Raw genomic sequence first — 56,676 nt, forward strand, 5'->3', positions numbered from 1 at the left:
CCGCCCTCGTCGGGGCGGACACCGCGGACCCGGAGTACGCCGCCCTGCTCCGCGCCGAAACGGAACGGCTGGGGCTCGGTGCCCGCGTCCGGATCCCGGGCGAGCTCCGGTGGGACGCCCTGGACGCCGAATGGGCCCGGACCGATCTCACGCTGCTGATCTCGCGCGCGGAAACCTTCGGCATGGCCGTCACCGAGTCCCTCGCCCGCGGCATCCCCGCGATCATCCGGCGCGGGACCGGGGCGCTGGAGGCCCTCACGGCCGGAACTCCGCAGGCCGGAACTCCGCCTGCAGGACCCGGCGCGGCCGGGGCTAGGGGCGAAGAACCCGAAGAGGACGACGCCGGGCTGCCGGGCGCCGCCGTCGCGCTCGCCGAGGATCCCGCACCCCTGGCGGAGCTGTTGCGCCGCTGGCTCACGGAGCCGGAGCTCCGGGCACGGTGGCACGCCACCGCGCTGGACGCCCGGCAGCACCTGCCCGGGTGGGACGCGACGGCCCGCACGGTGTTGGAGATCCTGGGCCGGTAACCGCCGTCCCACGCCGCCGCCGCAGTCGTCGCGGGGCAGCCCCGTATCGCCGTCCGCGGCATGGATGGACAATGGGCGCATGAGCACCGAGCCAGCCACGGTCAGCCTTCCGCCCCAGAGCCTCACCGCCGCAAACCTCCGCGCCTGGTCCTGGCACCGGCAGGGCCTGGACGGGTCGCTGGCCGGCTGCACCGCCGGGCAGGTGCTCGCACGGGCGGGCTGGGCTAGGTCCGTCGGCGGCGCCAACCCCTACCTCTCCCTGTTCGCCCGTGCCGGCCTCCGCCGCGGCGAGGTGGATGCCGACGTCGAGGCCCAGCGGATCCTGGAACTGCCGACGGCGCGCGGCTGCACCTACGTCCTGGGCAGCGACGACTTTGCCTGGGCGCTGCGCCTGGGCCGCCCCGCCGCGGAGGCCGCCGTCTCGGTGCTGACTCGGCTCGGCGTGGACCGCGGCGAAATCACCCTGCTCGAGGAACAGGTCCGGCACGTCCTGGCCGAGGCCGGTACCCCGCTGGACCCGCGGCAGCTCAAGGAGGAACTCGGCGACGCGGTCCAGAGCCTGGGGGAGGAGGGGAAGAAGAAGGGCGCCGCCACCACGCTGCCCGCGGCGCTGGGCATCCTGCAGGCGGAGGGCCGCATCCGCAGGGTGCCTGCCGACGGCCGCCTGGACCGGCAGCGCTACGCCTACGAGGCCTGGGACCTGCCCACCAGCGATCTCACCGACGAGGAGGTCCGCGCCCTGCTGATGCGCCGTTACCTCGGCTGGACCGGCGGCGCCACTGCTAAACAGTCCCAGTGGTTCACGGGCTTCACCGTGGCGCAGACCCGCGCGGCACTGGCGGCCGCCGGTGCCGTCGACGTCCCGCTCCCCGGGGACGCGGGCAAGGACAGTGCCGTGCTGTGGATGCTGCCCGACGACGTCGACCGCCTCGCCGCCTTCACCGCCCCCGCGGAGGAACAGATCCAGCTGCTCGCCGGGACAGATTCGCTGGTGCTGCTGCGGCGGAACGCGGCCGAGCTGCTGGACGAGGCGGACCACCGCAAGGCGGGGCTCAGCTCGCTGGCGCTGCAGGCAGACCTGCCGGACCACCCGATCCTGGACCGTGGCCGGATCATCGGACTCTGGCAGTACGACCCGGAGACCGGGAAGATCGCCGCCTGGGTGTTCGGCGACCTGACGCCCGCGGTCAGCCGGCGGATCGCGGAGGTGGAGGCCTGGATCCGGGAGGACCTGGGCGACTTCCGCGCCTTCAGCCTCGATTCCCCCGCCTCCCGCCGGAAGCGCATCGACGCGCTGCGAGCGTCGACGACGGCCACCGCCGAACGGTAAGCAGGATCAGGGGACGCCGGGACGAAGAACGGGGAATCAGGCGCCGCGGTGCTCGGCGAAGAAGTCCCGCAGCAAGTCCCCGCACTCCTGCTCCCGCACGCCGCCGTAGACCTCCACCCAGTGGTTTAGCCGGCGCTCGCGGAGAATGTCGAAGACGGACCCCGCGGCGCCCGCCTTCTCGTCCCAGGCGCCGAACACCACGCGGGGAATCCTGGCCAGCACCACCGCGCCGGCGCACATCGCACACGGCTCCAGCGTCACCACCAGGGTGCAGTCCGCCAGCCGCCAGCCGTCGTCGCGCGCCCCCTCGTCGGCACGGCGCTCGCGAAGCCGCGCGGCCGCTTCCCGGATGGCGACCATCTCGGCGTGCGCCGTCGGGTCCCCGAGGGCCTCCCGCTCGTTCCGGCCGGCGCCCAGCACCGTCCCGTCCGGGCCGATCACCACGGCCCCGATCGGCACGTCCGCGGTGGCGAGGGCCTGCCGGGCCTCGCTCAGGGCGAGGCCCATCCACTCGGCATGGCGGGGCTCGGGCGATGTCATGGCTCAATGGTAGTTTCGATCCTAAGCAAGCTGTGCACCGTGGGTGCACCGGACGTCGGGAGAACGCAGTGAGCACCAGGACTGAGAGCTGGTTGATGCGGCGCTGGGGCAAATGGGTGGTGCCCTACGCCGCGCTCTGGATCACCATGCTGCTGGGCGGCATCGCGGTGGTGGCGCTGGCCCTGACCAGCGCCGAGGTCTACGACAACGTGGTGGACGACGCCGGCCTGGCCAACCTGGACAAGCCCATGCTCGCCGCCATGGAACGGCTCCGCAGCCCCGGCCTGGATGCGTTCGTCACCGGGTTCACCAACATCGGCGGCGGCATCGGCATGCCGATCCTGGCCAGCATCCTCACCGCGCTGTTGATCTGGCGGACCCGGACCTGGCGCCCGCTCATCCTCATCGGCGGGGCGGCCGCCGTCTCCGTCACCGCTACCTCCCTGGGCAAGAAGCTCATCGGACGCACCCGCCCCGACCACGCCGATGCCGTCCCGCCCTACGAAAACTCGCCGTCGTTCCCCAGCGGCCACACCCTGAACACCACCGTGGTGATCTCACTCGTGGTGTACCTCACCTGCCTGCAGGTCCAGCGCACCATCGCCCGGGTGGGATTGATCACGGCCGGGGCGCTCTTCATCATCGCGATGGGCATGAGCCGGGTGTTCCTAGGCCATCACTGGATGACCGACGTGATCTTCGGCTGGGCGCTCGGCCTGGGCTGGGTGGGCATCGTGATCCTGGCGCATCGGCTGTTCCACGTGATCAGGCACCGGGAACGGACCGGCCCGGCGCCCACCTTCGACAACGGCCAGCGCCTGCGCGAGAAGGCGCCGGACGGGCACCACGACGCCGAAACGGCGCATCGTCGCGGGGCGGCGGACGAGGCCGGGACACCCGGCGGGCGGGGGCGGTCCGAAGCGTCCGGATGATAGTTTTGACCCATGCGCACTCTCGTTGTCGACCACCCGCTGGTGGCCCATAAGCTCACCGTTCTGCGGGACAAGAACACCCCGTCACCCGTCTTCCGCCAGCTCACCGAAGAGCTGGTCACGCTGCTGGCGTACGAGGCAACCCGCGACGTCCGCACCGAACCGGTCACCATCGAGACCCCGGTCAGCACCACCATCGGCACGGCCTTCACCAAGCCCACCCCGCTGGTGGTCCCGATCCTCCGCGCCGGCCTCGGCATGCTCGAGGGCATGACCAAGCTGGTCCCCACCGCGGAGGTCGGCTTCCTGGGCATGGCCCGCGACGAGGAAACCCTGGACATCATCACCTACGCCGAGCGGCTCCCCGAGGACCTGACCGACCGTCAGATCTTCGTCCTGGACCCCATGCTGGCCACCGGCGGCACCCTGCGCGAGGCGATCAAGTTCCTCTTCAAGCGCGGCGCCTCCGACGTCACCTGCATCTGCCTGCTGGCCGCCCCCGAGGGCCTGGCCAAGCTGGAGGAAGAGCTCTCCGACGCCAACGTCACGATCGTGTTGGCCTCCATCGACGAGAAGCTGAACGAGAAGTCCTACATCGTCCCCGGCCTGGGCGACGCTGGCGACCGGCTCTACGGCATCGCCGGGTAGCGCGTCCGCTTTCCCTCGGGCCGCTGAACGGGCCGCCCGGGGATACAGCAAAGGCACCGGATCTGACGAGATCCGGTGCCTTTGCTGTATCTGCGCGGGGTGGCGTCAGCCTTGGCGGCTTAGTACCAGTTGTTCGCGTAGTGGAAGTTCAGGGCGCCGCAGGGGGAGCCGTACCGTTCCTGCACGTACTGCAGGCCCCAGTTGATCTGGGTGCGGTAGTTGGTCATGTAGTCCGCGCCGGCGCTGGCCATCTTCTCGGCCGGGAGGGACTGGACCACGCCGTAGGCACCGCTGGACGGGTTGGTGGCCGTGGTCTTCCAGTCCGATTCGCGGGTCCAGAGCTTCATCAGGCACTGCATCTCGCTCGGGGCCCAGCCGTGGGCCGGCAGCTGCGAGGCGGCGTAGGCCTGTGCGCCGGCGGGATCGTCGACGGCCACTGGCTGCGGGGCCGGGGCGGGTGCCGCGGCGGGAGCCGGAGCAGCCGGTGCGGGGGCCGGCGTGGACGGAGCGGGGGTGGACGGAGCCGGGGTCTCGGGGGTGACCTTGGAGGCCTGGGCTTCGACGCTGGCCGGTGCCGTGGCCGGGGTGTAGCTGCCGAGCCGTTCCAGGTCGGAGAGCTGCAGGGCCGGGGCCTGGGTGGCGGTCGCGACCGGGGCGGTGGTGCCGGTGGCCTGGCCTGCGGCGCCGGCGCCCAGCAGCACGGCGGCCGCGGTCAGCGCGACGGCGGTGAGCTTGCCCTTGGAGCCAAAGCTGGCGCGGCCTCGGGTGGCCGAGCCCTGGGCCGGGTCGGCGCGGTGGCGCGCGACGTCGGCCGAGGAGGTGCGTTTAGCGCCTTTTAGGCGCACGGGTGCCTTGTGTTCAGTCATGTTCGCCTCTCAACGCCTACGGAGTTAGCTGTCGGGTTCGGAAGAGAAATCCGGCCGCTCGGATGATCAACGAGTCGGCTTAACCCCAAGGGGTGCATGGATGCAGGTGCCCGGGAACTCTGGGTTCCCCGTCTCTGCCTCAATCCATGGAATCCGGGAAGCGGCAGAGTTTGGCGTCAGACCCGGATATGCGGCCAGATCGATGGCCGCACCATAAAAACGGTACCGGACTTTCTCCCTCATGTCACATTTAGGTAACGCCGCGGTGTGGCTGGTTGCCGATTTGCAGTGGGCGGGTCCTGTGTTTCGGGCCGTTTCGACGGTTCCCTGCATGCCCGACGCTTGGAGACGTCTACGCGGCAGGGAACCGTCGAAACGGCGGACCGTCCGGGGCGGCTACTTCGCCAGCAGGTACACCGTGGTGCCGCCGACGCTCTGGGCGGGGTAGGTGGCCGTCACCCAGTCGGCGATCCTGGCGGCGTCGTCGGATCCGCTTTCGCCCTGCATGGTGCGGCCGGCGATGAAGTAGTGGATCCGGCCTTCGGCGACGTACTGCTGGAACTGCTCGAGAGTGGGTGCGGGGTCGGTGCCGTTGAACCCGCCCACGGCCATCACGGGCAGCTGCGTGGCGAGCTGGTAACCGGCGGCGTTGTTGGACCCGACGACGGCGGCCGCCCAGGTGTAACGGCCGGCGTCCGTTTCGAGGGCATCCACCAAGGCAGACGACGGGGTGGTCGCGCCGAGGAGCCCGCCCATTCCGCCGCCCATGCCCCCGCCCTGGCCGCGGACGGTGCCGTTTGCCCCGTTGCCGTTTGCCCCGTTGCTGTTGGCCCCGGTGCCGTTGGTCGGGCCGAAGGGATTGCCCTGCGCGTTGCCCATGGCTCCGCCCGTGCCGCCGAACATGGCCGGCAGGCCCGCCCGGCCACCCACCGCAGGCCCCGCGCTGACGATCGAGCCGGAGTGCGCGGTGGCGGCGGTGGACAGCGAGTACGCCAGGGGACCGGCGAGGGCCGCGACGACGGCGAGTCCCGCCGTCGTACGTCCCAAGAGCGCCGCTGTCGGGCCGCCAGGGGACAGCGGGCCAGTGGTCCCGGCGGCGGACGCGCCGGCGACCCGGGCCCGGACGGCCGGAACCATCACCCCGACGGCCGCTGCCAGCGCCACGGCCAGCACCAGCCAGCGCAGCCACGGAACGAACGCGGGCGTGCGGCCCAGCAGCTCGAAAGCCATGAAACCGGCCGCGGCCACCGCGGCGGCGAGCGTCCCGGCGGCACCGGGTTGATCCCGCCGCTGCCACAGCAGCACCGACCCCAGACCGGCCAACCCGGCGACCCCCGGGGCCAGCGCCACCATGTAATACGGGTGGATGATGCCGGCCATCAGGCTGAACGTCAGCCCGGTGACTAGCACCCAGCCGCCCCAGACCACCACGGAGGCGCGGACGGCGTCGGTCCGTGGCGCCCGCCGGCCCAGCCACAGCAGCCCAGCCGCCAGCAGCAGCACCGACGGCAGCAGCCAGGCGATCTGCCCGCCGAACTCGCTGTTGAAAAGCCGGAGCAGGCCGGGGGTGCCCCAGCCGTTGCCGCCGCCGACGCTCCCCGTCTCGTCCCCGCTGAGCCGGCCCAGGCCGTTGTAGCCCAGGGTCAGTTCCAGGATGGAGTTGCCCTGCGAGCCGCCGATGTAGGGCCGGTCAGCCGCCGGGGTGAGCTCGACGGCGGCCAGCCACCAGCCGGCCGCCACCACCATCGCCGCTCCCGTGGCGAGCAGGTGCAGCAGCCGCCGGCCCAGGCCGGCGCGTGCGGCGAGCAGGTAGGCCGCGGTGAAGCCCGGGACCACCAGCAGCACCTGCAGCTGCTTGGTCAGGAACCCGAAGCCCAGCAGCACCCCGGCCAGGAGCAGCCAGCGCAGCCGGGCGTCCTGGATGGCGCGCAGCACCGCGTAGGCTGCGGCCGTCATCAGCAGGACCAGCAGGGCATCCGGGTTGTTGAAGCGGAACATCAGCACGGCCACGGGGGTCAGGGCCATCACGGCCCCGGCGATCAGTCCGGCGCGGTGGGCCAGCCGGGCGTCCGCCGTCGCGGGTGCGGCGGCCCGGCGGACGGCCAGGTAGACCAGCCACACCGTCGCGACACCCATCAGAGCCTCGGGCGCCAGGACGCTCCAGGAGCTCAGCCCGAAAAGCCGCACGGACAGGCCCATCACCCAGAGCGACGCCGGCGGCTTGTCCACCGTGATGGCGTTTGCCGCGTCCGAGGAGCCAAAGAACCAGGCCGTCCAGTCCTGCGAGCCGGCCTGCGCCGCCGCGGAGTAGAAGGCGTTCGCCCAGCCGGAGGCGCCGAGGTTCCAGAGGTAGAGCACCGCGGTTCCGGCAAGCAGGGCGGCCAGTTCCGCCCGCTGTGCCATGACCTGGCGCCGGGATAGGGGCGGCAAGGGGTGCTGCCGAGTGGACGCCTGCGGCCGGAGGTTCCGGCGGCGGCGACCGCGCCACCGCGGGTGGCGCAGCCCGGAGCCGGCAGCCTCAGTCGCCGGGCTTGCTCCGGGCCCGGGCCCGGCGGGGGAAGTGACGGCGGAGCCGGTGCTTGTGAGGTCGGTGCAAGCGGTCATGGCCTAGCCCGCCAGCTTGTAGACGGTGGTGGAGCCGACGGTCTGTGCCTGGTAGTTGGCGGCAACCCAGGCCGCGACCTCGGAGTTTCCGCCCCGGCCGCCGCCCATACCGCCCATGCCGCCGCCGGCGATGAAGTAGCCGATCTCGCCGCGGTCCACCATGGCTTGGAACTGGGCCAGGGTGGGATAGGGGTCGCCGCCGTTCCAGCCGCCGAGGGCAATCACGTTGGTGCCGGTGGCGAGCTCCAGGTCCGCGGCGGAGGTGGCGCCGGAGACGATTCCCGACCATTTCGCCGTCGAGGTTTTCAACAGTGCGGCGAGCTCAGTTGAGGCGGTTGCGCCTCCCGGGCCCCCAGCGCCTCCCGCGGTGGGGCCAGCCGCGTTCGGTGCCGCCGTGTCCTGGCCGCCGGGGAAGCCGGTGCCGTCGGTGCTTCCCGTCCCGGTGCCGCGCGTCCGGCCGGCCGCCCCGAAACCGCCCATCGCGGAGCCCGTGGGCCCGGCGGTCGGGATCGAACCCGAGTGCGGCTGGGCCGCCGTCGCGAACGTCCACGCCGCCGTGCCCAGGCCGCCGGCCAGCAGGGTGAGGATGACGACGCCGGCGGTGGCCGCCTTGCGGAGCGCGGCGGGAATGGCCCGCAGCCGGTCAAGCTGCAACATCAGCGCCGCCGCGGCGAGGACACCGAGGATCACCACGGCCACCCGCAGCCAGGGCAGCCACGACGGATCCCGGCCCAGCAGCACCGCGGACCAGATCGAGGTCGCCAGCACCGTGACCGCCAGGACCAGCCGCGCCGGCCAGAAGGACCGGCCGCGCCACAGCTGCACGCCGCCCAGGCCCACGAGGGCCGCGACCGCGGGGGCCAGCGCCACCGCGTAATACGGGTGCACGATGCCGCTCATGAAGCTGAAGATGCCCGCGGTGACCACCAGCCAGCCGCCCCAGAGCAGCAGGGCCGCACGGGTCGCGGAGGTCCGGGCCTCGCGCCGGGTGAACCACAGGCCGGCCAGCAGGAGGATCAGCGCCGCGGGCAACAGCCAGGACACCTCGCCGCCGAAACTGGTGCCGAACATCCGGGCGATCCCGGCGGCCCCGCCGAAGCTGGCGTTCCCGCCAAAGCCACCCGCGCCGGCGCCGCCGGCTGCCCCGGCAGCGCCGGCCGCGCCGCCAAGGTCAGTTGCCCCGCCAAAGCCCGCAGAGCCGCCCGGCCTGCCCTCGCCGGACCCGGTGATCCGGCCCAGGCCGTTGTAGCCAAAGGTCAGTTCGAGGAAGCTGTTGGTCGTGGAGCCGGCCATGTACGGACGGGCCGACGCCGGGGTCAACTGGAACAGCGCCACGTAGCTGCCGGCCACCACCAGGATTCCGGCGGCCGCGCCCAGCAGGTGCAGCAGCCGGCGCCGGAGGCTGACCGGGGCGGCCCAAAGGTAGGCCAGGCCCAGGCCCGGCACGATCAGGAAGCCCTGCAGCATCTTGCTCAGGAACGCCAGGCCGATCACCGCACCGGCCGCGGCCAGCCAGCCCCAGCCGGCCTTCTCGATCGCCCGGGTGGTGAGGTACGCCGCGAGCACCAGGCAGAGGGTCAGCATGGCGTCGGGGTTGTTGAAGCGGAACATCAGGGCCGCCACGGGCGTGAGCGCCAAGGCCCCGCCGGCCACCAGGCCCGCGGCCGGACCGGAGACCCGCTTCAGGGTCAGGTACAGGAGCCCGACGGCGGCCACGCCCATGAGGGCCTGCGGCACCAGCATGCTGAGCGGGGAGAAGCCAAAGATCCGGCCGGCCAGGGCAGGGATCCAGAGGGCGGCCGGGGGCTTGTCCACGGTGATGGCGTTGCCGGCGTCAAGGGAGCCGAACAGCAGGGCGGTCCAGTCCTTGGTGCCGGCCTGGATGGCCGCGGCGTAGAAGGTGTTGCCGTAGCCGGTGGCCGCGAGGTTCCACAGGTAGAGCACAGCGGTCCCGATGAGCAGCAGGGCGGCCGAGGGCCGGACCCAGCGCGGCTGGTCACCGAACAGCAGGCGCCGGCGGCGCGAAGCGGAGGAATCGGGGGTATCGGACGAGGCGGCCGGCACCGGCGAGTCGGTGCGGGGGAGCGGGCCGGAGGGCCGGGTCCCGTCGGCGGGGCTGAGGGTGGCGGTCATTTATCGGGCCGTTTCTGTGGGGAGGGACGCTGTGGCGGCGGACTGCGCCGGGGTGCCATGCGCGGGGACCGGGGTGCCGGGCGCGGGCGGGGCTGCGGTTCCGGGGCGGGCCCGGAACACCACCAGCCGGAAGAGCAGGAATTTCACGGCGGTGGCCGCGAGGTTGGCCGCGGTGACCGTGGCCAGTTCCACCCAGCGGTCGGGGGTACCGCCGGAGGCCCCGTGCACCAGCAGCAGCGCCCCGGACGTCAGGCCGAGCCCCAGCCCGAAAACCAGCAGGCCCTCGAAGTGGTGGCGGGCCGCATAACTGCTGCCTTGGATGCCGAAGGTGAAGCGCCGGTTGGCCGCGGTGTTGGCCACGGCGGTGATCAGCAGCGCCAGGAAGTTCGCCAGCTGCGGGTCCATGACTCCGCGGCAGGCCAGGAAGATCAGCAGGTAGGCCAGGGTGGAGGCGACGCCGATGCTGCCGAACCGGACCAGTTGCCCGAAGAGGCTGCCGCCGGGGCTTTGTTCCGGTCCGCGGGAGGACGCCGGCAGCGGGCCGCGGGCCAGCGCGGCGCGCAGTTCCGGGACGGGGATCTTGCCGGACACCAGGTCGCGGCTGAGGCGGGCCATGCCGCGCAGGTCCGCGGCCGCCGTCTGGACGATGTCGACGCTGGAGTCCGGATCGTCGGTCCAGTCCACCGGGACCTCATGCACCCGGAGTCCGCAGCGTTCGGCGAGCACCAGCAGTTCGGTGTCGAAGAACCAGGCGTTGTCCAGAGTGTGCGGTAGCAGTTCCCGGGCGATGTCGGCCCGGATGGCCTTGAACCCGCACTGGGCGTCGCTGAAGTGCGCGCCGAGGAGCGAGTGCAGCAGGAAGTTGTAGCTGCGCGAGATGAATTCCCGCTTCGGGCCCCGGATGACGCGGGAATTGCGGGTCAGGCGCGTGCCGATCGCCAGGTCCGAGTGACCGGAGATCAGCGGGGCCAACAGCGGTCCCAGCGCGGCCAGGTCCGTTGAGAGGTCCACATCCATGTACGCCAGGACGGGCGACGGCGACGCGAGCCAGACCCGGCGCAGCGCATTGCCGCGGCCCTTTTCGGCCATGTGCACGACGGCGACCTCCGGCAATTCGCGGGCCACGCGCTCGGCGGTCTGCAGCGTCGAATCGGTGCTGGCGTTGTCCGCCACGGTGATCCGGAACGGGTGCGGGAAGGAGCCCAGCAGGTAGGCGTGGAGCCGGCGCAGGCAGGCTTCGAGGTCGCGTTCCTCGTTGAAGACGGGGATGGTGACGTCCAGTACCGGCACCGCTGACAGGGTCTCGATCGGCGATCGGCGGCGGCCGACGCCGGTCAGCGCCGCCGGGAGCGGCGCTGCCGGGGTCGAAGCTGCCGGGCCGACGCTGATGACGGATGCCGGCGCGTCAGACTGGGTGCCGGCGGGGGCCGGCCCGGAACGGGACAGGGTACCTGGTGCCTGGTCTGTGGAAGTCATGCCTCCACTGTCCCGGCCCCCGGTATGAGGGGATTGGGGGAATGCTGTGTGCCTGCTGTGGAAGTCCGCGCGGGTGCGTCAGAGGGGTGCGTCAGGCGGGCGGTGCCGCCGGCAGCCGGACCGCGAATTCCGTCCGGCCCGGACGCGAGCTGACCTCCACGGTCCCGCCGTGCGCCGCCACGATCGACTGCACGATCGACAGGCCCAGCCCGCTGGTGCCCTGCACCGCCGTCGCGGTCGCGATTGCCCCCGGCCCCGCACCTGCACCCGCCGCGCCCCGGGCCCCCGCACGTTCGGCGGGGTTGGCGCGGGAGGCATCGGCGCGGGCGAACCGGGCGAAGACCTTGCCCAGGAATTCGGGGGCGATCCCTGCGCCGTCGTCGGTCACGGACACCACGGCGCTGCCGTCGGCGGACCGCATCACCCGGGTGACCACGGTGGTGCCGGGATCAGTGTGTTTGCGGGCGTTGGAGAGCAGGTTCGCGAGGACCTGGTGCAGGGCCGTGGTGTCGCCGCGCACCACCACGGGCTCCTCGGGCAGGTCCAGCTTCCAGCTCCGGTCCGGGGCCATGACCTTCTCGTCGCTGACCGTTTCGACGGCCAGCTGGGTGAGGTCGACGTCGGCCATCTTCAGCGGCTGCCCCTCGTCCAGCCGGGCCAGCAGCAGCAGGTCCTCCACCAGGGCGGTCATCCGCTCCGACTGGCTCTGCACCCGGGCCAGCGACTTCTCGCCGTCGGGGGTGAAGTGCTCGGTCATCCGCATCAACTCCGTGTAGCCGCGGATGGCGGTCAGCGGGGTGCGCAGCTCGTGCGAGGCATCCGCGACGAACTGGCGCACCTTCATCTCGCTCTCCTGCCGGGCCTGCAGCGCGTTCGAGACGTTGTCCAGCATCTGATTCAGCGCGTGGCCCACGCTGCCCACCTCGGTACCGGGGTGCGCGGCCGACGCCGGGACGCGCACGCCCAACGCCACCTCGCCGGCGTCGAGCGGCAGGCGCGAAACCTTCGTGGCCACTTCGGAGAGCTTCTCCAGCGGCTCCATGGTGCGCCGGATCAGCGCGGTGCCGATCAGGCCGATCAGCACCAGTCCGCCGGCGGACACCGCGGCGAGGGTGCCGACGAGGGACCCGAGCGTGTTCTGCTTTTCCTCCAAGGGCAGGCCCGTGACGATGATGTCCCCGTACTGCGTCTGGGTGGCGATCAGCCGGTACGCTCCGGCGGAGAGCGTGCGGTTCACGGGCGCGGCGTTGGGGGTGAGGCCCAGCAGCACCGCGTTGTCGTCCGCGGAGAGGCTCTTGCGGGTGGCATCGCCGGCGAGGAACCCGGCGCTGGCAATCCTGCCGTTCTGCTCCCGGGCGTTCAGTGTGCCGATGCCCTGCCCCTTTGCCTCCAGCGGGTCCGGACGCCCGCCCGGGCTGCCGGAGTCCGGGCGGCCGAATTCGTTGGAACGGTGAGCGGCAGCGCCGAGTTGTTCGTCCAGCTGATGGGTCAGGAACGAGTCCATGGACACGTAGCTGAAGACGCCTACCGCGCCGCAGATGGTCACCAGCAAGGCCATGGCCACGAGCACCAGGCGGGTGCGAAGGTGCCAGGTGGAGGGGTTGCGCCAGTCATGCCCGGGGGCCGGCGTGACACCGGAGAGAGTGGGCACGGATCAGTCCGCCGGTTTCAGGACGTAGCCCGCGCCGCGGACGGTGTGGATCATCGGGGCGTGGTTGGCGTCGATCTTCTTGCGCAGGTAGGAGATGTAGAGCTCCACGATGTTGGCCTGGCCGCCGAAGTCGTAGTCCCAGACGCGGTCCAGGATCTGGGCCTTGCTGATGACCCGCTTGGGGTTCTCCATCAGGTACCGCAGCAGCTCGAACTGGGTGGCCGTCAGGTGCAGTTCCTCGCCGGCGCGGGTCACGTCCCGGGTGTCCACGTTCAGGACCAGGTCCCCGACGACGAGCTCGGCGGTGTCCATGGCGGCCACGCCGGAGCGCTGGACCAGGCGGTGCAGGCGCAGCAGGACTTCCTCCATGCTGAAGGGCTTGGTGACGTAGTCGTCCCCGCCGGCGGCGAGGCCGGTGATGCGGTCCTGCACGGCGTCTTTGGCGGTGAGGAACAGCGCCGGGACCTCGGGCGCGAAGGTGCGGATCCGGCTCAGGAGTTCGACGCCGTCGAATCCGGGGAGCATGACGTCCAGTACCAGCACGTCGGGCCGGAAGTCCTTGGCCAGCTTGACCGCCTCCGGGCCGTCCGCGGCCACCGCCACGGACCAGCCTGCCATTCGCAGGCCCATGCTCATCAGCTCGGAGAGGCTGGGTTCGTCATCCACCACCAGGGCGCGGATGGGGGAGCCGTCCGGGTGGGTCAGCTGCGGAAGGTTGTTGGTCATGGAGTGCGACGAGGCCATGGTTCGACTCTCCGTTCTGCCGATTAGGTGCGGCTTTGGGGATCCTGTGCGGCACCTGTGAATCCCAGCCTACCCAGCTGGGCGCTGCCGGGGCAGGCCGGGGCTTCGAGCGGATCACAGGCGGGGCTGGAAGACCTCACAGCCCCGGCACAGCCTGCCTGCCCACGCTGGTGGAAACAGCCCCACCTTCCGAGCCAGGAGAACAGCATGAACCACCAGCAGCCCGAAGAGATCCCGCAGCCTGCCGACGGCGGCCACAACCCGGACACCTCCCCGCTGCCGGGGACCACGCCGCGTCCGGTCTCGGCCCCGCAGCCGGTGACGGCGCCGCAGCAGGAATCTGCGCCCCGGCAGTCCGCGCCGCAGCCGGAATCCGTGCCGGGGTGGGGCGCGCCGTCGTACCCCGACACAGCCGCCCATTCCGGAGCAGCGCATCCTGCCCAACCGGACCAGCCTGCCCAGCCGGGCCCTGCGGGGTACCCGGCCCAGGCGGCTCCGGCCCAGGCGGCCCCCGGGTGGGGCGCGCCTGCCGGCCGGGCCGCGGGTACCCAGGCGGATAAGCCATGGACCGTCCGGCGCGGCCTCGCCGCCGGCGGGGTGGCCGCCGTGATCGCAGTCGGCGCCGGCGCCGGTGTCTACGCGTTGACCTCCAGCTCGGCCGCGGCCAGCGGGGACGGCGCAGCGGCGGGCGGCCCGCAGTTCAACGGCCAGGGGATGCCCGGTGGCCAGCAGGGCGGCCAAACCGGGGGCTCGGCGTCGGGCCGCGGCGGCTTCGGCCCGGACGGGTTGGGCGGAATGGCCGGGGGCCTCTCCGCGGCCGTGCACGCCGAGTACGTCGTCCTCGACGGCACCACCTACACCTCCATGGCCGAACAGCTGGGCACGGTGACCGAGGTCAGCTCGACGTCGGTCACGGTCAAGAGCGCCGACGGCTTCACCCGCAGCTATGTCCTGGGCGACGGGGTGACGGTGAGCAATATGCAGCAGCGCCGCCAGCAGTCCGGCGGTACCGGTTCAACCGGGACCCAGCTCAGTGTGGCGGACATCGTCTCCGGGGCTACCGTGAGGCTGACCGCCACCAAGGACGGGTCCGGCTACTCGGCGAAGTCCGTGATGCTGGTGGCGGCGACGGCCACCGGCACGGGGCAGCCGGGGGACGGCCAAGCAGGCGGCGGCCAGCCGGGGGGCCCGGACGGCGGCCAAGCCGACCCCGGACAGTCGAACTAGGAGGTCCGGCCCCCAGGAGAGCCCCTTCGAGGGTGACCACTCTGTGGACACTTCGACCGGAGGGCCTGCCGTGGGCGGAATTCCATCCGCGGCCATCAACCCGAACGCAATCACTGAATGAGAGCCTGCATTCGAATAATATTCGAATGCGGGCTCTCATTTAGTTCATCGAGGGCTCAGGAGTCGCCAATTCGTCGTCCCGTAGAATTGTGATATGCGCGACAATCGCCGCATTCGTCTCACTATGCGGACTTTCAGGTCCATTGTTACTTGCTAGTTCGCTTTGTTACGTTGCACACTTCAACTGTGAACAAGAACTCAACAGCACCTGCAGCCGCAGTTTCCGGGATCAGCGCACCAGCTGGTACTGAGATGCGCTGTTGTCGAATGCACGCCTAACTTCTCCACCCCAGAACGTTTATAGGCATTCGCCCCCAGCCCAGAGTCGGGCGCCCTCCCCAGTTTCATTGCGGGGACCCAGCATTCGAGCCGCGATGACGGCCATTCACATTGAGGTAAGCATTCCATGTCAGTTGCATCCGGATACGTCCACATCTCCGTTCGAAACGCCGCCAAGGCCGGCCAGGCCTCCGGTATCCGCCAGGGCTTCGGCGGCCGCCCCAGCTTCGGCCCGGCGGGATCCGGCACCAGCTACCCCGCCCCCGGCTACGCGGCGCAGGGCTACAACCCCACCTCGTACGGACAGCTGCGCGCCGTCCCCGCGGCCGACTCCGCACCCGCCACCGCCCCCACCCCGGTCATCGCCGCCGGTGAGGCCCCCGTCCGCCCGGTGCCCTCCGACAACGTCGCCCGCGGATTCGTCCTCTACATGGGCATCGACGAGGAGACCGCCGCCGCCGCCGGGACCTCCATCGCCAAGCTGGCCCAGGAAATCCGCGCCTACGCCCAGTCCTTGGTGGCCGGCGCGGAGAGCTACGCCGCCGTCGCCGTCGCCCCGGCCTCCGCTCCGGGGTCCGCGCTCGACGTCGTCCGCTCCACTTTCGGTGACCCCACCGCCGGTGCCGCCCGCCAGCGCGCCGAAACCGCCCGCCTGCAGCAGGCCCAGGAACCGCGCCCGTCCGGCGTCCTGATCGACCTGGCCCGCCGCGAGGTGGCGCTCGACGGCGAATCGCTGAACCTGACGTTCAAAGAATTCGAACTGCTGAACTACCTGGTGGAGAACGGCACCCGCACCGTCGGCCGCGACGAACTCCTCGAGGGCCTGTGGCGGAACGCCGAAGAGGTCCCCAACGAGCGCACCATCGACGTGCACATCCGCCGTCTCCGCTCGAAGCTCGGCCGCCTGGCGAACACGGTCCGCACGGTCCGCGGCCAGGGCTACCGCTTCTACGAGCACCCCGAGGTCGTCGTCTGGGCCGCTCCGGAATACTCCATCTAGCGCCCCGGAGGCACCGCCGCGGCGGTGCCTCCGGCTAGGCTTGGCCCATGAGCCAGCACCACCTCCGACGCCTCGTGATCATGCGCCACGCCAAGGCCGACTGGCCGGGCGGCGTGGCGGACCACGACCGGCCGCTGGAAGAGCGCGGCCACCGGGATGCGCCCGTGGCCGGCGCATGGTTGCTGAAGCACGGCGTCGTCCCCGACTTCATCCTCTGCTCGAGTGCCCTGCGTACCCGGCAGACCTGCACCTGGGTGTGCAGCGAACTGGGCGACAAGGCCCCCACCCCCAAACTCGAACCGGGCCTGTATGGGGCATCCGCGCTGGCCATGCTCTCAGTGATCAACCACGTCCCGGACACCGTTTCCACGCTGATGGTCGTCTCCCACATGCCCGGCGTGCAGGACCTGGCCATGCACCTGGCCTCCCGTGACTCGAACCACGACGCCTACATGGACGCGGCCACCCGCTACCCCACCAGCGGCCTGACGGTACTGGAGACCGAGAAGCCCTGGGCCGAACTGGACGGCCAGGATGCCCGGCTGACCCACTTCACGGTGCCGCGCGCCCGCTGACTGTCGGTGCGCCGTGCCATAGTCAGGCATCAGGTGGTGGTGTTTACTGGGCCTGTCGGGGCAGTCGCACTGCGGCCGGCAGGCAAGGCAACCGAGGAAAGGTGGATCAACGTGGATTCAGGACAGCTCGTGGGGATTATCGTCGGCATTGTTGTCGTGCTGGCGATCATTGCGGTGGCGGTCAGCATCAGCCGGAAGCGCCGGACGGAAGCGGACCGCAACCGTGCGGCAGAGATGCGCGAAAAGGCGGAAGCGGATCAGCTCGCCGCGAAGGAACATGAGGCCAAGGCCGCCCGCGCGGAGGCGGATGCGAAGGCCGCCGAGGTCGAGGCAGAGCGCCTCCGCCAGCAGGCGCGCGGCACCCAGGAACAGGCCGCGTCCGTGCGTGCCGGCGCCGAGGAACAGTTGCGTAAGGCGGACGAGGTGGACCCCGACGTCGACTCCTCCCGGCGCGGGCAGGAGCCTGCCCCGGACACCGGCCAACTCCGCCGGGACCGGAGTCACCGCGGGACCGCCGATGACCGGGAAGAAGCCGGCACGCATCCGAACGGCGCGCACGCGGCTGCCGAGCGTGCCGCGGGGGAGCGGACCACGGGGGAGCACCCGGTCGGGGAGCGCCCGGTCGGGGAGCGCCTCGACGGCGACACCGCCGGGGTCGACGCCGCGCGCGCTCAAGCGCCCGATGTCCGTCACGACGCCGGTCCGGCGCACGGCGAGCGGCCACGCAATCTCTGAGGCCACCGCGGGCGCCACCGTCATCAAGGCCGCCCGATGAGCCCCCGGCACTCGGCCCTTGCCCTGCTGGTGGCCCTGCTCTGGGGCGTCAACTTCGTCGCCATCGACCTCGGCCTGCACCCGCCCGGGGGAACCATGCCGCCCCTGCTCTTCGTCGCGATGCGCTTTGCCCTGGTGGTGTTCCCCTGCATCTTCTTCATTCGGAAACCGGACGTCAGCTGGCGGGTGATCATCGTTGTCGGGCTGCTGATGAGCGCCGGCCAGTTCGGCCTGCTCTACCTGGGGATGGCCCTCGGCATGCCCGCCGGCCTGGCCTCCCTGGTCATCCAGGCACAGGTCCTGATGACCGTCCTGCTGGCCGCCGGCATTCTGTCCGAGCGGCCCACCCGGCGGCAGCTCGCCGGCGTGATCCTGGGCATCGTGGGCCTGGCGGTGGTGGCGGTGGGCCGCAGCCTGGTGGCCCCGCTGCTGCCCCTGCTGATCGTGCTCGCGGCCGCGCTCTCCTGGGCCGGCGGCAACGTGGTGGTGCGGCGGGCAAAGGCCGCCTCCGGCCTGGGCCTGGTGGTCTGGTCCGGGGCGGTGGTGCCGCTGCCGCTGGCCGGCCTTTCGCTCCTCCTGGACGGCCCGGCCGCCGTGTCCGACGCGCTGCTCCAGGTCCAGCCGGTCACCCTGATCACTGCGCTGTACACCGCGGTCTTCGGCTCGCTGATCGGGTACGGCATCTGGAACCGGCTGCTGGGTCTCTATCCCTCCTCCGCGGTGGTGCCCTTCACCCTGCTGGTACCTGTGGTGGGAATGACCGCCGCCTGGCTGGTGCTGTCGGAGCGGCCGTCAGCCGCGGAGATCGCCGGCGGGCTGCTGCTGCTGGCCGGGGTGGCCACGGCGGTGCTGCGCGGACGGAACGGTCCGGCTCAGCGCCGGGTGGCGGACCGGCCCGGAGCGGCCGCTGACCCCGGGCGCGGGGCTGCCGTGCCGGCCGTGCCGGCGCCTTTCGCCGCGGAGGGCGCCTTGGCCCCGGCCTTGGCTCCCGAAGCCCTGGGTGCCGACGCTGGGGAACCGGACGATGTGGAACGTGACGACGTGGAGCCGGAGGACTTGGACCCGGCAGACTTCTGCGCCGACGGTTTGGCGGCAGGACGGGCAGCGGGCCGGGCGGTCGACTGACGGGGGGACGTCGCCTGGCGTGCGGCCGGCTGCCGGGCCGGTTGCCGTGACGACGCCGGTTGCCGTGCGGCGCCTTGTCCCGCTGCCGCCGGACGCGCCGCACCCTGGCGGGCGGGTGCCTGCCGCGGAACCGCCGTCGAAGGCCGTGACGGACGCGCCGCGGGCCGGCGCTGGGCCGTTCCCGCACGGCCGCCGGTCCCTGAAGCATTCCGCGCGGCGGGCCGGCCGCCGGCCCGGATTCCCGGAGCCGGGCGCCGCCCGGGTAGTACCGTGCCGGCGATCAGCAGCAGCAGCGTCACCGCGCCCGAGAGGGCCGAGAGGTAGAAATACAGATCCGGGTGGTCGGCGTCGACCTTCGTGGAGATGGCCTCCGGGTCCGGGTTGAACGCGAGCCCCCATTGGCGCAGGAAGGCGATGCCGAACGCGATGAAGAGGACACTGCCCACGCCGCTGGCCAGCAGAGTCTTGTGCCGGCGCCGGACCAGCACCTCGGTCACGCATGCCACGTAGGCCAGCGCTGCGGCCGCAAGGAACCACAGCGCCACCGTCCCGTTGAGGGTGGATCCGGCCAGCACCAGCAGGGCCAGCGCCGCGAGGGCGGCTCCGATGGCGGTCTTCCCGCTTCTCCCCATGTGGCGCATGGAATCCATCATCCCCGAGCGGGGCTACTTCAGGACGTAGCCACGCATGCTGGCCATGATCGCGGCGACGCTCTGTTCTCGGGTCCGCTCCGGGTTGTAGGTCTGCCGGTCCAGGCCCACGACGAAGCAGGCGCCGAAGATCGCGGTCTCCAGGCTGCCGCGGGAGATGTCCGGATCGACGGGGTAGCGGGCGGCCACGGCCTCGATCGAGGCCCGGATCACGCCCAGGAGGCGGCCGCGGAGCTCGGCGAAGGTGTCCTGCCACTCGCTGGGGGTGCGCCAGTTCTCACTGACCCAGAGGCGGGCGAAGGAGGGGTAATCGGCCATAAAGTCCATCGCCTGGCCGATCATCGCGTCCATCGCCAGCAGCGGGTCGTCGGCCTCGTCCTTGACGCTGAGCAGCCGCGTCATGAGGATGTCCACGCCGTACCGCAGCAGCTGCGCGATCAGGTCCGACTTGCTGCCGAAGTTGTAGTAGACCGTGCCCTTGGACACCCCCGCGGCGGCGGCGATCTCATCCACCGTCACACCGGCCGCGCCGCGTTCGCCGATCAGCTCCATGGAGGCCTCGAACAGCTTCTGCTTGGTGGCCCCGGTGCGACCGGGCCGGAGCTTCTTGTCCCCGGCCTCGGTGACGTTGCTGGTCATACCGCGATCTCCGGTTTCAGGGTCTTGAGCGTCCAGAACTTGTGTTTGTGGACGGCGACGGCGGACATCGCCAATCCCAGCACAGTGTAGCCAACCAGCCCCAGCATCACGGGCACGATCCCGGCCAGGTCGGCGCCGTAGATCAAGTGGCGCATGCCGCCCACCACGTAGCCCATCGGCAGGACCTGGTGCACCACGTGCAGCGGCTCGGGGGTGGTCTGCCACGGGAACGTGCCGCCGGAGGAGACAAGCTGCAGGACCAGCAAAATCAGGACCACCAGCTTGCCGGGGGTGCCCAGCAGCGCCACGATGCCCTGGATGATGGCGCTGAATGCCATCGCCGCGGCCAGCATCAGCACCCACATCAGCACCGGGTGGACCGGGTTCAGGCCCAGTCCCACGTCCACCACCAGCGTGAGCAGGCTGGCCTGGACGGCCGCGACCGTCAGGAACGGCAGCCAGCCGCCGGCGGCGATCTTCCACGACGGCGCGTTGGAGGCCAGGGCGCGCTGCGTGATCGGGCGCATGGCCTGGACCAGCATGAAGATGCCGATCCACAGGGCCAGGGTCAGGAAGAAGGGCGCGAGCCCTGCACCGTAGGAGCCGGCCTTGGCCTGGGAGACGTTGCTGACGGCTACGGGATCGGCGATGACCTTGGCCAGGCTGTTCTTCTGGGAGTCGTCCGGGTTCGGGACCTGCCCCGCGCCCTTGGCGATTTCCCCGGCCAGGGTGCCGGCGCCGTCGGCCGCCTGGGCGGAGCCGCTGTCCAGCTGCGCAGCGCCGTCGTCGAGCTGTGCCGCGCCCTCGGAGAGCTTGTCCGCTCCGGCCGCGGCGTTCTGTTCCCCGCTGGCCAGGGCGGCGGAGCCGCTGGCGAGCTGGTCGGCGCCGGCGGATGCCTTCCCGACGGCGCCGGTGAGGGCCGGCGTCGCCCCGGCCAGCTTTGCGGCGCCCGCACTGACGGCGGCTGAACCATCGGCAAGCTGCTGGATCTGCCCGGCGGCGCCCTTCAGGGCGGCGGCCGCGCCGGAAGGGGCCCGGGTGTTATGGGCGTCGTAGTCGGCCATCAGCGCGTCGGCCTGGGGCTGGAGCATCAACCCGGAGGCCACCATGCGGGCCGTCGACTCCGCCACCTTGGCGCGCTCGGCCTGGGCGGCGGCCTGGTCGGCGGCGGCCATCTGCCCGGCCAGGCCCTGGACCTTGGCGTTGAGCGCTGCGTTTCCGGCGGCCACCTGGGCGGCACCGTCGGCCAGTTGCCGCGAGTCCTGCGGCAGGGTGGCGGTCTTGTCTTTGAGCTGCCCCAGCCCGGAGGAGAGCTGCCCGGCGCCGCTGTTGAGGGCGTTCGCACCGTCGAGCAGCTTGTGCTGCCCGGCCGCCAGTTCGGCGGCCCCGCTCCGGAGGGATCCGGTGCCCTCGTGCAGGGAGGCCGCGCCGGTGTGCAGCGAGGAGACACCGTCGGCGAGGCTGTGCGCGCCGTCGGAGGCCTTGAGCATCTGCGAGTGGATGGTGCCGAAACCGGTCAGCAGCTTGTTGGCGGTCTCCTCACCCACCTCCTTGGCGACCGTGCTGTGGACCGCCGTCGTCAGCTTATCGACGATGGTGCTGAGCAGGTAGTTGTTCGCGTCGTTGGTGGTGACGTTCAGCATGGCCTGGTTCGCCGCGTCGAAGCTGCCGGGGGAGGCCAGATTGGTCGAGAAGTCGCGGGGAATCTTCAGGGCGAACGCGTACTTGCCGCTGCTGACACCCTCGTCCGCGTCCGCCGAGCTGGAGACCTGCTGCCAGTTGAAATTGTGGGCCTCCAGCAGGCTGTCCGCGACCTTGTGGCCGGCGTCCAGGCGGGAGCCGTCGGCGGTGGTGGCGCCGCTGTCCTCGACCACCAGGGCGGCGTCGATCTGGTTCAGCTTCCCGTACGGGTCCCAGTTGGCGTAGAGGTACACCGCCCCGTAGAGCAGCGGCACCAGGGTCAGGGCCAGGATGGTCAGCTTCGGGAGCAGGCCACCGGTCATGCGCTTGAGTTCGGAGCGGGCCAGCCGCAAGACGGTCATCGGATGTCCTCGGTTTCAACGACGGGTTCGGCGGGGGCCGGCGCTGCGGCGGGGTCCCCGGCGGGGAAAGGTGTCTGGGGGTCTTCGGGTTGTTCGGCACCCTCTGCGGCTTCGACGGCGGGAGCGGCGTTGCCGATCGCGGTGACTGGACCGGTCCAGCCGGCGGGGACGGCGGCGACGGTGGCGACGACGGCGAGCGGCCGGCCGGCGTCGTACGCCAGCTCCTCGAGCCGGGGCAGCCAGTCCGCGGGATCGCCGCTGTGGCGGTCGGGGGAGTCCACCACCAGCAGGTCCGTCCGCGGGTTGGCCAGCGCCAGCGCGGTCAGGAGCTCCAGCCGGCGGTCGGCGGCCAGGTCATCGGCCCAGGCGCCGGCGATGTCCTCGAACCGGTTGACTTTCAGCCATGGCGTGCTGAGCAGCGCGCCGCGGTACCGGCGGGGGACCAGGGCGAGGTCCTCGGTCACCAGGTCGCGGACGCTCAGGTGCGGCTCGGGTTCGTTCACGCCCGGGGCGTCGACGACGGCGGCACGCTGCCGCAGCTGCTTGATCCGGCCGTGGCGGTCCCACTCGACGGTGCCCGCTGAGGGCTTCATCCGCCCGGAGAGGGTCAGGGCCAGGGCGGTGCGCTGGTCCTGGCGGTCGCCCGTGACGAGCAGCAGCTCGCCGCGGGAGGCCTGCAGTGAGGTGGGCGGGAGCAGCGGGACGCGTCGGCCCTTGACGGAGAGCTGGTGAACGCTGAGCACGGAGAGGAGCCTTTCGCAGAAGTTGTCTGCTTCAAGGCTAACTAAACTGACCGGTCAGTTCAAATAGATGTGGGGAACGGAACAGGCCCGGTTCCCCAGGCGGCTACAGCCCGTAACTCTCAAGCAGCCGCAGCCACACCTCACTGACGGTCGGGTAGGAGGGGACGGCGTGCCACAGCCGGTCCAGCGGCACCTCGCCCACGACGGCGATCGTGGCGGCGTGCAGCAGCTCCGCCACGTCCGGCCCGGCGAAGGTGGCTCCCAGGAGGATCCGGCGGTCCTCGTCCACCACCAGCTGTGCCCAGCCCTTGTAATGCTCCGAGTGCAGGGACGAACCCGCCACCTCGATCGGCAGCTCCACCGAGGTCGCCGTGTAGCCGTCCTTCTTCGCCTGCTCCAGGCTGCGACCGACGCTGGCCAGCTCCGGGTCGGTGAAGACCACATTGGGAACGGCATGCTCGTCGGCGGTCTGGGCGTAGCGGCTCCACGGGGCCGGGTCACCGATCAGGGAGCCGTCGGCGCGGGCGGCGATCGCGTCGCCGGTGGCGCGGGCCTCGTACTTGCCCTGGTGGGTCAGCATCACCTTGCCGGCGGCGTCGCCCACGGCGTAAAGCCAGGGTCCGGCGGCGTTGCCCTGCGCGTCGTGCACCAGGCCGGTTGCGTCGGTGCGCAGTGTCAGGTCCTTGCCGTCTTCGGCGGCCAGGCCCACGCTCTCCAGGCCGAGCCCCTCCAATGCGGGGTGGCGGCCGGTGGCCACGAGGAGCTTGTCCACGGTGACGGTGCCGCCGCCGGTCTCCAGGGTGAGGGAGCCGTCGTCGTTGGTGGCGACGCTCTTGGTAGCTGTGTTGACGTGGATCTCGACGCCGTCGGCCCGCAGGCCGGCCTTGACCAGGTCCGCCGCCTCCTGCGGGTAGGTCCCGAGCAGGGCGCCGCGGGCCACCACGGTCACGGAGGAGCCCAGTCGGGCGAAGGCCTGCGCCAGTTCGGTGCCGGCCACGCCGCCGCCCAGGACGCCCAGGCGCTCGGGGATCTCGTGGGCGGAGGTGGCCTCCCGCGTGGTCCAGAAGTCGACGTCGTCCAGGCCCTCGATCGGCGGAATGCTGGGACGGGACCCTGTGGCGATGACGACGGCGCGGGTGGCGGAGAGGGCGTAGCTGTTGCCGTCGAGGCCGGCCACCTCCACCCGGCGCTCGCCGGTAAGCCAGCCGTGGCCGCGGATCAGTTCGATGCCCGTGTTCTCCACCCACTCGACCTGGCTGTCGTCCTGCCAGTTGGAGGTGAAGTAGTCGCGGCGTTTCAGGACGGCGTCGGTGTCCAGGACCCGGGTGACCGCCTCTTCGGCGCCGGGGACGCTCTGGGCTCCGTGCAGTGCGGTGCCCGGCCGCAGCAGGGCCTTCGACGGCATGCAGGCCCAGTAGGAGCACTCGCCGCCCACCAGTTCCGCCTCGATCAGGACCGCGGTGAGGCCGCCCTTGACCACCCGCTCCGCTACGTTCTCGCCCACGGCGCCAGCGCCGATCACGATGACATCGAATTCCCGTTCAATCTGCGCCGTCATGGCAACAGCCTAGCCCCGCGCGGTCCGCGCTACGGTTCCGGACGGGCGCGCCGCGTACCCGGGGCGCCGGTCCGATTCCGCCGCGGATTTCCGGAACCCCGGCGCCCCGTACAGCGCCCGCCCCCGTCCGGAACTCTGCGCCCGTCGCTCAGGCGGCCCGGCAGTCCGAGGGCATAAAAAAATCCGCACCGGCGGACCGGTGCGGATTTTTCTCTGTGCGCCCAAAGGGATTCGAACCCCTGACCTTCTGTTCCGTAGACAGACGCTCTATCCAGCTGAGCTATGGGCGCATCTTCGGCTCTTCGGAGTTTCTCGCTCCCCCGAACCTCGAATTACTTTACGCGAGGTGGGCCGCCAGAACCAAATCGAAGGCGCTGTAATCTCCGCGACTAGACCGGTCTATGTGACCTTGATCACAAATAAACCATCGCTTGGACTTACTATTCCGCGGAATGTCGCGGTTTTTGCTTTTGCCCGGCGCCGTCAAGACGCAATAAGTCCCGAATCTGAATCTACGCCGACCCCTAGCATTTAGGACACACCACTGAACCCGAAGAAGGGAACCGTAATGGGCGATCTGGCGAACATGCCGCTGCTTGAGAAAGCACCCACCACGCATGCCGGTCTACTGGCGTGGGTTGAAGAGGTAGCCGAACTGACCCAGCCGGATCGGATCCACTGGGTTGATGGTTCGGAAGAGGAGAACACGCGGCTCACCGACGAGCTCGTTGCCGCCGGCACCCTGACCCGGCTGAACGAAAAGCTGTTCCCCAACTCCTTCGCGGCGTTCTCCGATCCCGCCGACGTTGCCCGGGTCGAGGAACAGACCTTCATCTGCTCGGAGAACGAGCGCGACGCCGGCTTCACCAATAACTGGATGGAACCGTCGCAGATGAAGGAGAAGCTGCGCGGCCTATTCAGCGGCTCCATGCGCGGCCGCACCATGTACGTCATTCCCTTCGTGATGGGACACCTCGACGCCGAGGATCCCAAGTTCGGCGTCGAGATCACCGACAGCGCCTACGTCGTCGCCTCCATGCGGATCATGGCGACCATCGGCACCAAGGTACTGGACAAGATCACCGCCACCAACGCCTTCTACGTCCCCGCCCTGCACTCCCTGGGCGCGCCGCTGGAAGAGGGCCAGGCCGACGTCGCCTGGCCGTGCAACCCGGAAAAGTGGATCGTGCACTTCCCCGAGGAGCGCTCCATCTGGTCCTACGGCTCCGGCTACGGCGGCAACGCCCTGCTGGGCAAGAAGTGCTACGCCCTGCGCATTGCCTCGGTGATGGCCCGGGACGAGGACTGGCTGGCCGAGCACATGCTCATCCTCAAGCTCACCTCCCCGGAGAAGAAGTCGTACTACGTCTCCGCGGCGTTCCCGTCCGCCTGCGGCAAGACCAACCTCGCCCTCCTCGACCCCACCATCGAGGGCTGGGAGGTCGAGACCCTCGGCGACGACATCACCTGGATGCGGATCGGCAAGGAGGGTGAGCTGCGCGCCACCAACCCGGAGGCCGGCCTCTTCGGCGTCGCCCCCGGGACCGGCTGGGGCACCAATCCGAACGCCATGCGCGCCATCGCCAAGGGCCACAGCATCTTCACCAATGTCGCACTCACCGACGACGGCGGCGTGTGGTGGGAGGGCATGACCGACGAGGTGCCCGCGCACCTGACCGACTGGCAGGGCAACGACTGGACCCCGGACTCCGACAAGCCGGCCGCACACCCGAATTCGCGCTTCTGCACCCCGATCTCCCAGGTCGACATGCTCGCCGAGGAGTACTACAACCCCGAGGGTGTCGAAATCTCCGCGATCCTCTTCGGCGGCCGGCGCAAGACCACGGTGCCGCTGGTGACCGAGGCCCGCGACTGGACCAATGGCATCTTCATGGGGTCTACCCTTTCCTCCGAGACCACGGCGGCCGCCTCCGGCCAGGTGGGCGTGCTGCGCCGCGACCCGATGGCCATGCTGCCGTTCATGGGCTACGACGCCGGTGACTACCTCAAGCACTGGATCAGCGTCTCGGGCAAGGCCAACCCGGAGCGACTGCCGCGCATCTTCCTGGTGAACTGGTTCCGCCGCACCGCCGACGGCGGCTTCGCCTGGCCTGGCTTCGGCGACAACGCCCGTGTCCTCAAGTGGGCCATCGAGCGCATCGAGGGTAAGGCCGACGCCGTCGAGACCCCCATCGGCTACGTCCCCTCCGGCGACGCCCTGGACCTGACCGGCCTGGACCTGACCCACGCCCACGTCGAGGACGCAGTCCGCGTGGACCGTGAGGAATGGGACACCGAGCTGGCCTCGATCGAGGAGTGGTACGGCCGCTTCGGCGACTCGCTGCCCGACGCCCTGCGCGCCGAACTCGACTCGCTCAAGGCCCGGATGGCCTCGCACTCCTAGCCTTACCGCACCACGACGGCGGCGCCGCACCTTGAGAGGTGCGGGGCCGCCGTCTGTTTAACGGTGGGCAGCCGGTACGGCCGGGCCCTAGTTGGCGAGCCAGATATCCGGGCCGAAGACCTCGTAGTGGATCTTCGCGGCGGGGATCCCGGCGTTGATCGCCTCGTTGCGGATGTTCTTCATGAAGGGAAGCGGACCGCACAGGTACAGGGATGCGTCCGCGGGCAGGTCCACCTCGCGCAGGCTCATGAATCCTTCGCGGGCAGGGGTTCCCGCCGCCGGACGTTCGAGCCAGAGCTGCAGTTCGGCGCCGTCGAGGCGTTCGACGTCGTCGGTCATCTGGGAGCGCAGCGCCCAGCTCTCCAGGGTGCTTTCGGCGTGCAGCACCAGCACCCGGCGGTCCGAGCCGGCGGCGGCGAGCGAGCGCAGGATCGAGGCCGACGGCGTGCAGCCGATGCCGGCCGAGGCCAGCACCACCGGGCCGTCGCCCTCCTTGAGGGTGATCTCGCCGTAAGGGTTCGAGATCTCGAGGATGTCGCCGACCTGGACGTGCCCGTGCAGGACGGGGGAGACCTCACCGCCGTCGTCGATCTTGGTGGTGAAGGTGCGGCTGGTCCCGGCGTCGCCGGAGAGGGAGTACTGCCGGACTTGGCGCAGGCCGTCCGGAAGGGTGACCTTGACGCTCACGTACTGGCCGGGCAGCGCGGCCGTGACCGGGGTGCTGTCCGCGGGTTCCAGGACAAAAGTCATGGAGCCGGTGCCGGCGGGGCGCTTGGCTGCCACCCGCCACGGGGTCCACATCTCGTCGTTGGCCTGCGCGGCGTAGAGACCCTTCTCCAGCTTGATTAGCGCGTCGGCCATCAGCCAGTACACCTCAGTCCATGCCTCGGCGATCTCGGGGGTGATGACCTCGGCCAGGTCTTCGGCGATGGCGGCGAAGAGGTGCTCGTAGACCACTTGGTACTGCGGTTCGGTGATGCCGAGGGAAGCATGCCGGTGGGCGATGCGGGAGAGGACGGTCTCCGGCAGGGTGCCCGGGTGGGTCACCAGGTGGCTGGCGAAGGCGGCGATGCTCCCGGCGAGGGCCTGCTGCTGGTTGCCGTTGCGCTGGTTGGACCGGCTGAAGAGGCCGTCGAGGAGATCCGGGTGTGCGCCGAAGAGCCGGGCGTAGAACTTGGGGGTGATGTCTCCGATGCGGGATCCGACCAGCGGCAGGGTGGCCTCGATGACGGGGAAGGACTTGTCCGAGAGCATGTGCTGACTCCTGAGGTAGTGGTCCGGCGTCTTCAGACGGACCCTGTGCGTCGATACTTGCATTTCAAATACAAGTATTTACATGTTCTTTTCTACATCTCGTAGAAGTTCGGTGCAAATCGTGACCGGGCGGCGGGTCATTCGGCGTTTGGGGTGCGGGCGAAGGCCGCCGAGTTCGGGCGACGGGAGCGCGTGAAAAGAGCGGTGGGCGCGGCGCCGGGCGATGCTCCTCGGTGCTCGGGGGCGCGGGGAATGCCGCTTAGAGGTCGGGGCGCAGGCCGATCGAAGCGAAGACGGGGTTCATCTGCCGTTCGGTGGGCAGCGAGGCGATGACGATGTCGTCGAGTTCGCGGTAGAAGGCCTCGCGGGCACGGTGCAGGGCGCCCCGGAGGTGGCATTCGGCGATCAGTGGACAGGTCCCGCCGGGAACCTCGCAGTCGGCGGGGTCCTGACGGGTGTCGAGGGCGCGCAGCAGCTCACCCACGGTGGCGCGGCGGCCGGCGGCGCTGAGCCGGGATCCGCCGTGGCGGCCGCGTTCGACGTCGATCAGCCCCATCACCCGCAGGTTGGCCATGGCCTTGCTGACGTGGTTGTACGGGGTGCCGACGGCATCGGCGACGGCCTGCGTGGTGAGCAGGCCGCCGCCGGGGGCTGCCGCCAGGACCATCATGGCCCGCAGGCTGACGTCGGCGAAGGCGTTGATCCTCATGGTCTGCTGTTGGTCTAGTCCACCCAGACGGTGGGTTCGTTGGAGTCCGCCGCGAGATCCCCGAAGTGGAGGTCTCCGCTGTCGTCGCCCGAGTAGGGCAGGACGGCGGCGAAGACGCTGCCGTCGCGGTGTTCGGCCGCGACGTGGATGGCGTCGGAGTCTTCCTCCACCAGCGTGATGTCGCAGACGATCGCCGCGGCGCGGAACTCGTCCCGGTGCTGGCGGAGGAGTTCCGTCAGGTCGGAGATCATGGCGTCGGCGTCGAAGTCACCGTCCGTGCCGTCGGCGGCGTCGGCCGGTGTGACCGCCACCAGCCGCACCTCGTCGTCGTTCTGGACCACCAGGGCGAAGGGCAGGAATCCGCCGTTGCGCTCAAGCTGCTCCTGGGCCGCGCCGACGCCGGTGCCCAGCAGGTTTTCCAAGTCGGTGGCGCTGGCCTCGGGCACGGAGCTGCGCCAGGAACCGGTGGTCGGGCTGCTCACCCGGTTAGCCCCGGACCACGGACAGCACCCGGTCGCGGATGCGTTCCATGGTTTCCTGGTCTGTGGCCTCGACGTTCAGGCGGAGGAAGGGCTCGGTGTTGGACGGGCGCAGGTTGAACCAGTAGCTGCCGTCGGCGGCGACGAAGGTGCTGCCGTCCAGGTAGTCGATCTCGACATCCTCGGTGTGGAAGTCCTGCCGGACCCGCTCCACGGCGGCGGCCTTGTCCTCGATCTCGGAGTTGATCTCGCCGGAGGACCGGTACGGCTCGTACTCGCGGCCCAGGTCCGAAAGCGGGCCGTCCTGTTCGCCCAGCGCGGCCAGGACGTGCATGGCGGCCAGCATGCCGGTGTCAGCGTTCCAGAAGTCGCGGAAGTAGAAGTGCGCGGAGTGTTCGCCGCCGAAGATGGCGCCCTCCGCGGCCATCACGGCCTTGATGAAGGAATGGCCCACCCGGGTGCGGACGGCGCGGCCGCCGTCGGTGGCGACGAGTTCCGGAACCGCGCGGGAGGTCAGGAGGTTGTGGATGATCGTCGGGTTGTCCTCGCCGTTGGCCTTGGCGCGGGCGATCTCGCGGCGGGCCACCATGCCCGTGACGGCGGAGGGGGAGACCGGCTCGCCCTTCTCGTCGATCACGAAGCAGCGGTCGGCGTCGCCGTCGAACGCCAGGCCGATGTCGGCGCCGTGCTCCACGACGGCGGCCTGCAGGTCGCGCAGGTTTTCCGGTTCCAGCGGGTTGGCCGGGTGGTTCGGGAACGAGCCGTCCAGTTCGAAGTACAGCGGCACGATCTCCAGCGGCAGCTTGGGCAGCAGTGTGTCGCCGAGGACTGCGGGGGTGGTCATGCCTGCCATGCCGTTGCCGGCGTCGACCACGACTTTCAGCGGGCGGGAGCCGCTGAGGTCCACGAGGCTGCGCAGGTACTCGGAGTAGTCCTTGAGGACATCGCGGACGCTGATCAGGCCCCGGGTGCCCTGGGCGGGGATGGTGCCGGCGTTGAGGTATTCCTCGGCGCGGGCCTGGATCTCCTTGAGTCCGGTCTCGGAGGAGATCGGGACGGCGCCGGCCTTCGCCATCTTGATGCCGTTGTACTCGGCGGGGTTGTGGCTGGCGGTGAAGGTGGCGCCGGCGGCGTTGAGCTTGCCGCAGGCGAAGTAGAGCTCGTCGGTGGAGATCAGATCCAGGAGCTGGACGTTGGCCCCGCGGGTGGCGGCGCCGTTGGCGAAGGCCCGGCTGAATTCGGGGGAGGAGGGGCGCATGTCGCCGCCGACCAGGACCGTCTGTCCGCTCAGTTCGAGGACGTCGACGAAGGCGGCGCCAACCGCCTCGACGATCTCGACCGTGATCGAGTCGCCGACGATGCCGCGCACGTCGTAGGCCTTGAAGGAGGCCGAGAGGTCATAGGTCTTGGTCTGTTCGCTAGTCACGGGCACCATCTTACGGTGAAGGGTCCGCCGCGCAGCCGAAACGGGTCCGCTTATGTGGATTTCCCGGGAGACGTTGTCCACATAGGTGCGGGCGGGCTTCGTCGCTGTCGGAGGGGGCTGGGATACTGAAGCAATGGCTACTCCCCAGAACACACCAGTCATGACCCCTGACTCGACGACCCATGAATCTACGACGCGGGCCCAGGAATCCACGACGCGGGCCCAGGCGCAGGACGTGCTGCGCGAGCTCGTCGGAAACCCGGGAGCGGACTTCCACGAGGGGCAGTTCGAGGCCATAGAGGCGTTGGTCGACGGCGGCCGGCGGGCCCTCGTGGTCCAGCGCACCGGCTGGGGCAAGTCCGCGGTGTACTTCGTCGCCTCCCTGCTGCTGCGCCGCCGCGGTGCCGGCCCCACCCTGATCGTGTCGCCGCTGCTGGCCCTCATGCGGGACCAGGTCGCCGCCGCAGCCCGGGCCGGGGTCCGGGCCGTGGCCATCAACTCGGCCAACCAGCTCGAATGGGACACCGTCCGGGAGCAGCTCGCAGCCGATGAGGTGGACGTCCTCCTTGTGTCTCCGGAGCGGCTCACCAACCCCTCCTTCCGCGAGAACCAGCTCCCCGAACTGGTCCGGCGCACCGGGCTCCTGGTGATCGATGAGGCGCACTGCATTTCCGACTGGGGCCACGACTTCCGCCCGGACTACCGCCGCATCGCCGACCTGATCACCCAACTGCCGGACAGCGTTCCCGTCCTGGCCACCACGGCCACCGCCAATTCCCGGGTGGTCCACGACATTGAGGAACAGCTCGGCGAGGGCGTCCTGACCATCCGCGGCGCCCTGGGCCGCGACTCCCTCCGGCTGGGCGTCCTTCGGCTGCCGGACTCCCGCGAGCGGTTGGGCTGGCTGCTGACCCACCTGCGGGACCTGCCCGGCAGCGGCATCATCTACACCCTGACCGTCTCCGCGGCCGAGGACACCGCCCGGCTGCTGGCCGAGGCCGGCCACAACGTGCTCTCCTACACCGGCAGGACCGACCCGGCGGACCGGGAACGGGCGGAGCAGTTGCTCAAGGACAACGAGGTGAAGGCGCTGGTGGCCACCTCGGCCCTCGGGATGGGCTTCGACAAGCCCGACCTCGGCTTCGTGGTGCACCTGGGCGCCCCCTCCTCGCCCGTGGCGTACTACCAGCAGGTGGGCCGTGCGGGCCGTGGCGCCGCGAACGCCGACGTCCTGCTGCTTCCCGGATCGGAGGACCGGGATATCTGGCAGTACTTCGCCACGGCGTCCATGCCTTCGGAGGAGAAGGCCGCGGCGGTGCTGACCGCCCTGGCCGAAGCCGGAACCGCCGTGTCCACCGTCGCCCTGGAAGCACGCGTGGACCTGCGCCGGACGCCGCTGGAACTGCTCCTCAAGGTCCTGGCCGTCGACGGGGCCGTGGAGCGGGTCGGCGGCGGCTGGCGCTCCACCGGCATGCCCTGGGCCTACGACGCCGAACGGTACCGCCGGATCGCCGAGGCCCGCGTGGACGAGCAGGACTCCATGGTGATCTACCAGGACACCGCCGGGTGCCGGATGGAGTACATCACCTCTGTCCTCGACGACGAGACCGCCCACCCCTGCGGGCGGTGCGACAACTGCGCCGGACGGTGGTTCCCGGCCGACATCGCCGCCGACGCAACCCAGACCGCCGATGCCACGCTCAGCCGCGCCGGGATCGTGCTGGAACCCCGTTTGCAGTGGCCCAGCGGGATGGACCGCCTGGGCGTGGCCGTCAAGGGCAAGATCAAGCCCGAGGAGAGCGTGGCCAACGGCCGGGCACTCGCCCGCCTGACCGACCTTGGCTGGGGCGGCGCGCTGCGCGAGACGTTCGCCGCCGGTGCCCCGGACCGTGCCGTGGACCCGGCGATGCTGCGGGCCTGCGTCCAGGTGCTGCGCGAGTGGGGGCAGGGCGATTCCCGGACCCCCGGCTGGAGCGGGGCAGGCCGGCCGGCGGGAATCGTCAGCGTCCCGTCCCGGAGCAAGCCGGAACTGGTTGACTCGCTGGCCCGCGGCATCTCGGAGATCGGCCGCATTCCGTACGTCGGCGCGCTGCAGCTGGCCCACGGCGGACCCACGGGCGGCCGTGGCGGCAACAGCGCGTACCGGCTCGCGGGGGTCTGGGAGCGCCTGGTGGTGGGCCCGGAATTGGAGGCTGCCCTCGCCGGGATTCAGGGCCAGAGCGTGATGCTGATCGATGACCTGGTGGACAGCCGCTGGAGCGTCACTGTGGCGGGCCGGGCCCTGCGCCAGGCCGGCGCGGGAGCCGTGTTGCCTTTGGTGCTGGGCCAGGCCGGCTAGGCACGGGGCACGGCCTGGGCCGGCCAGCCCCCGGGTACGCAAAAGGCCCCGGTCCAGGACCGGGGCCAAACGCGGAGACGGGGGGATTTGAACCCCCGGTGGAGTTGTGCCCCACACTTCATTAGCAGTGAAGCCCATTCGGCCGCTCTGGCACGTCTCCATCCGCTATCACTAGCCCACCAAGGATACGCAGAAGCGGCCATGCAGCGCAAAACGGTTGGCGGGCCGCCGGGTCAGGCGCCGCTGCCCGCCAGCGCCCGCCAGAGGAAGTGCTGGCTGCGGCTCTGCAGCGCCGCGGCCTGCCGGTTGTCCGAGGCGCCGGCGTGGCCGCCCTCGAGCGCCTCGTGGAACCACACGTTCGGGATCCCCATCGCCTGCATGCGCGCCGCCATCTTGCGCGCCTGCACCGGCCCCACCCGGTCGTCCGAGGTGGCGGTCCAGATCAGCGTCTCCGGGTACTCAACCCCGTCCCGTAGCAGGTGGTAGGGCGAGAACGTCCGGATGAACTCCCACTGGCCGGCGTTGTCCGGGTCGCCGTACTCGCCGATCCAGGAGTAGCCGGCCGAGAGTTTGCTGTACCGGCGCATGTCCAGCAGCGGCACACCGCAGGAGACGGCGCCGAAAAGCTCCGGGTACTGGGTGAGCATGTTGCCCACCAGCAGGCCGCCGTTGGAGCCGCCCACGCAGCCCAGCCGCTCCCGCGAGGTCACGCCGCGGGAGATCAGGTCCCTGGCCACCGCGGCGAAGTCCTCGTAGGCGCGGTGCCGGTTTTCCTGCAGGGCGGCGCGGTGCCAGGCGGGCCCGTATTCGCCGCCGCCCCGGATGTTGGCCACCACGTAGACGCCGCCGCGGCTGTGCGGGGCCCCGCCGTCGGCCCCGGCCATCTCCTCGGTCCGGCGTTCCAGCCAGGCACGGCCCACCACGCCGCTGTAGGCGGGGGTGCGGGAGACCTCGAATCCGCCGTAGCCGGAAAGCTGGGTGGGGTTCTGGCCGTCGAGAACCAGGCCGCGCGCCGCGATCTGGAAGTAGGGGACGCGGGTCCCGTCCTGCGAGACGGCGAAGTGCTGCTGCACCTCGTACGCGTCCTCCTCGAAGAACGACGGCGCGGTGCGCACCACCTCGTGGTTGCTGACCACCCCGTCGACGCCGGCGCGGGTGAGCGTGCCGCGGGTGAGGGTGGTGGGCGTGGTGAAGCCGGTAGCCACCAGCCAGAAGTCGTTGCCCCCGGCGGCACCGGCGTCCACGGAACCGTCCGCGCCCTCGACGGAGTCCTCGTCGTCGACGGCGTAGGCGTTCACGTCGTGCAGCGGCGGGCAGGCGTCCAGGACCTTGACCGCCCAGGCCGAGTCGGTGCCGGGCCGCTGCGGGTCCAGCACCCGGATCTCGGAGGACACGTCGCGCAGCAGGTTCAGCAGCAGGAAATCCCGGGTCCAGCTCCAGGACTGCAGCGAGGTGTGCTCATCCGGGGTGAACAGCACGGCCAGGTCGCGGCCGCCGGCCAGGAAGGACTCGAAGTTCACGGCCAGCAGGGAGCCCGCGGGGTAGCTGGTGCCCTCCAGTGTCCAGTCTTTCTGCGGCCGGAACAGCAGCCAGTCCCGGTGCGAGCTGACGTTCACGTCCGCGGGCACATCGATCTCCACCCACTGGCCGTCCACCAGCACCGAGGTGCGGGTCTCGAAGAAGCTGACCCAGTCCACGGCGAAGGTCCGCTCGTAGCCGGGCGTCGAATCGTGCACCACCAGGGCCATCATGTGCTCTTCGGGGATTTCGAACAGCGTCTCGGCGTCGGCCAGGGTCCCGCCGCGGCGCAGCACGACGCCGGTGCTGGCGTAGGAGGACGTGGTCCGCGGCAGCCCCTCGGCGGTGCTGGAGACCAGCAGCGTGTCCTCGTCCAGCCAGGACGCGTTGCCCTTGGCGGTGGGCAGGTCGAAGCCGCCCTCGGCCGGGTCCACGAAGGCGCGGCGTTCGACGTCGAACTCGCGGTAGCGGTTGGCGTCGCCGCCGTCGGGGGAGAGTGCCAGAAGTGCCCGGCGGTGCTCGCCGCCGTCGGCCGGACGGAGGAAGTTGGCTCCGTGGAAGACCCATTCCTGGCTCTCCTCGGCGGCCAGGGCGTCAACGTCCAGCAGGACCTCCCACGCGGGCGATCCCGCCCGGTAGCTGTCCCAGTCGGTACGCCGCCACAGGCCCTTGGGGTTGGTGCCGTCCTTCCAGAAGTTGTAGTACCAGCGGCCGTGCTTGCCGACCATGGCGATCCGGTCGGTGGAGTCCAGGACTTCCAGGATGCGCTCCTGCAGTTCCGCGTACTCTGCGTCCTCCAGCAGTTCCTCGGTGCGGGCGTTCTGCTCGCGGACCCAGGCCAGCTGTTCCTCGCCGTAGATCTCCTCCAGCCAGATGTTCTCGTCAACGGGTTCGGGCGCGGATCCCGGGGCGGCACCGGACACGGGGAATTGCTCAGCAGCAGTGGTGGTCATGGGCCCATCCAAGCAACTGCCTCGCCGGGCAGGCAAGTCAAGCCGCCGGGCCCGATGCCGATACTCTGGATGCCGTGGCAACAACGCAAAGCATCCGGACGGCACTGATCGGCGCCGGTCCCCGGGGCACCAGCGTGCTGGAACGGCTGCTCGCCAACTGGGCCCCCGCGGCCCCCGGCGCCACCCTGCAGATCGACGTCATCGACCCCTACCCGGCCGGCCCGGGGCACGTCTGGCGCCCCGACCAGTCGCGGCTCTACCTGATGAACACCCAGTCGTTCTACCCCACCGTGGTGCCCCAGGACCCCGGCCTTGCGCCCCCGCTGGCCGGCGGGACCTTCGAGCAGTGGCGGCAACGCCAGCGCCAGGACCCCGACGCGGCGCTCAGCGGCGCCGAACGCGAGGAACTCGGCGCCCTTGAGGCCACCGGATTCCCCAGCCGCGCGCTGTATGGGCGTTATCTGCGGCACACCCTCGAGGAGCTGGTCGCTGCGGCGCCCGAAGGCGTCACTGTTACCTTCCACCGGACGTCCGCGACGGCGGTCCGCCCCGTCACAGGTGAGGACGACGCCGGCAGCGGGTTCGACGTCGAGCTCGCGGACGGGACCACGCTGAGGGTCGGGTCGGTGGTGCTGGCCCTGGGCCACCTGGAATCCCGGCTGAACCCCGAACAGCGCGGGCTGCAGGCGGCCGCCGGTGAGCTCGGCCTGACCTACCTTCCGCCGGCCGTCCCGGCCGACGTCGACTGGTCCGCCATCCCGGCCGTGCAGCCGGTGCTGGTGCGCGGCATGGGGCTGAACTTCTTCGACGTGATGGGCCAGCTGACCGAGGGCCGGGGCGGGACGTTCCTGCCCGCGGACGACGGCGCCGGGCTCACCTACCTGCCCTCGGGCCGGGAACCGTTCATCATCGCAGCGTCCCGCCGGGGCACCCCGTACCGGGCCAAGGCCACCCTCTCCGGCTACTACCCGGCCTCGGTCAGCCTCCGGTACCTCACGGAGGAGGCGGTGGGCCGCTTCGCCGCCGCCGGCGTGGTGCCCGCCTTCGACCACGACCTCTGGCCGCTGCTCCACCGCGACGCAGTCTGGGCCTACTACTCCACCCTGGCGCGCTCGCAGCCGGACGCCGTCGGACCCGGCCCGGAACGCTTCCTGGCCCTGCTGGAGGAGGCGCTGCACCCGCACGCGCACTCCACCGCCAGGTGGGAGGACGCCGCTACCGAGGTCATCGAGGCGCACGTGGACCCCGCCTGCCGGCTGGACCTGCTGGGCCTGGCCGCGCCCCTGGCCGGGCGCAGCTTCGCCTCCCGGGCGGAGCTGGACGCTGCGGTGACGGACTACCTGCTCGACGACGCCCGGCGCTCCGTCCGGGGCGAGGACGATCCGGTGAAGATGACGATTGGCGCGTTGCACCACGGACGCGCCGTGTTGAAGTCCGTGGTGGCCGACGGCGGCATCACCGACGAGTCCTGGGTGGCCGGGCTGCGCGGCTGGTTCGAGGCCTTCGTGGAGGGCCTGGCCAGCGGGCCGCCCGCCCTGCGCGCCGAGCAACTCGCGGCGCTGGTCCGCGCCGGTGTGGTCAGCTTTGTCGGCCCCGACCCGAAGTTCGGGGTGGACCGCAAGGCCGGCGTGTTCACGGCCGCCTCCCCGTGGGTGGGCGGCCCGGGAGAGACTCCGGGCTCAGCCACGGGCATCGCGCCGGCGGAAACCCCGGCCCGGGTCGAGGCATCCGTCCTGGTGGAGGCCCTGGCCCCGGCGAACCGGGTGGGCGTCAACGCCTCGCCCCTCCTCGAACAGCTGCTGGCCGACGGCCTGGTCCGGCCGCGCCTGACAATGACCGCCGAGGGCATCCCGCTGCAGAGCACCGGCCTGGACGTCGTCCCGCACCCGTACCGCCCGGTGGCCGCGAACGGTGCCGTGACGGAGGGGATCTACGTCCTCGGGCTGCAGCTCTCCGCCGCGCAGTGGGGCACCGCAATCGCCGCGGAGGCCCGGCAGGCGCAGGGCCCGGTCTACCGCAGCGGGCAGCGGACCCTGCGCGACGCGGACGAGATCGCCAGGGACATCCTCGGCGGCTGAGCCCGGGTCAACCAGAACAGGCCCCCCAACGAGAACAGGCACGCCCCGACCCCGGACCGGCCGGCGGACCCACCGCACTGGTGGTCCTCCGTTCCGGCCGGGGCGGGGCGTGCCCGTTCCCGCCAGTCAGGGCATCAGCCCCGCAGGCACTTCTGGTACTTCACCCAGGCGATGCCGTACTTGACCCAGCCGGCCAGGTCGTACCACTTGGTCGGCGGCACCGGGGCGGTGCAGACCGGTGCCGGCGGGGCGCTGGCCGCCACCTGCACCGCGGTCTTCACCACGGTGCCGGACTCGACGGCGGTGAGCACCAGGGTGCCGGTGCCCGCTGCCGCGGCCGCGGGCACGGCGAGGTTGACCGAGGCTGAGCCGGCCGAAACCGGGACGGTGCCCAGCGCGGTGACCTTCCCGGCGGCGTCGGTGAACTCGGCCCGCAGCGAGGTATTGGCCGGGCTGCCGAGCGAGGTGAGGTCCAGCTTCGAGACCGCCAGGGTGATGGCCCCGCCGCCCTTGACCTCGGCCGCGGTGGTGTTGACCAGGGCCACGGAACGGCGTGCGAAGTCCGGCGAGACGGGGTTGTGGGCCTTCAGGTAGGCGATCCACGCGTCCCGGTCAACCAGCCCGGAGTCCTTCGTGCCGGCGCCGGACGTGAAGATCCGGAAGTTGTCGCCGCCGGTTGCCAGGAAGCTGAAGGTGCCGATCCGGTACGACTTCGCCGGGTCGATCAGCGCACCGTTGACCCGGATCGCGGTGATCCGGTCACCCGCGGCGCGGGCGGCGTCGTAGGTGTAGTTGACGTTCTTGGACAGGCCCAGCTGCTGGTAGGCGCGGCTGGGGACCGTGCCGTCCGGGTTGGTCTGCCACTGCTGCTCCAGCAGCGTCTTGAACTGCGCGCCCGTCAGGGTCGTGGTCCAGAGGTTGTTCACGAACGGCAGGACCGCGTTGGCCTCTGCGTAGGTGATGGTGCCGTCCGGGGCGTAGTACAGCTCGTTGCGCAGGCCGCCCGGGTTCACGACGCCGATCTCGGCGCCGCCCAGCTCGGGGGCCTTCAGTGCGTCCACCAGCGAGTCGGCCACGAGGTTGCCCAGGGTGGACTCGCTGCTGCGGTCATCGCGGACAGCGGGGGAGCCGCCGAATGCCGTGGTGATATCCGCGGTGACCTTGCCGACCGGCTGGTTGCCGATCACGGCGGCGTCCGCGACGGCCTTGTCCACGATGGCCTTGACCGCGGCGACGCGCGGGTAGGCGGCGATCAGGTCAGCCGCCGGATCCGTGCTGCGCTTGACGTTGGCCGCCTTGTAACCGGTGACGGACATGGTCTTGGTGTCGATGGTGAGCTGGATCTGGCCGATGAACTCGCCGTAGTTGCCGGTCTGGACGATCGGGCGGGTCTTGCCGGTTGGCTGTCCCGCTCCGTCCAGGACCGGTGCGTCCCAGGCGTACTGCTTGTGGGTGTGGCCGTTGAAGATCGCGGCCACGTCGGGGCTGACCTTCTGGACCATCGCCGCGAAGGGGCCGCCGGCGGCGACTTCCTGCTCCAGGGTGGCGCCTTCGGGCGCTCCGGACCCGGCGCCGTCGTGGTTTTCGACCACGATCACGTCGGCCAGCTTGTCCGCCTTGATCTTCGCGGCGGCCCGGTTGATCGCCTCGACCGGATCGCCGAACTCGAGGTCCGCGATGCCGGCCGGGGTGACCAGGGCCGGGACTTCCTGGGTGACGGTGCCGATCACGGCCACCTTGACGCCGTTCAGCTCCAGCACGGTGTACTCGGGCAGCACCGGCTCGGTGGTGCCCTTCTTGTAGACGTTGGCACCCAGGTACGGGAACTTGGCGTTCGCGTCGCCGGCGATCACGCGGTCACGCAGGTCGGCCCAGCCGCCGTCGAACTCGTGGTTGCCCACGGCCGAGGTGCGCAGTTCCAGGGTATTGAGAACGTCGATGGTCGGCTGGTCCTTGGCCACCGCGGAGGCGAACAGGGAAGCGCCGATGTTGTCGCCCGCGGAGAGGAACGCGGTGGCGCCGGGGGCGGCGGCAGCGCGGAGCTTCTCGATGGTGCCGGCGAACTGCACGGTGTTGGAGTCGATCCGGCCGTGGAAGTCGTTGATTCCCAGCAGGTTGAGGTCGACGCTGGCCGGGAGGGCCGGGCCGGCCTTCAGGTCCAGGCCCACCACCACGGGGTCGTGGTCGCTGGCGCGGAACTGGTCCGGGGCGTAGTAGTCGGTGACGTTGTTGTTGTAGCGGCTGTACTCCAGCGCCACGGATTCCACCGAGTTGATGTTCCAGATGTCCGCGCCGGTGACGGCCGCGTTGGCCGCCGGGGAGGCGAGGATGTGGTCCAGGGAGCCCACCAGGCCGCCGAAGAGGTAGGAGTGCTTGGCGGAGCCGTCGGCGTTCCGGGCCTTCTCGTCCTGGTTGACGTACCCGGCGCCGGTGAGGACGTTGATCGGGTCCTCCTTGGCGTAGGAGTTGAAGTCGCCGATCAGGAAGACCTTGTCCGTGCCCTTGGACTTCTGCAGCTCGTCGGCGAAAGCCAGCAGGGACTGCGCCTGGGCGGTGCGGGCGACGTTGGAGTTGCCCTGGCCCTTGTCCGTGTCGTCCGGGGTCGCGGCGGAGCCCTTGGACTTGAAGTGGTTGGCGATCGCGATGAACTTCTTGTCATCGGAGGCACCGGCCGGCTTGAAGACCTGGGCCAGCGGCTTGCGGGCGCTGGCGAAGGCCACGGTGTCGTTGAGGATGATGGACTCGCCCACCGGTTCGGCGGCGGCCTTCTTGAAGATGAACGCGGTGCGGATCATGTCCTCATCGGACAGCGGGGGCGCGTTGGCGGGGGTGCGGACGTAGTCCCAGATGCCGGGGGTGGCAACGTTCAGGGCGTCCACCAGGGTGGACAGGGCGGCGTCGCGGCTCTTGCCGAACTGGGCCGAGTTCTCGACCTCCATCAGGGTGACGACGTCGGCGCCGGACTTGGTGATCGCGGCAACGATCTTGTCCTGCTGGCGCTTGAAGTTCTCCGCGTTCGCGGCGCCGCGGACGTTGCAGCCGCCCTGGACGGTGATCGGGTTGCCGGCGCGGTCCTTGTAGAACGTGCAGCCGGCCACCTGGTCCCCGGTGGTGGGGAAGTAGTTCAGCACGTTGAAGGAGGCGAGCTTGAGGCTGCCGCCCACGGCCGCGGGGGCATCGGCGCGGGTGGCGCCGAAGCGGGCCGGCTGGACCGTGGCGGCGTTCGCCGGGGTCAGCTGGGTCAGCGGCTGGAACTTCCAGGCGTTGTTGGCGTAGCCCAGGACCACGTTGGTCGTGAACGTCACGGGGGAGCCGACGCGGACCGGGTCGGCGCCTGTCAGGTAGGGCAGCGGCTGCGCCTTGGCGGCGGCGTCCTTGAGGAAGTTGGTGGTGGCGCCGTCGTCGAGCTTGATGCCGCGCTCCGCGTTGGCCGCCACGGTAGCGGTGTACTCGGCGGAGCCGTAGGGTGCGACGGCGGTGGGCTGCTCGAGCGGGGTGGTGCCCCCGGCCAGGCCGATCTCGCCGTACTGGTTCAGCGAGAAGTTGTCCGCCACCGTGACGGGGCCCTGCGGGGTCAGGAGCATGCCCTCGAGGGATTCGCGGAACGCCTCGCTGGCAGGAAGGCTGAAGCCGGTGGCCTTGACCTCCGGGGCGGCCTCGGCCAGCGCGGCGATCCCGGTGGTGCCGGTGACGTTGAGCTGGGTCATGCCGTAGTACTCGGCGACCTCGCCGGTCACCTCGAGGTAGTCGCCGATCTTCACGGAGGCGACGGCGGCGGGTGCATAGACGAAGATGCCGTCGGAGGCGGTGTGGTTGGCCGGGGTCAGGTCACCGCCGGTACCGGGGGTCTGGAGGTAGAAGCCGGAGATCCCGCCGGTGGGGTAGGCGGCGGTGACCTTGCCCCGGGTGGTGGCGGTGGTGCCGGTAAACGGGCTGGCGGCGCCGGTGCCCTGGATCTCGGCGATGGTGCGGTTCACCGGGGGAGTGCCGGGGGCCGGGTCGACGGGAGCGGCGGTGCCGTTGGCCGCGCCGGGGGTGATGACGGCGTTGAGGCCGAAGTCCATCGCGTTGTTGTTGCTGTCCACACCGTTGGCGCGGTTGAGGCTGCGGACATCGCCGGTGCCCGACGGGGCGGCCGCGGCCTGGGTCTCGAAGGTGTTCGAGCTGCCGTAGCCGAGGATGTCCGCGACGCTGGCGGGCTCGATAACCGAGCCGGTGCCCAGCGGATTCAGGGCCGCCGGCTGCTTGGCAAGGATGATGGTGCCGCCGCCGACGGCCGGGTTGAACCCGGTGGCCGTGGCGTCCGCCGCGGGCAGGTCCTGGCCGGTGGCGCCGTTGCTTCCGGCCTTGAGCAGGTAAAACCCCTTGGCCGCGATGGTGCCGGTGAGCGGCGCCGTCGAGCTGGGCGCCCCGGTGCCGGTCGCGGAGCGGTACTGGATGGACCAGCCCTCCAGGGATACGGGTGCGTCAGAGGAGTTGTACAGCTCCACGAACTTGTTCTTGAAGGCGGCTCCGGCGCTGCCGCCGCTGAGGTACGCCTCGTTGATGGTCACCGGCGATGTTCCGGCGGCTGCCGGCGAGACCTCCAGTGCTGCGGCCGGAACGGCTGTCAGCGGGGCGGCGATGAGCCCCGCTGACAGCGCGGTGCCCAGCGCTGTCTTCCATGGTGTGATTTTCATTCGCTCTGACTCTCATGAAGGTGCCCGGGTAAGGGCTGGGTGCGATGTCCGGGGTTGTGGCCCCGCGGACGGGCCGGGCTGCTCCTGGTCAAGCAGGTCCCGGCACAGCAAAACAGGGGTGAATGAACACGGAGTGAATGACGTGAACACTCGGCGGGGCGTTCCCCAGCGAAACGCCCAGCAGCCGGCGCGGAAACCCCACCAAAGGGTGTCTCCGGCGACGGGTGGTGGTTGGTACTACGGTGCGTCCCGGCCTTTCCCCTGGCCCGGACACCCCAAAAGAGTACCGACCACGTTCCGCTGAATCAGCGGGTGGCCGGTGCTGGTTAACGCAATTTTTCCAAAAGATTTACTTAGGGTTGGGGCGCCGGGGCGCGCCGGAAGGCCGGCGCTCGCCGTGTTGCGGCCCGGGGTCCCGGGCGGTCAGTGCTGGTTGGGGGTTCGGGCGGTCAGTGCTGGTGAGGGGGAGGTCAGTGCCGGCCGGAATTCAGGCGGGCGATCGCGGCGGACAGGACCGTGGCGAAGCCGCACCAGAGCGGGTAAGGGACCAGGGCGACGCCGGCGGTGCGGTTGAGCGCGTAAGTGCGTCGGGCGAGGTCCGCGCTGCTGAGCGCCAGTACCCCGGCCTCGGCCGCGGCCAGCCAAGGCTTCCGGGAGCGCCAGAAGAGCCAGCTCCACCCGGCGTTCAGTGCGAGGTTGGCGGCCAGGGCGGCGCGGTAGGCGCGGATTGCCTTTTGCCGCTCCACGGCTGTGGGTGCGCCGGACGTCCGGGCCGCGCCCGCCGTGGCCTCGTTGCCGTGCGCGCCGGCCGGGCCGTCGCTGTCGAGGGCGACGGCGGAGGTCACCGCGATGTCGGCGTAGAGCGCGGTCCAGACGAGCGGGAACGCCAGGGTGGGAGGCTGCCACTCGGGCTTCCGGAGCGTCGTGTACCAGCGGCTTTCCGGGTCCGTGGCCAGCCCGCCCAGGGCGGCAGTTGCGGCGGTGGCGGCGGCGGTCCACACCAGGGTGAGCGCTTTCATTGCGGTTCCTCGTTCCGTTGCTGGCGGCGTGGGACCAGACTAACGCCGCCGCGACGACGGTCAAAGGGAGGGCGCGGGACGACCGGCGTGGCCCCGGCCGGCTCTCCCGCAGCTCCGGGCGGTACCGCCGTCGGGAGCTCAAAGATCCGTTTTAAACCCTTGGGCTGGGCGGTCCATTTTGTTATGGTGTGAGAGGTCAGGCAGGCGGCCACTACCCAATGACGGGAGGCCCTGCCTGATGTGCCACTATCTACCGCGGGGCGCCGTCGTCGGCCCCGCCATCGCCGGCGTCGGGTGCCGGCACGGCCCCTGAACCCCTCACTGGAATTCCCCGGACCTGCCGTGCCGCCCGCCCTGAATCGGGCGTGTTTCGGATATGGGTGCGCCCCGATGCTATTGGGGGATGCATCGGGGCGCTGGTCGAAAGCATATCCCGGGGTGCATTGCAAGTCAAATGCCCCGCGGAGGTCCGGTGGAGGAGAGCGGAGTGTGGCCCGCAGTTATTGGGGGCGGGCCACACACCCTCCCCGGGCAGGCTGTCGCGCCGGCTGCGCATTGCGGATTCGCGGCATGCGACGAGAAGGAGGAAGGCTATGACCGAAACTCCCGGCCCCGCCTATGCCAGCGGGGTGAACGCCTCGATTCTGCCGGCCGGAACCTTTGTGATGGACGGGGCCACCCGGTGCATGGCCTGGTCCGATGAGCTGTACGCCATCCACGGCTACAAGCGCGGCGAGGTTGTGCCCACCTTGGCCCTGACCTTGGCACACAAGCACCCGGGGGACCTGCCCCGGATCGAGGCGATCAGCGCCGAACTCTTCGCGCACGGCGGCCACGTGGCCATCTACCACCGCATCATCGACGCCCGATCCCACGAACACCGGGTCCTGACGGCCGGGGAGGCCGTGCTCGACGACGCCGGACGGCTGGCCAGCGTCTCGGGCGTCATGCTGGACCTCACGTCCACCATCCAGTGGGAGACCGAACTTACCGCGCGCGACGCCGTGCGCCGCGCCATGGCGACCAGGGGGACCATCGCCAAGGCGGAGGGAATCCTGATGGGCCGGCTGGGCGTCGGTTCCGACGAGGCGTTCAGGCTGCTCACGTCCTTCAGCAACAACCGGAACGTCAAACTTGCCGGGGTTGCCCAGGCGCTGGTGGCCCTGGCGGACAATTCGGCCGAGGCGCCGGCGCTCGGGGCGATGATCGACGAGCTCAGGCGGCGGGCGTCGGCTCCTGTGGCGAGAGGCGGGCGGCCAGGCCCGACAGCAGGATCGTGAGGCCCTCGTCCAGTTCCGCCTTGCCGTCGTAGTCGATCAGCACGTCAGCCAGGGCCCGGAGGTGGGTGAACTCCCGCGCCGGAAGCTGGTGAAGGCCCAGCCGTAGCAGCGCCTCACTTTCCTCCGGATCCACCACGAACTCCTGCAGCTCGTTGAGGATGTGGCCGTAGAGGTAGCCGTAATATGCGCGGTAGACGTGCAGGGCATCGCTCGCGGCAAAACCGGCCCTCACCAGCAGGGACAGGATCAATTCCAGCGGCCGGAGCGTGCCCGGCGGGCGAAGACCCAGCGGGGTGGACAGCGGCCGGGTCACCAGCAGGGGCACCACATTGGGGTGGCGCAGTGCCACCTCGCGGAGGCTGTGGGCGATGCGCCGGAGGTGGAGCTGCCAGTCCTCCGTCTCGGGAAACACATCCAGTTCGTCGAACACCAGCTCCGTCACGCCGTCCAGCAGGGCCGCGCGGTTCTCCGCGTAGCGGTAGAGGCCCATGGGGTCGCGGCCCAGCGCCTGGCCCAGGCGCCGCATGGTGAGCGCGTCCAGCCCCTCCTCGTCGACCAGCCGGAGGGCTGCGGTGAGGACCAGTTCCCGGCTCAGCCGCGGCTTGGCGGCGGCGGACGACGGCGGGGCGGGGTTTTCCGCGGGAGTCATGGCGATCCGTTCGGTGGGCCGGGAAGCCGGGGTCCATGCTGGTCCCCGGTGCTGTACCCGGCAAGCTTGCTTCGACCCCAGTCTACGCGTACCGTCTACAGTGTAGAGAGGTTGACGCCTTTCACCCGGGCGCCCCGTGCACGGCGGCCCGGTTCAGCCGCTGCAGCCCTCGGCGGCACCACAGCACCCCAGCGGAAATGAGCCAACAATGGCAGATTCGCAGTTTGACCAGTTCCTCCTCGAAGCAACCACTTCTGACAACGCCGCAACGGTCGGCATTGGCCGCGACTGCCTGTACGGCGTCTACACCAGCTGGTGCTTCCTGACCCAGTCCGTTCCGAAGCCCGAAGACGCCTTCTGGGCCGCGATGAAACAAAAACGCATCCGTCCCGGCCGAACGCCGCTCCGCATCAAGGGTCCGGCGGCCGCGGATTACATCATGTCCACCTATCCCGGGATGATCTAGGCATCAGCAGCCGATCGACCGCCGCCGGTAGATACAGAGCATCAGAAAAGAGGGCCGCGGGTCCGGCCGAATGGCCGGACCCGCGGCCCTCTTTCGCGCTTACCTGCCGGTCCGCCGACGGCCGGTCCGCCCACGGGCACTATCGCCCTATGATGCGGCGATGCGGTTACGCGACGGCGGGAACCTCGTGCAGGTCACGGACGGCGGGCAGTTCCTCGAAGGCGGGCTTGGCGAACCAGTATCCCTGGAAGAGGCGGATGCCGGCGGCCTTCAGCATCAGGTACTCGGCCTCGGTTTCGATGCCCTCGGCCAATACGGTGATGTCGAGTTTCCCGGCGATGGCGACGATCCCGTCCACCACGGCCTGCCGTGCCGGGCTGGTGTCCACGTCGCGCAGCAGCTTCATGTCGATCTTGAGCAGATCCGGCTGGAAGTCCACCAGCAGGCCCAGGCCTGCATGCCCGGCGCCGAAGTCGTCGATGGCGGTGGTGAAGCCGTGCTTGCGGTATTCGGTGATGATCTTCTGCAGGTGCGCGGTATCCGCCACCTCTTCGTTCTCGGTGAACTCGAACATGATGGCCGACGTCGGGAAGTTGTTCCGCCGGGCGGCGGACAGTGTGGCGCGCAGGCAGGCGGCCGGCTCGTAGACGGCGTTCGGCATGAAGTTGATAGAGAGCATCAGGGGCTCGTCCGCCGGGAACAGGCGTGAGGCGAGTTCGATGGCCTTGACCCGGCAGTCCTGATCGAAGCGGTACTTCTGTTCGGGGGAGACCTGGGACAGGACCGAGTAGGCGCCCTCGCCGGCGAGCCCGCGCACCAGTGCCTCGTAGCCCCATACCCGGCCGGCGACGGCGTCGTAAATGGGCTGAAAAGCCATGCTGAAATCGAAGTCGAGTTTCGCGGCAGTGCTGCAGCCGTCGCAGGTCATAGGGGCGTCCTTTCGTGGTTTAGGTCCACCGTAGGTCCACCGCCCGTGCCCGCCCCGAAACCGGCCGTCCGCATTTTTCCGTGTCGGAGGCGTCCAAACCGTCCAAAGACTGCCCCGGTACGGGAAAGGCCGGTGCCCGCAGCCTCTCAGCTGCGGCCACCGGCCTCTTGGCGCGCACTGGGCGCATCCCGCGGAAGGTAAGAGATTCGAACTCTTGGTACGGGGTTACCGCACACTGGTTTTCAAGACCAGCTCCTTCGGCCGCTCGGACAACCTTCCCTCCCGCGTAGTCTTTCATAGTCGGCGGACGGCCACAAAAGTCTTGATGGTCCCCGCCGGAGCCCCCGCCGCGTCCTAGGCTGGGGGAAGTGCACGTACGGCTGGCCGTGGCCGGCGGGCAGGCAAGACATCGGTGAAGAAGCGGAGAACTCCATGAAGGCTGTCTACATCTCAGAGCCCGGCGGACCCGAGGTCCTGGAGGTGCGGGACGTTCCTGCGCCGGTTCCCGGCCCCGGCGAGGTCCTTATCGACGTCGTGGCCGCCGGGCTAAACCGGGCGGATGTCCAGCAGCGCCGCGGGTTCTACCCGCCGCCCCCGGGTGCCTCGGAGATTCCCGGGCTGGAGGTCTCGGGCCGGATCGCGGGCTTCGGCCCCGGTGTCACCAAGCCCTTCTCCCAGGGCGACAAGGTGGTGGCGTTGCTGGCAGGCGGCGGCTACGCCGAGCAGGTCGCCGTGCCGGCCGGCCAGGTGCTGCGCGTCCCCGACGGCGTCGACCTGGTCACCGCCGCGTCCCTGCCCGAGGTAGCGGCCACCGTGTACTCCAACCTCGTCATGACCGCCCAGCTGCGCGCCGGCGAGACCGTCCTGATTCACGGCGCCACCGGCGGCATCGGAACCATGGCCATCCAGATGGCCAAGGCGCTCGGGGCGCACGTGGCCACCACCGCCGGCACCGACGAGAAGTTGGGAACCGCCAAGGCCTTCCTGGGCGCGGACATCGCGATCAACTATGCCGAGGAGGACTTCCCGGCGAGCCTCAAGGCGCAGAACGGCGGCCACGGGGCGGACGTGATCCTCGACGTCGTCGGGGCCAAGTACCTCGCGAAGAACATCGAGGCGCTGGCGGACTACGGCCGACTGGTGGTGATCGGGCTCCAGGGCGGCACCACCGCGGAACTGGACCTGGGGCAGTTGCTGCGCAAGCGCGCCGCGATCATCGCAACCTCGCTGCGGCCCCGGCCGGTGGAGGAAAAGACCGTCATCATGGACGCGGTTCGCGACGCCGTGTGGCCGCTCCTGGTGGACGGGCAGGTCCGGACGCTGGTGGCAAAGACCTTCCCGCTGGACCAGGTCCGGGAGGCCCACCGCTACTTCGACTCCGGCGAGCACATGGGCAAGATCCTGCTGGTCATGTGAGCGGAAACATGCCGTTCCGGGCATAGCACGGCACGCGGCGGCGGGCGAATCACGATACTGTAATTCCATGCACGGTATACACGCGTCTTGGGGCGCGTGTATCCCGTCGCCCTGCTAGCGTCGGATACACCATGTCTATCCGCCACAGCCTGCTCGCGCTGCTGCAGGACCGCCCCCGCTACGGCTACCAGCTGCGGACGGAATTCCACGCACGCACCGGCTCCGCCTGGCCGCTGAACATCGGGCAGGTCTACACCACCCTCGACCGCCTCGAGCGCGACGGCATGATCTCCCGGGACGGCGACGACGGCGCCGGCCACATTCTCTACAGCCTCACTCCGGCGGGCGCCGATGAGGTACGGACCTGGCTGCGGACCCCGGTGGGGCGCAGCAACCCGCCGCGGAACGAGCTGGCCATCAAACTCGCCCTCGCCCTGACGCTCCCGGGAGCCGACGTCGGCGGAATCATCCAGACCCAGCGGGCCGTGTCCATCCGGGCGCTCCAGGACTACACCAAGGCCCGCCGCGACGCGGCCGCTCAACCGCGGCTTGCTGACACCGCCCGCCTGCTGGTGCTCGACTCCCTGATCTTCCAGACGGAGGCCGAGGTGCGCTGGCTGGACCTGTGCGAGGCCCGCCTGATGCAGCTCACCGGCCCCGCCTGAGCCGCCGTTGGGCGCGGCGTCTTTACCGTCCGGCGATCGGTGCGGTGCGCGGCGTCGCCGCCGGGACCCGTGAGGTGCGCCACGTTGGTAAGGTGCCATGGGGCAGGTCTGACCATTGGCCTGTCCGATGGGTTTCTCAAGGAGGAGACATGGGCACCATGCCAGCTGGCAGGCCACAGACCGCTGATCCCGAGGACGGCATCACGCCGGTGCCGGGACTGCCACCGACGGCCGTTGACGAGACCGTCCGCGAGGCGGAAGAACGAAAGTGGACCCCGGGGAAGATTGCCCTCTGGGCCGCCATCGCCCTGCTGGGCGGTGTCGCCTGGTTCATGCTGGCGATCATCCGCGGCGAGACGGTCAACGCGATCTGGTTCGTGTTCGCCTCCGTCTGCACCTACCTGATCGGGTACCGCTTCTACTCGAAGGTCATCGAGCGGTACATCACCAGGCCCAATGACCGCCGCGCCACCCCGGCCGAATACAAGGCCGACGGCAAGGATTACGTCCGCACGGACCGCAATGTCCTCTTTGGCCACCACTTCGCCGCCATCGCCGGCGCCGGCCCGCTCGTCGGCCCGGTCATCGCCGCGCAGATGGGCTACCTGCCCGGCACCATTTGGATCATCATCGGCGTCGTCCTCGCCGGCGCCGTCCAGGACTATCTGGTCCTCTTCTTCTCCATGCGCCGCGGCGGCCGGTCCCTCGGCCAGATGGCCCGCGAGGAACTCGGCGTCATCGGCGGCACCGCCGCCTTGATCGCCACGCTGCTGATCATGATCATCATCGTCGCGATCCTGGCGCTCGTCGTCGTCAACGCCCTCGGCGAGAGCCCCTGGGGTGTCTTCTCCGTCGGCATGACCATCCCGATCGCCCTGTTCATGGGCGTCTACCTGCGCTACCTCCGGCCCGGCAAGGTCATGGAAGTCTCCATCATCGGCTTCGTACTCCTGATGGCCGCCATCATCGGCGGCGGCGCCGTCGCCGGCACCGAATGGGGCGCGGCGTTCTTCCACCTGGACAAGGTCACCATAGCCTGGGGCCTGATCATCTACGGCTTCATCGCCGCGATCCTGCCCGTGTGGCTGCTGCTGGCCCCTCGTGACTACCTCTCCACGTTCATGAAAATCGGCGTGATCGTGATGCTGGCCCTGGCCATCATCGTGGTCCGGCCCGAAATCACCGTCCCGGCCTTCAGCGAATTCGCCTCCCGCGACAACGGCCCCGTCTTCTCCGGCGCCGTGTTCCCGTTCCTGTTCGTCACCATCGCCTGCGGTGCCCTCTCCGGCTTCCACGCCCTGATCTCCTCCGGCACCACGCCCAAGCTGATCGAGAAGGAACGCCAGACCCGCCTGATCGGCTACGGCGGCATGCTGATGGAATCCTTCGTCGCGATCATGGCGCTGGTTGCGGCCATCTCGATCGACCGCGGCATCTACTTCGCCATGAACGCCCCGACGGCGCTGACCGGCGGCACCGTGGAAACGGCCGCGCAGTGGGTCAACAGCCTGGGCCTGGCCGGGGTCAACATCACCCCCGACGTGCTCGCCCAGACCGCCAAGGACGTGGGGGAGCAAAGCATCATCTCCCGCTCCGGCGGCGCCCCGACGCTGGCCGTCGGCCTGGCCCACATCATGCAGCAGTTCATCGGCGGCACCGCCATGATGGCGTTCTGGTACCACTTCGCCATCATGTTTGAGGCGCTGTTCATCCTCACCGCCGTCGACGCCGGTACCCGCGTGGCCCGCTTCATGCTGCAGGACTCGATCGGCAACTTCGTCCCCAAGTTCAAGGACCACTCGTGGCGGCCCGGTGCGTGGCTGACCACCGCCGTCATGGTGCTGGCCTGGGGCGCCGTGCTGCTGATGGGCGTCACCGATCCGCTGGGCGGCATCAACACGCTGTTCCCGCTGTTCGGCATCGCCAACCAGCTGCTGGCCGCGATCGCCCTCGCCGTCGTGCTGGCCATTGTCGCCAAGCGCGGGACGTTCAAGTACCTGTGGATCGTGGCACTCCCGCTGGCCTTCGCGGCCGTCGTGACCATCACCGCCAGCTTCTACAAGATCTTCTCCCCGGTGCCGGCGGTGGGCTACTTCGCCCAGAACGCGGCGTTCGCCAAGGCCCTGGCCGACGGCAAGACCTCCTTCGGGACGGCGAAGACGACGGCGGCCATGGAAGCGGTGGTCCGCAACACCATGATCCAGGGCTGGCTTTCGGTGATCTTCGTGGTGCTGAGCATCATCGTCATCATCACCGCCGTGATCGCCGCCGTGAAGGCTTACCGCAACGCCGCCAAGGGCATCGCCAACGTCGAGTACGAGGACCCCGCGCAGCCGTCGCGCGTCTTCGCCCCCGCGGGCGTCTTACCCACCCCGGCGGAGCGGGAGCTGCAGGCCGAGTGGGACAAGCTGCCCGCCGACCGCCGGCTCGAACACTCGGCGCGGCACTAACGGAGCCGGCCATGAATGCGCTCCTCACGGGCCTGCGCGGTTTCGCCGGCTACTTCAGCGGCGTCCTCGGGGCCGACGCGTACCGGAAGTACCTGGAACACCACCGGGATTCCGGGCACACCGGGCCCCCGCTCACCGAGCGGGAATTCTGGCGGGACCACACGGACCGCCAGGACACCAACCCGCAGGGCCGGTGCTGCTAGGGCCGGGCCTGATCCACGACGGCGCCGCCGGGGAACCCCGTGTTCCCCGGCGGCGCTTTTGCGTGTCCGGGCGTCGTCCCGGCGCATCTTCCGCCATCTTCCGGCGGCGGGCGGCTGTGGGCGAACGCGTGACGTGCCCCGGCGTCATGAAGCCCTACCGAGTCCGGATCCGCGTGAGAGTATGAAGCCATGAGCGAGCCGACCGACGCGCAGCCCGGCGAGGACACCCCCGTTGAGGGCATCGCCACCCCCGCGGGCACACCCGAGACCACCCTTCCGGACGGGGCGTCCGGCAGTCAGACCCCCGAGGCGGCCGCACCCGGCCGGCCGCGGGGCAGCCACGTCCAGGACCTGGTGGACGAACCGGCGAAGGTCATGCGGATCGGGACCATGCTGAAGCAGCTGCTGGACGAGGTGAAGTCCGCCCCGCTGGACGACGCCGCCCGGGTCAGGCTCGCCGAAATCCACGAACGCTCCATCCGTGAGCTTGAGGACGGGCTTGCCCCCGAACTGGTCCAGGAACTGGAACGGATCCACCTGCCCTTCGGCGAGAACGGGGCACCCTCCGACGCGGAGCTGCGCATCGCCCAGGCCCAGCTGGTCGGCTGGCTGGAGGGGCTCTTCCACGGCATCCAGACGGCCATCGCCGCCCAGCACGCCGCCCGCGAACACGCCGCCGCGCAGATGCAGCTGCGCCAGCTGCCGCCCGGCACCATGATCGCCCCCGGCGTCATCATCGGCGAGAACGGCGAACCGCAGCGGGCAGCGGAGCCGCGGCCGGGCGCGGATCCGGCCCAGCCAGCGGACCCGGACCACGGCCCGGGCCAGTACCTCTAGGGAGCCATGGGATTCTTCAGCGCCGCACGGCAGGGCCGCAAGGACGACGCCGAACTCGGCAAGGGCCTCTGGCGGCGCGCCCACGACCGCTTCGTCCGCGGCCTGGACCGCTACCACCAGGTGCTCGAAGGCGTCGAGGACGAGACGCTGTACGCGGAACTCGTCGAGATCGCCAACGAACTCTCCGACCTCGCCGTCCGGGTCCGCGCGGTCTGCACGGAGGCCCAGCGCCGCTCGCCCAGCGAGGGCCTGGACATTCCGGGAAACCTCGCCGCGGTACACCGGGCACTGTCGACGGCGGGGAACTCGCTGGCCATGACGGCGGAGGCGGCCGCGATGCTGCGCCTGGCCGTGGGCCCGGTCCCGGTGGGCGCGGCGTCGGTGCGCCGGCGTGCCGAGAACGTCGTTGAACACGTTGAAGACGCCGAACGGCAGCTCGCCGCAGCCTCCTGACGTGGCCCGCCGCCCACGCCACCGCAGGGCGTGCGGATATTCCGGGTTAAGCGGCTAGCTTAGCGGCGCCCGGAACGCTGGTGTCCGGGCCGCGGGCTTGGCAGGATACAACAATGACTTCTTCACCTGAACTGACTTTCAATGACGGCAACACCATCCCTCAGCTCGGTTACGGCGTGTGGCAGGTCGAGGACGACGTCGCGGAAAAGGTCGTAGGCCAGGCCTTTGAGGCCGGCTTCCGCCACATCGACACCGCCAAGATCTACGGAAACGAGGCCGGCGTCGGCCGCGCGATCGCCAGCTCCGGCCTGAAGCCGGAGGAAATCTTCATCACCACCAAGCTGTGGAACTCGGACCAGGGCTACGAATCCACCCTGAAGGCGTTCGAGGAATCCATGGAGCGCCTTGGCCTGGAAACCCTGGACCTGTACCTGATCCACTGGATGCAGCCCAAGCAGCAGAAGTACGTGGACACCTGGAAGGCGCTCATCGAGCTCCAGAAGCAGGGCCGCGTGAAGTCGATCGGCGTCTCCAACTTCTCCAAGGAAGGCCTGCAGGAACTTATCGACGCCACCGGCGTCGTCCCGGCCATCCACCAGATCGAGCTGCACCCGTTCTTCAACCAGGCTGACCTGCGCGAGTTCGGTGCCGCCAACGGCATCCTCACCCAGGCCTGGTCGCCGCTGGGTCAGGGCGGAGAGCTGCTGGAGAGCGCTGTCATCAAGGAGATCGCCGCCAAGCACGATGCCACCCCGGCTCAGGTGGTCATCGCCTGGCACCTGGCCATCGGCAACGTCGTGATCCCCAAGTCCGTCACCGAGTCCCGGATCCGCGAGAACTACGCGGCCCTCGATGTCAGCCTGGACGAGACGGACATCCAGGCCATCAACGGCCTGGACCGCACCGCCGAGGGTGCCGGCCGGATCGGCCCCGACCCGGCCGTGTCCGACTTCGCCTAAGCCGCGAAGCCGGCGGAGCCCACCGCCTCGCAAGGCCCCTGCAGGCGTGACCAAGTCACGACTGCGGGGGCCTTTGCCGTGCCCGGTGCGCGCTGATCGGCCGGGGCCTGAGCGGCGGGCTTAGGCGGCGGCGCGGGCCGCCGTCGGGCGCACGACGTCGATGACCGCCCAGCCGTCCTCGTCCCGGACCTGGCGGCAGGCGAAACGCTCGGCGGATGCGGCGTCGTCAAAGGACTCGGTGCGGATCCGTCCGCAGTCGCCGTCCAGATAGGTGACTTCCCAGTATTCGGCTGCTGATGCCTGTTGCTGTTCCATGGAATTAAGTCTGCAGCCGGCCTCTGACACTCAAGCGGTTAGTCGGCCGGTGTGTCGCCCAACCGCAGGACGCGCTCACGGGCCAGGTCCTCCCGCCGGCGGTCCCGGTCCGCGGCACGGCCGGCCTGGCGGGCCGCCGTGAGCGCGGAATCCCGTTGCCTTCGGGCCTCCCGCAGGCGTTCTTCCGCCGCCGCGAGTTCTTTGGCCAGCCGCGTCACCTCAGCGGCCAAGGCCTCTGCCTGCTCGGTCGCCTCCTTCTGGGCCGCGACCGTGCGGTGTTCCTCCCCGCGGCTGCTGCGGGCAGCCCTGGACGCCTCCTCCAGCGCGGCCCGGGCACGCTCAAGCGCGCTGGGTCCGGGTGGCCGCCGTTGTCCCACCGCGCGCAACCGGGGTTCAGTCCGTTCCTCGGCCCCGGCCTTTGCCCCGGCGCCCTCCGCCTTTTTCCCAGCAGGCGGGGGCCCCTTTGCTGCTCCCTCCGGGCCGGCTTTCAGCCCGGTCACGGGACCGGGCGCTCCGGGGACGGCCACGGCGCCGTCGAGGTCCACTACGTCGACGCCGTCCGCGCTCAGGGCGCGCAACAGCCGTCCGCTGCACACCGCGTCGGCCGCGCCCCGGTCCGCCGTCGCCGCCCGCAGCGTCTCCTCGATTTCCGTCGCGATGGTTGCACTGATGGCGCGGCCCTGCTGGGCGGCGGCCTCCCGGGCGGCGTCGACGGCGGCCGCCAGCTGGGTCCGGCGCTCCCGTCCCAGGCTGCGCAGCGCGGCGGCGTCGAGGCTGTCCTGCGCCCGGCGCATCGCGGTCCCCAGCTCCGCTAGGCCGGCGAGCAGCTCGGGCCGCCGGCGTGCCAGCATGTTCACCGCCCAGGCGCTGGCCGAGGGCTTGGGCAGCGTCCGGACCTCCGCCGCCAGGGCGCGGGTCTCCGGGGTGGGCGCCGACGCAGCCAGCAGCTCCTTCGCGGCCTCGGCCCGCGCCGGGACAAACCCGTCGAACGCCGTGCCGTAGAGCCGCGCCGCGATGCCCGCCAGCTCGTCCGTTGACATGCAAGAATCATAGAAGCTCCGGCCCGATCGCCGGGGGCGCGCAGCGCACGTTCACCGTAGGAGAGCCCCCACGTGATTGAGATTGCCGGCCTGCCGGCCCACATCCTCCTTGTCCACGCCGTCGTCGTCCTCGGCCCCATCGCCGGCGTCGCGGCGATCGTGTACGCCGTCGCCCCGCGCTGGCGGCGGCTCCTGGCCTGGCCGCTGGCCGTGCTCTCGCTCTTGCTGGTGCCGGTGTCCCTGGTGACCGCGCAAGCCGGCGAGCAGCTGGAGAAGGCCCGGCCCGCGACCAAGTTGATCCGCGAACACGCCGAACAGGGCGATGTGTTGAAGTACGTCTCGGTGATCTTCTTCGTGTTCGTCGCCGCGATGATCGTGGTCAGCTACGAACCGATCGGCCGCCGCTTCGCGTTCCTGGGCAGCCTGCGGGAAAACCGCACGGTCCGGATCATCCTCCTCGTCGCGGGTGCCTTGGCCGGCGTGTTCTTCATCTACCAGACCATCGTCACCGGTCACTCGGGCGCGGTGTCCGTCTGGTCCCGCTGACCGCCGCCAGCAACAGCACCAGCGCCACGGCCTGAAGCGCGGCGACGGTCGCCATGAGCGCCGGGCGGAACGGATAGAGCGCTCCGTACAGCGCCCCGCCCGCCAACGCACCGGCCCCCTCGAAGGCGGCAAACACCCCGTACGCCGAACCCTGCCGCGCCTCGGGGACGATGTCTGCGACCAGCGCCTTGACCGTCGAGTCCTGGATCCCGGTCGCGGCGCCCCAGACCGCCACGCCCGCCAGCGCCGGCCCGGCGGCAGGCGAAAGGGCCAGGACGGGCACCAACGCGACGAGCACCGGCAGCACCAGCAGCACCGCCCCGCCGGCACGGTCGTAGAGGTATCCGCTGGCCAGCGCGCCGAGCGCCGCGGCGCCCATGGCGGCGGCGTAGAGCAACGGCACCACGGCCACCGGGACATTGACCGCCGTGCTGAGGTGGAAGGAAATCACGCCGAACGCCACCAGCCCGGCGCTCCAGAAGAAGGCGCCCACGGCGAAGCGCAGGAAGACCGGCGAGAACAACGACGGCGCCGCCGCACCGCCGGGGCCGGCACCCGGGCCGGGTACCCGCCGGCGGAGCCAGACCAGGAGCGCCAGGACAGCCCCCGCGGGTACGGCCAGGACCGCGAACGCGGCCTGCAGGAGACCCGTCGCGGCCAGGACCGCGGCGACCAGCACCGGACCCAGCAAGGCCCCGACCAAATCCAGGGCCTTGTGCGCGGCGAACCCCCGCCCACGGCCCACGTCCGCCGCCGCGGCGGCCAGCAGCACCGTCTTGGCCGGGCTCCGGACGGCTTTGCCCACCCGGTCCGCGATGATGAGCGCCGAAGCCGCGGCCAGTCCTGCCGCTCCCAGGCCCGGAGTCACCGCCAGCAGCGGCACGCTCACCACGGTCATGGCATACCCGGCCACGGTGAAGCTCCAGTACCGCCGGGTGCGGTCCGCCCAGGGACCGAACACCACCCGCAGGCCCTGCGCCGCCGCCTCCGCGCCGCCGGTGACCAGCCCCACCACCAGCGCCGTCGCGCCGAGCTGGCCGAGCAGGGGTCCGGCGAGGGAACGGGCGCCGTCGGACACCAGATCGGTGACCAGGCTGACCAGGCCGAAGCCCGCCACGGTGCCCCAGGCGCGGTTCCCCCGGGGTGCGCGGCTACCTCCCGGTCCCCGGTTCCCTGGCCTGGGATGTGTCCCGCTCGCGGCGGCCGTTTGAGGGGCCGGCCGCTCCGGTGCTGGGCCTTCCATGGCATCAGAATCGCCCACCGGGAGCCCCGCTACAAGGCCTCCCGTGCGGGGCGGCCGGGCTTACAGGTGCCGGGCCGCGGACGATGGTGAGAGTATGAGCAACGATGACTGAACCCCAGAACCACTTTTCGCAGCCCGGCCACGATGCCGGGCCGCCGCGCGTCGCGGCCTGGCAGCTCGAGGAGA

The 56,676-nt window shown here is 70.5% G+C and carries 46 protein-coding genes, 3 tRNA genes and 1 riboswitch (2 of these 50 cut by a window edge); of the genes, 23 read left to right on the forward strand and 26 right to left on the reverse strand.

The window, feature by feature from the left end:
- Positions 1–527, forward strand: partial view of a glycosyltransferase gene (locus AB0O44_RS08710; RefSeq protein WP_364136550.1) — the 3' portion only. Its footprint begins 595 nt before the window's first position; the window shows 527 of its 1,122 coding nt (coding positions 596–1,122); the start codon falls outside the window, past its left edge; it ends in the stop codon at positions 525–527.
- A 79-nt stretch (positions 528–606) separates the two neighbouring features.
- Complete coding sequence (locus AB0O44_RS08715) at positions 607–1,857, forward strand: crosslink repair DNA glycosylase YcaQ family protein (RefSeq protein ID WP_364136552.1); 1,251 nt, start codon at positions 607–609, stop codon at positions 1,855–1,857.
- Positions 1,858–1,893: 36 nt separating this feature from the next.
- On the opposite strand, the gene AB0O44_RS08720 is transcribed toward AB0O44_RS08715, so the two are convergent.
- Positions 1,894–2,397: a nucleoside deaminase gene (locus AB0O44_RS08720; protein ID WP_364136554.1), complete on the reverse strand. Its 504-nt coding sequence runs from the start codon at positions 2,395–2,397 to the stop codon at positions 1,894–1,896.
- Positions 2,398–2,492: 95 nt separating this feature from the next.
- On the opposite strand from AB0O44_RS08720, the gene AB0O44_RS08725 reads away from it, so the two are divergent.
- On the forward strand, positions 2,493–3,329 hold the full coding sequence (locus AB0O44_RS08725) for a phosphatase PAP2 family protein (RefSeq protein WP_364136697.1): 837 nt from the start codon (positions 2,493–2,495) through the stop codon (positions 3,327–3,329).
- Positions 3,330–3,341: 12 nt separating this feature from the next.
- Positions 3,342–3,977, forward strand: a complete 636-nt coding sequence (gene upp / locus AB0O44_RS08730; RefSeq protein ID WP_043478170.1) for a uracil phosphoribosyltransferase — start codon at positions 3,342–3,344, stop codon at positions 3,975–3,977.
- Between the two features lie 119 nt (positions 3,978–4,096).
- Here upp and AB0O44_RS08735 read toward each other — a convergent pair whose 3' ends face one another.
- The 6 genes from AB0O44_RS08735 to AB0O44_RS08760 form a co-directional block, all read right to left on the reverse strand.
- Positions 4,097–4,843, reverse strand: a complete 747-nt coding sequence (locus tag AB0O44_RS08735; RefSeq protein WP_364136556.1) for a hypothetical protein — start codon at positions 4,841–4,843, stop codon at positions 4,097–4,099.
- Positions 4,842–5,029, reverse strand: a riboswitch (cyclic di-AMP (ydaO/yuaA leader). (Overlaps the previous gene by 2 nt.)
- Positions 5,030–5,239: 210 nt before the next feature.
- Positions 5,240–7,246, reverse strand: coding sequence for a glycosyltransferase family 39 protein (locus tag AB0O44_RS08740; RefSeq protein WP_364136558.1), 2,007 nt, complete (start codon positions 7,244–7,246; stop codon positions 5,240–5,242).
- A gap of 204 nt (positions 7,247–7,450) precedes the next feature.
- Positions 7,451–9,580 carry a glycosyltransferase family 39 protein gene (locus tag AB0O44_RS08745; protein WP_364136560.1) on the reverse strand — a complete coding sequence of 710 codons (2,130 nt, stop codon included), beginning with the start codon at positions 9,578–9,580 and terminating at the stop codon, positions 7,451–7,453.
- Positions 9,581–11,056, reverse strand: coding sequence for a bifunctional glycosyltransferase family 2/GtrA family protein (locus tag AB0O44_RS08750; protein WP_364136562.1), 1,476 nt, complete (start codon positions 11,054–11,056; stop codon positions 9,581–9,583). It abuts the gene before it with no gap.
- Positions 11,057–11,147: 91 nt separating this feature from the next.
- Positions 11,148–12,707 carry a HAMP domain-containing sensor histidine kinase gene (locus AB0O44_RS08755; RefSeq protein ID WP_364136564.1) on the reverse strand — a complete coding sequence of 520 codons (1,560 nt, stop codon included), beginning with the start codon at positions 12,705–12,707 and terminating at the stop codon, positions 11,148–11,150.
- Between the two features lie 3 nt (positions 12,708–12,710).
- Positions 12,711–13,451, reverse strand: a complete 741-nt coding sequence (locus tag AB0O44_RS08760) for a response regulator transcription factor (RefSeq protein ID WP_364136566.1) — start codon at positions 13,449–13,451, stop codon at positions 12,711–12,713.
- A 207-nt stretch (positions 13,452–13,658) separates the two neighbouring features.
- Between AB0O44_RS08760 and AB0O44_RS08765 the strand changes: the two genes are divergently transcribed.
- The 5 genes from AB0O44_RS08765 to AB0O44_RS08785 all read left to right on the forward strand — a co-directional run bounded on the left by AB0O44_RS08765 (position 13,659) and on the right by AB0O44_RS08785 (position 18,551).
- On the forward strand, positions 13,659–14,678 hold the full coding sequence (locus AB0O44_RS08765) for a hypothetical protein (protein ID WP_364136568.1): 1,020 nt from the start codon (positions 13,659–13,661) through the stop codon (positions 14,676–14,678).
- A gap of 526 nt (positions 14,679–15,204) precedes the next feature.
- The gene (locus AB0O44_RS08770; protein ID WP_290256541.1) at positions 15,205–16,077 is read left to right on the forward strand and encodes a winged helix-turn-helix domain-containing protein; all 873 of its coding nucleotides are present in this window, start codon (positions 15,205–15,207) and stop codon (positions 16,075–16,077) included.
- Between the two features lie 47 nt (positions 16,078–16,124).
- Complete coding sequence (locus AB0O44_RS08775; protein ID WP_364136570.1) at positions 16,125–16,652, forward strand: histidine phosphatase family protein; 528 nt, start codon at positions 16,125–16,127, stop codon at positions 16,650–16,652.
- 111 nt (positions 16,653–16,763) lie between these two features.
- Positions 16,764–17,387, forward strand: coding sequence for a hypothetical protein (locus AB0O44_RS08780; protein ID WP_364136572.1), 624 nt, complete (start codon positions 16,764–16,766; stop codon positions 17,385–17,387).
- A 36-nt stretch (positions 17,388–17,423) separates the two neighbouring features.
- Positions 17,424–18,551 carry an EamA family transporter gene (locus AB0O44_RS08785; protein ID WP_364136574.1) on the forward strand — a complete coding sequence of 376 codons (1,128 nt, stop codon included), beginning with the start codon at positions 17,424–17,426 and terminating at the stop codon, positions 18,549–18,551.
- 665 nt (positions 18,552–19,216) lie between these two features.
- Here the strand turns inward: AB0O44_RS08785 and AB0O44_RS08790 are convergent.
- The 5 genes from AB0O44_RS08790 to AB0O44_RS08810 all read right to left on the reverse strand — a co-directional run bounded on the left by AB0O44_RS08790 (position 19,217) and on the right by AB0O44_RS08810 (position 24,473).
- Complete coding sequence (locus tag AB0O44_RS08790) at positions 19,217–19,840, reverse strand: TetR/AcrR family transcriptional regulator (RefSeq protein ID WP_364136576.1); 624 nt, start codon at positions 19,838–19,840, stop codon at positions 19,217–19,219.
- Complete coding sequence (locus AB0O44_RS08795; protein WP_364136578.1) at positions 19,837–21,882, reverse strand: YhgE/Pip domain-containing protein; 2,046 nt, start codon at positions 21,880–21,882, stop codon at positions 19,837–19,839. Before AB0O44_RS08795 ends, AB0O44_RS08790 begins: the two co-directional genes overlap by 4 nt.
- Positions 21,879–22,625 (reverse strand): ABC transporter ATP-binding protein, encoded by a 747-nt coding sequence (locus AB0O44_RS08800; RefSeq protein ID WP_364136580.1) that lies wholly within the window; start codon positions 22,623–22,625, stop codon positions 21,879–21,881. The genes AB0O44_RS08795 and AB0O44_RS08800 overlap by 4 nt, the downstream gene beginning before the upstream one ends.
- A gap of 103 nt (positions 22,626–22,728) precedes the next feature.
- Positions 22,729–24,183 (reverse strand): NAD(P)/FAD-dependent oxidoreductase, encoded by a 1,455-nt coding sequence (locus AB0O44_RS08805; protein WP_364136582.1) that lies wholly within the window; start codon positions 24,181–24,183, stop codon positions 22,729–22,731.
- Positions 24,184–24,399: 216 nt separating this feature from the next.
- A tRNA-Arg gene (locus tag AB0O44_RS08810) sits at positions 24,400–24,473 on the reverse strand.
- 278 nt (positions 24,474–24,751) lie between these two features.
- Here AB0O44_RS08810 and AB0O44_RS08815 point away from each other — a divergent pair.
- On the forward strand, positions 24,752–26,587 hold the full coding sequence (locus tag AB0O44_RS08815; RefSeq protein ID WP_364136584.1) for a phosphoenolpyruvate carboxykinase (GTP): 1,836 nt from the start codon (positions 24,752–24,754) through the stop codon (positions 26,585–26,587).
- An 87-nt stretch (positions 26,588–26,674) separates the two neighbouring features.
- On the opposite strand, the gene AB0O44_RS08820 is transcribed toward AB0O44_RS08815, so the two are convergent.
- The 4 genes from AB0O44_RS08820 to AB0O44_RS08835 form a co-directional block, all read right to left on the reverse strand.
- A complete protein-coding gene (locus AB0O44_RS08820; RefSeq protein ID WP_364136586.1) occupies positions 26,675–27,841 on the reverse strand; it encodes a globin domain-containing protein in 1,167 nt (388 codons plus the stop codon).
- Between the two features lie 259 nt (positions 27,842–28,100).
- Complete coding sequence (locus tag AB0O44_RS08825; protein ID WP_364136588.1) at positions 28,101–28,550, reverse strand: Rrf2 family transcriptional regulator; 450 nt, start codon at positions 28,548–28,550, stop codon at positions 28,101–28,103.
- Between the two features lie 14 nt (positions 28,551–28,564).
- The gene (locus tag AB0O44_RS08830) at positions 28,565–29,032 is read right to left on the reverse strand and encodes a hypothetical protein (protein WP_364136590.1); all 468 of its coding nucleotides are present in this window, start codon (positions 29,030–29,032) and stop codon (positions 28,565–28,567) included.
- Positions 29,033–29,036: 4 nt separating this feature from the next.
- Positions 29,037–30,455 carry a phosphomannomutase/phosphoglucomutase gene (locus AB0O44_RS08835; protein ID WP_364136592.1) on the reverse strand — a complete coding sequence of 473 codons (1,419 nt, stop codon included), beginning with the start codon at positions 30,453–30,455 and terminating at the stop codon, positions 29,037–29,039.
- A 160-nt stretch (positions 30,456–30,615) separates the two neighbouring features.
- Between AB0O44_RS08835 and AB0O44_RS08840 the strand changes: the two genes are divergently transcribed.
- A complete protein-coding gene (locus tag AB0O44_RS08840; RefSeq protein WP_364136699.1) occupies positions 30,616–32,793 on the forward strand; it encodes a RecQ family ATP-dependent DNA helicase in 2,178 nt (725 codons plus the stop codon).
- Positions 32,794–32,865: 72 nt separating this feature from the next.
- Here AB0O44_RS08840 and AB0O44_RS08845 read toward each other — a convergent pair.
- Positions 32,866–32,953, reverse strand: a tRNA-Ser gene (locus tag AB0O44_RS08845).
- Positions 32,954–33,026: 73 nt separating this feature from the next.
- The gene (locus AB0O44_RS08850; protein WP_364136594.1) at positions 33,027–35,264 is read right to left on the reverse strand and encodes a prolyl oligopeptidase family serine peptidase; all 2,238 of its coding nucleotides are present in this window, start codon (positions 35,262–35,264) and stop codon (positions 33,027–33,029) included.
- A 74-nt stretch (positions 35,265–35,338) separates the two neighbouring features.
- On the opposite strand from AB0O44_RS08850, the gene AB0O44_RS08855 reads away from it, so the two are divergent.
- Entirely contained in the window at positions 35,339–37,342 is a 2,004-nt protein-coding gene (locus AB0O44_RS08855; protein WP_364136596.1) for an FAD/NAD(P)-binding protein, read from the forward strand.
- 134 nt (positions 37,343–37,476) lie between these two features.
- On the opposite strand, the gene AB0O44_RS08860 is transcribed toward AB0O44_RS08855, so the two are convergent.
- Together AB0O44_RS08860 and AB0O44_RS08865 are read right to left on the reverse strand one after the other, a co-directional pair.
- Positions 37,477–42,021: an ExeM/NucH family extracellular endonuclease gene (locus AB0O44_RS08860; RefSeq protein WP_364136598.1), complete on the reverse strand. Its 4,545-nt coding sequence runs from the start codon at positions 42,019–42,021 to the stop codon at positions 37,477–37,479.
- Between the two features lie 470 nt (positions 42,022–42,491).
- Positions 42,492–43,040, reverse strand: coding sequence for a TspO/MBR family protein (locus AB0O44_RS08865; RefSeq protein ID WP_364136600.1), 549 nt, complete (start codon positions 43,038–43,040; stop codon positions 42,492–42,494).
- 593 nt (positions 43,041–43,633) lie between these two features.
- Here AB0O44_RS08865 and AB0O44_RS08870 point away from each other — a divergent pair.
- Entirely contained in the window at positions 43,634–44,320 is a 687-nt protein-coding gene (locus tag AB0O44_RS08870; RefSeq protein ID WP_290256523.1) for a PAS and ANTAR domain-containing protein, read from the forward strand.
- On the opposite strand, the gene AB0O44_RS08875 is transcribed toward AB0O44_RS08870, so the two are convergent.
- Positions 44,256–44,969: a TetR/AcrR family transcriptional regulator C-terminal domain-containing protein gene (locus tag AB0O44_RS08875; RefSeq protein WP_364136602.1), complete on the reverse strand. Its 714-nt coding sequence runs from the start codon at positions 44,967–44,969 to the stop codon at positions 44,256–44,258. The two genes, AB0O44_RS08870 and AB0O44_RS08875, sit on opposite strands and share 65 nt — an antisense overlap.
- Before the next feature lie 208 nt (positions 44,970–45,177).
- Here AB0O44_RS08875 and AB0O44_RS08880 point away from each other — a divergent pair, with 208 nt between their 5' ends.
- Positions 45,178–45,435, forward strand: coding sequence for a hypothetical protein (locus tag AB0O44_RS08880; RefSeq protein ID WP_364136604.1), 258 nt, complete (start codon positions 45,178–45,180; stop codon positions 45,433–45,435).
- 166 nt (positions 45,436–45,601) lie between these two features.
- On the opposite strand, the gene AB0O44_RS08885 is transcribed toward AB0O44_RS08880, so the two are convergent.
- Positions 45,602–46,312, reverse strand: a complete 711-nt coding sequence (locus AB0O44_RS08885; protein WP_364136606.1) for an EAL domain-containing protein — start codon at positions 46,310–46,312, stop codon at positions 45,602–45,604.
- A 242-nt stretch (positions 46,313–46,554) separates the two neighbouring features.
- Positions 46,555–46,642, reverse strand: a tRNA-Ser gene (locus AB0O44_RS08890).
- A gap of 153 nt (positions 46,643–46,795) precedes the next feature.
- On the opposite strand from AB0O44_RS08890, the gene AB0O44_RS08895 reads away from it, so the two are divergent.
- From AB0O44_RS08895 to AB0O44_RS08925, 7 genes are all read left to right on the forward strand, one after another.
- Positions 46,796–47,779: an NAD(P)H-quinone oxidoreductase gene (locus AB0O44_RS08895; protein ID WP_364136608.1), complete on the forward strand. Its 984-nt coding sequence runs from the start codon at positions 46,796–46,798 to the stop codon at positions 47,777–47,779.
- Positions 47,780–47,910: 131 nt separating this feature from the next.
- Positions 47,911–48,444 (forward strand): PadR family transcriptional regulator, encoded by a 534-nt coding sequence (locus AB0O44_RS08900; protein ID WP_364136610.1) that lies wholly within the window; start codon positions 47,911–47,913, stop codon positions 48,442–48,444.
- Positions 48,445–48,593: 149 nt separating this feature from the next.
- Entirely contained in the window at positions 48,594–50,894 is a 2,301-nt protein-coding gene (locus AB0O44_RS08905; protein WP_364136612.1) for a carbon starvation CstA family protein, read from the forward strand.
- 11 nt (positions 50,895–50,905) lie between these two features.
- On the forward strand, positions 50,906–51,097 hold the full coding sequence (locus tag AB0O44_RS08910) for a YbdD/YjiX family protein (protein WP_364136614.1): 192 nt from the start codon (positions 50,906–50,908) through the stop codon (positions 51,095–51,097).
- A gap of 189 nt (positions 51,098–51,286) precedes the next feature.
- Positions 51,287–51,934 (forward strand): bacterial proteasome activator family protein, encoded by a 648-nt coding sequence (locus AB0O44_RS08915; protein WP_290256515.1) that lies wholly within the window; start codon positions 51,287–51,289, stop codon positions 51,932–51,934.
- 6 nt (positions 51,935–51,940) lie between these two features.
- A complete protein-coding gene (locus AB0O44_RS08920; protein ID WP_290256514.1) occupies positions 51,941–52,387 on the forward strand; it encodes a hypothetical protein in 447 nt (148 codons plus the stop codon).
- A 113-nt stretch (positions 52,388–52,500) separates the two neighbouring features.
- Positions 52,501–53,346: an aldo/keto reductase gene (locus AB0O44_RS08925; RefSeq protein WP_364136616.1), complete on the forward strand. Its 846-nt coding sequence runs from the start codon at positions 52,501–52,503 to the stop codon at positions 53,344–53,346.
- 120 nt (positions 53,347–53,466) lie between these two features.
- Here AB0O44_RS08925 and AB0O44_RS08930 read toward each other — a convergent pair whose 3' ends face one another.
- Positions 53,467–53,661, reverse strand: a complete 195-nt coding sequence (locus tag AB0O44_RS08930; RefSeq protein WP_290256512.1) for a hypothetical protein — start codon at positions 53,659–53,661, stop codon at positions 53,467–53,469.
- 38 nt (positions 53,662–53,699) lie between these two features.
- Positions 53,700–54,701, reverse strand: coding sequence for a hypothetical protein (locus AB0O44_RS08935; RefSeq protein ID WP_364136618.1), 1,002 nt, complete (start codon positions 54,699–54,701; stop codon positions 53,700–53,702).
- A 72-nt stretch (positions 54,702–54,773) separates the two neighbouring features.
- On the opposite strand from AB0O44_RS08935, the gene AB0O44_RS08940 reads away from it, so the two are divergent.
- Entirely contained in the window at positions 54,774–55,247 is a 474-nt protein-coding gene (locus AB0O44_RS08940; RefSeq protein WP_290256510.1) for a DUF2231 domain-containing protein, read from the forward strand.
- Here AB0O44_RS08940 and AB0O44_RS08945 read toward each other — a convergent pair.
- Positions 55,207–56,364: an MFS transporter gene (locus tag AB0O44_RS08945; RefSeq protein WP_364136620.1), complete on the reverse strand. Its 1,158-nt coding sequence runs from the start codon at positions 56,362–56,364 to the stop codon at positions 55,207–55,209. The genes AB0O44_RS08940 and AB0O44_RS08945 overlap by 41 nt on opposite strands.
- A 230-nt stretch (positions 56,365–56,594) precedes the next feature.
- On the opposite strand from AB0O44_RS08945, the gene AB0O44_RS08950 reads away from it, so the two are divergent.
- Positions 56,595–56,676 carry the beginning of a hypothetical protein gene (locus AB0O44_RS08950; RefSeq protein WP_364136622.1) on the forward strand. Its footprint extends 1,022 nt past the window's final position, so only the first 82 of its 1,104 coding nucleotides appear in the window; it begins with the start codon at positions 56,595–56,597; its stop codon lies beyond the right edge, outside the window.

The sequence above is a fragment of the Arthrobacter sp. NPDC080082 genome (genome assembly GCF_040686595.1).
In the GTDB taxonomy this organism is placed as follows: domain Bacteria; phylum Actinomycetota; class Actinomycetes; order Actinomycetales; family Micrococcaceae; genus Arthrobacter.

What these genes read in the sequence shown, in the direction of transcription:
- AB0O44_RS08805 (WP_364136582.1), bottom strand. Translation starts at nt 24,183, where the DNA reads ATGACGGCGCAGATTGAACGGGAATTCGATGTCATCGTGATCGGCGCT.
- AB0O44_RS08790 (WP_364136576.1), bottom strand. Translation starts at nt 19,840, where the DNA reads ATGACCAGCAACGTCACCGAGGCCGGGGACAAGAAGCTCCGGCCCGGT.
- AB0O44_RS08880 (WP_364136604.1), top strand. Translation starts at nt 45,178, where the DNA reads ATGGCAGATTCGCAGTTTGACCAGTTCCTCCTCGAAGCAACCACTTCT.
- AB0O44_RS08770 (WP_290256541.1), top strand. Translation starts at nt 15,205, where the DNA reads ATGTCAGTTGCATCCGGATACGTCCACATCTCCGTTCGAAACGCCGCC.
- AB0O44_RS08715 (WP_364136552.1), top strand. Translation starts at nt 607, where the DNA reads ATGAGCACCGAGCCAGCCACGGTCAGCCTTCCGCCCCAGAGCCTCACC.
- AB0O44_RS08895 (WP_364136608.1), top strand. Translation starts at nt 46,796, where the DNA reads ATGAAGGCTGTCTACATCTCAGAGCCCGGCGGACCCGAGGTCCTGGAG.
- AB0O44_RS08935 (WP_364136618.1), bottom strand. Translation starts at nt 54,701, where the DNA reads ATGTCAACGGACGAGCTGGCGGGCATCGCGGCGCGGCTCTACGGCACG.
- AB0O44_RS08745 (WP_364136560.1), bottom strand. Translation starts at nt 9,580, where the DNA reads ATGACCGCCACCCTCAGCCCCGCCGACGGGACCCGGCCCTCCGGCCCG.
- AB0O44_RS08865 (WP_364136600.1), bottom strand. Translation starts at nt 43,040, where the DNA reads ATGAAAGCGCTCACCCTGGTGTGGACCGCCGCCGCCACCGCCGCAACT.
- AB0O44_RS08795 (WP_364136578.1), bottom strand. Translation starts at nt 21,882, where the DNA reads ATGACCGTCTTGCGGCTGGCCCGCTCCGAACTCAAGCGCATGACCGGT.
- AB0O44_RS08740 (WP_364136558.1), bottom strand. Translation starts at nt 7,246, where the DNA reads ATGGCACAGCGGGCGGAACTGGCCGCCCTGCTTGCCGGAACCGCGGTG.
- upp (WP_043478170.1), top strand. Translation starts at nt 3,342, where the DNA reads ATGCGCACTCTCGTTGTCGACCACCCGCTGGTGGCCCATAAGCTCACC.
- AB0O44_RS08860 (WP_364136598.1), bottom strand. Translation starts at nt 42,021, where the DNA reads ATGAAAATCACACCATGGAAGACAGCGCTGGGCACCGCGCTGTCAGCG.
- AB0O44_RS08905 (WP_364136612.1), top strand. Translation starts at nt 48,594, where the DNA reads ATGGGCACCATGCCAGCTGGCAGGCCACAGACCGCTGATCCCGAGGAC.
- AB0O44_RS08765 (WP_364136568.1), top strand. Translation starts at nt 13,659, where the DNA reads ATGAACCACCAGCAGCCCGAAGAGATCCCGCAGCCTGCCGACGGCGGC.
- AB0O44_RS08915 (WP_290256515.1), top strand. Translation starts at nt 51,287, where the DNA reads ATGAGCGAGCCGACCGACGCGCAGCCCGGCGAGGACACCCCCGTTGAG.
- AB0O44_RS08725 (WP_364136697.1), top strand. Translation starts at nt 2,493, where the DNA reads ATGCGGCGCTGGGGCAAATGGGTGGTGCCCTACGCCGCGCTCTGGATC.
- AB0O44_RS08760 (WP_364136566.1), bottom strand. Translation starts at nt 13,451, where the DNA reads ATGGCCTCGTCGCACTCCATGACCAACAACCTTCCGCAGCTGACCCAC.
- AB0O44_RS08825 (WP_364136588.1), bottom strand. Translation starts at nt 28,550, where the DNA reads ATGAGGATCAACGCCTTCGCCGACGTCAGCCTGCGGGCCATGATGGTC.
- AB0O44_RS08875 (WP_364136602.1), bottom strand. Translation starts at nt 44,969, where the DNA reads ATGACTCCCGCGGAAAACCCCGCCCCGCCGTCGTCCGCCGCCGCCAAG.
- AB0O44_RS08925 (WP_364136616.1), top strand. Translation starts at nt 52,501, where the DNA reads ATGACTTCTTCACCTGAACTGACTTTCAATGACGGCAACACCATCCCT.
- AB0O44_RS08750 (WP_364136562.1), bottom strand. Translation starts at nt 11,056, where the DNA reads ATGACTTCCACAGACCAGGCACCAGGTACCCTGTCCCGTTCCGGGCCG.
- AB0O44_RS08900 (WP_364136610.1), top strand. Translation starts at nt 47,911, where the DNA reads ATGTCTATCCGCCACAGCCTGCTCGCGCTGCTGCAGGACCGCCCCCGC.
- AB0O44_RS08840 (WP_364136699.1), top strand. Translation starts at nt 30,616, where the DNA reads ATGACCCCTGACTCGACGACCCATGAATCTACGACGCGGGCCCAGGAA.
- AB0O44_RS08815 (WP_364136584.1), top strand. Translation starts at nt 24,752, where the DNA reads ATGGGCGATCTGGCGAACATGCCGCTGCTTGAGAAAGCACCCACCACG.
- AB0O44_RS08910 (WP_364136614.1), top strand. Translation starts at nt 50,906, where the DNA reads ATGAATGCGCTCCTCACGGGCCTGCGCGGTTTCGCCGGCTACTTCAGC.
- AB0O44_RS08720 (WP_364136554.1), bottom strand. Translation starts at nt 2,397, where the DNA reads ATGACATCGCCCGAGCCCCGCCATGCCGAGTGGATGGGCCTCGCCCTG.
- AB0O44_RS08850 (WP_364136594.1), bottom strand. Translation starts at nt 35,264, where the DNA reads ATGACCACCACTGCTGCTGAGCAATTCCCCGTGTCCGGTGCCGCCCCG.
- AB0O44_RS08920 (WP_290256514.1), top strand. Translation starts at nt 51,941, where the DNA reads ATGGGATTCTTCAGCGCCGCACGGCAGGGCCGCAAGGACGACGCCGAA.
- AB0O44_RS08785 (WP_364136574.1), top strand. Translation starts at nt 17,424, where the DNA reads ATGAGCCCCCGGCACTCGGCCCTTGCCCTGCTGGTGGCCCTGCTCTGG.
- AB0O44_RS08885 (WP_364136606.1), bottom strand. Translation starts at nt 46,312, where the DNA reads ATGGCTTTTCAGCCCATTTACGACGCCGTCGCCGGCCGGGTATGGGGC.
- AB0O44_RS08775 (WP_364136570.1), top strand. Translation starts at nt 16,125, where the DNA reads ATGAGCCAGCACCACCTCCGACGCCTCGTGATCATGCGCCACGCCAAG.
- AB0O44_RS08735 (WP_364136556.1), bottom strand. Translation starts at nt 4,843, where the DNA reads ATGACTGAACACAAGGCACCCGTGCGCCTAAAAGGCGCTAAACGCACC.
- AB0O44_RS08820 (WP_364136586.1), bottom strand. Translation starts at nt 27,841, where the DNA reads ATGCTCTCGGACAAGTCCTTCCCCGTCATCGAGGCCACCCTGCCGCTG.
- AB0O44_RS08930 (WP_290256512.1), bottom strand. Translation starts at nt 53,661, where the DNA reads ATGGAACAGCAACAGGCATCAGCAGCCGAATACTGGGAAGTCACCTAT.
- AB0O44_RS08870 (WP_290256523.1), top strand. Translation starts at nt 43,634, where the DNA reads ATGACCGAAACTCCCGGCCCCGCCTATGCCAGCGGGGTGAACGCCTCG.